The 55,990-nt window shown below is 68.6% G+C and carries 57 protein-coding genes, 1 tRNA gene and 3 pseudogenes (2 of these 61 only partly in view); 24 read left to right on the plus strand and 37 right to left on the minus strand.

Translation table 11 applies throughout. The features are described 5' to 3' along the window. Window positions 1-533: the 5' portion of a TlpA family protein disulfide reductase gene (locus BTZ20_RS23895; RefSeq protein ID WP_077043061.1), read on the minus strand. It extends 142 nt beyond the left edge of the window; 533 of the gene's 675 nt are visible here — the first part of the coding sequence; it begins with the start codon at window positions 531-533; its stop codon lies beyond the left edge, outside the window. A gap of 7 nt (window positions 534-540) precedes the next feature. Then, a complete protein-coding gene (nth, locus tag BTZ20_RS23900; protein WP_083742994.1) occupies window positions 541-1,221 on the minus strand; it encodes an endonuclease III in 681 nt (226 codons plus the stop codon). Window positions 1,222-1,406: 185 nt separating this feature from the next. Here nth and BTZ20_RS23905 point away from each other — a divergent pair, with 185 nt between their 5' ends. The 4 genes from BTZ20_RS23905 to BTZ20_RS23920 all read left to right on the plus strand — a co-directional run bounded on the left by BTZ20_RS23905 (window position 1,407) and on the right by BTZ20_RS23920 (window position 4,648). Next, window positions 1,407-1,673: a hypothetical protein gene (locus tag BTZ20_RS23905; protein ID WP_077043063.1), complete on the plus strand. Its 267-nt coding sequence runs from the start codon at window positions 1,407-1,409 to the stop codon at window positions 1,671-1,673. Window positions 1,674-1,851: 178 nt separating this feature from the next. Next, entirely contained in the window at window positions 1,852-2,526 is a 675-nt protein-coding gene (locus tag BTZ20_RS23910) for a Crp/Fnr family transcriptional regulator (protein WP_077043064.1), read from the plus strand. 187 nt (window positions 2,527-2,713) lie between these two features. Then, window positions 2,714-3,628 (plus strand): alpha/beta hydrolase, encoded by a 915-nt coding sequence (locus BTZ20_RS23915; protein WP_223263492.1) that lies wholly within the window; start codon window positions 2,714-2,716, stop codon window positions 3,626-3,628. A gap of 87 nt (window positions 3,629-3,715) precedes the next feature. Then, window positions 3,716-4,648 carry a LysR substrate-binding domain-containing protein gene (locus BTZ20_RS23920; protein ID WP_077043065.1) on the plus strand — a complete coding sequence of 311 codons (933 nt, stop codon included), beginning with the start codon at window positions 3,716-3,718 and terminating at the stop codon, window positions 4,646-4,648. Window positions 4,649-4,725: 77 nt separating this feature from the next. Here the strand turns inward: BTZ20_RS23920 and BTZ20_RS23925 are convergent. The 11 genes and pseudogenes from BTZ20_RS23925 to BTZ20_RS26985 form a co-directional block, all read right to left on the minus strand. After that, a pseudogene (locus BTZ20_RS23925) lies at window positions 4,726-6,005 on the minus strand (MFS transporter). A gap of 275 nt (window positions 6,006-6,280) precedes the next feature. After that, window positions 6,281-7,276, minus strand: coding sequence for an amidohydrolase family protein (locus BTZ20_RS23930; protein ID WP_077043066.1), 996 nt, complete (start codon window positions 7,274-7,276; stop codon window positions 6,281-6,283). A gap of 3 nt (window positions 7,277-7,279) precedes the next feature. Continuing rightward, window positions 7,280-7,801 (minus strand): 3-hydroxyanthranilate 3,4-dioxygenase, encoded by a 522-nt coding sequence (locus BTZ20_RS23935; protein WP_077043067.1) that lies wholly within the window; start codon window positions 7,799-7,801, stop codon window positions 7,280-7,282. Next, window positions 7,798-8,252: pseudogene (locus tag BTZ20_RS23940) on the minus strand (RidA family protein). Before BTZ20_RS23940 ends, BTZ20_RS23935 begins: the two are co-directional and overlap by 4 nt. Beyond that, window positions 8,249-9,007 (minus strand): 2-keto-4-pentenoate hydratase, encoded by a 759-nt coding sequence (locus BTZ20_RS23945; RefSeq protein WP_077043947.1) that lies wholly within the window; start codon window positions 9,005-9,007, stop codon window positions 8,249-8,251. Before BTZ20_RS23945 ends, BTZ20_RS23940 begins: the two are co-directional and overlap by 4 nt. Before the next feature lie 11 nt (window positions 9,008-9,018). Next, a complete protein-coding gene (locus BTZ20_RS23950) occupies window positions 9,019-9,840 on the minus strand; it encodes a 2-keto-4-pentenoate hydratase (RefSeq protein ID WP_223263493.1) in 822 nt (273 codons plus the stop codon). After that, a complete protein-coding gene (locus BTZ20_RS23955) occupies window positions 9,837-11,312 on the minus strand; it encodes a 2-hydroxymuconic semialdehyde dehydrogenase (RefSeq protein ID WP_077043069.1) in 1,476 nt (491 codons plus the stop codon). Before BTZ20_RS23955 ends, BTZ20_RS23950 begins: the two co-directional genes overlap by 4 nt. Window positions 11,313-11,388: 76 nt before the next feature. Further along, window positions 11,389-12,282 carry an LLM class flavin-dependent oxidoreductase gene (locus tag BTZ20_RS23960; RefSeq protein ID WP_077043070.1) on the minus strand — a complete coding sequence of 298 codons (894 nt, stop codon included), beginning with the start codon at window positions 12,280-12,282 and terminating at the stop codon, window positions 11,389-11,391. A gap of 68 nt (window positions 12,283-12,350) precedes the next feature. Next, on the minus strand, window positions 12,351-13,136 hold the full coding sequence (locus tag BTZ20_RS23965; protein WP_077043071.1) for an MBL fold metallo-hydrolase: 786 nt from the start codon (window positions 13,134-13,136) through the stop codon (window positions 12,351-12,353). A gap of 122 nt (window positions 13,137-13,258) precedes the next feature. Then, window positions 13,259-13,717 (minus strand): RidA family protein, encoded by a 459-nt coding sequence (locus tag BTZ20_RS23970; RefSeq protein WP_077043072.1) that lies wholly within the window; start codon window positions 13,715-13,717, stop codon window positions 13,259-13,261. A 6-nt stretch (window positions 13,718-13,723) separates the two neighbouring features. Continuing rightward, window positions 13,724-13,888, minus strand: coding sequence for a DUF4177 domain-containing protein (locus BTZ20_RS26985; RefSeq protein ID WP_072750449.1), 165 nt, complete (start codon window positions 13,886-13,888; stop codon window positions 13,724-13,726). A 53-nt stretch (window positions 13,889-13,941) separates the two neighbouring features. Between BTZ20_RS26985 and BTZ20_RS23980 the strand changes: the two genes are divergently transcribed. Beyond that, a complete protein-coding gene (locus BTZ20_RS23980; RefSeq protein WP_077043073.1) occupies window positions 13,942-14,958 on the plus strand; it encodes an ArsA-related P-loop ATPase in 1,017 nt (338 codons plus the stop codon). Then, on the plus strand, window positions 14,955-16,067 hold the full coding sequence (locus BTZ20_RS23985) for an ArsA family ATPase (RefSeq protein WP_077043074.1): 1,113 nt from the start codon (window positions 14,955-14,957) through the stop codon (window positions 16,065-16,067). The genes BTZ20_RS23980 and BTZ20_RS23985 overlap by 4 nt, the downstream gene beginning before the upstream one ends. Here the strand turns inward: BTZ20_RS23985 and BTZ20_RS23990 are convergent. Next, window positions 16,046-17,302: an MFS transporter gene (locus BTZ20_RS23990; protein ID WP_077043075.1), complete on the minus strand. Its 1,257-nt coding sequence runs from the start codon at window positions 17,300-17,302 to the stop codon at window positions 16,046-16,048. The genes BTZ20_RS23985 and BTZ20_RS23990 overlap by 22 nt on opposite strands. Next, window positions 17,299-17,781, minus strand: coding sequence for a MarR family winged helix-turn-helix transcriptional regulator (locus BTZ20_RS23995; RefSeq protein WP_179800621.1), 483 nt, complete (start codon window positions 17,779-17,781; stop codon window positions 17,299-17,301). Before BTZ20_RS23995 ends, BTZ20_RS23990 begins: the two co-directional genes overlap by 4 nt. A gap of 101 nt (window positions 17,782-17,882) precedes the next feature. Between BTZ20_RS23995 and BTZ20_RS24000 the strand changes: the two genes are divergently transcribed. Further along, window positions 17,883-18,332 (plus strand): cupin domain-containing protein, encoded by a 450-nt coding sequence (locus BTZ20_RS24000; RefSeq protein ID WP_077043949.1) that lies wholly within the window; start codon window positions 17,883-17,885, stop codon window positions 18,330-18,332. Window positions 18,333-18,690: 358 nt separating this feature from the next. After that, window positions 18,691-19,173: a hypothetical protein gene (locus tag BTZ20_RS24005; RefSeq protein WP_077043076.1), complete on the plus strand. Its 483-nt coding sequence runs from the start codon at window positions 18,691-18,693 to the stop codon at window positions 19,171-19,173. A gap of 80 nt (window positions 19,174-19,253) precedes the next feature. Here BTZ20_RS24005 and BTZ20_RS24010 read toward each other — a convergent pair whose 3' ends face one another. The 3 genes from BTZ20_RS24010 to BTZ20_RS24020 form a co-directional block, all read right to left on the minus strand. Beyond that, window positions 19,254-20,189, minus strand: a complete 936-nt coding sequence (locus BTZ20_RS24010; protein ID WP_077043077.1) for a hypothetical protein — start codon at window positions 20,187-20,189, stop codon at window positions 19,254-19,256. Then, window positions 20,182-20,805, minus strand: coding sequence for an RNA polymerase sigma factor (locus BTZ20_RS24015; protein ID WP_077043078.1), 624 nt, complete (start codon window positions 20,803-20,805; stop codon window positions 20,182-20,184). The genes BTZ20_RS24010 and BTZ20_RS24015 overlap by 8 nt, the downstream gene beginning before the upstream one ends. A gap of 235 nt (window positions 20,806-21,040) precedes the next feature. Continuing rightward, complete coding sequence (locus BTZ20_RS24020; protein ID WP_077043079.1) at window positions 21,041-21,364, minus strand: WhiB family transcriptional regulator; 324 nt, start codon at window positions 21,362-21,364, stop codon at window positions 21,041-21,043. Window positions 21,365-21,615: 251 nt separating this feature from the next. On the opposite strand from BTZ20_RS24020, the gene BTZ20_RS24025 reads away from it, so the two are divergent. After that, window positions 21,616-23,988 carry a penicillin-binding protein gene (locus tag BTZ20_RS24025; protein WP_317616059.1) on the plus strand — a complete coding sequence of 791 codons (2,373 nt, stop codon included), beginning with the start codon at window positions 21,616-21,618 and terminating at the stop codon, window positions 23,986-23,988. Window positions 23,989-24,057: 69 nt separating this feature from the next. Here BTZ20_RS24025 and BTZ20_RS24030 read toward each other — a convergent pair whose 3' ends face one another. Beyond that, the gene (locus tag BTZ20_RS24030) at window positions 24,058-24,534 is read right to left on the minus strand and encodes a GatB/YqeY domain-containing protein (protein ID WP_077043081.1); all 477 of its coding nucleotides are present in this window, start codon (window positions 24,532-24,534) and stop codon (window positions 24,058-24,060) included. Window positions 24,535-24,603: 69 nt separating this feature from the next. Between BTZ20_RS24030 and BTZ20_RS24035 the strand changes: the two genes are divergently transcribed. After that, on the plus strand, window positions 24,604-25,566 hold the full coding sequence (locus BTZ20_RS24035; RefSeq protein ID WP_354578616.1) for a metallophosphoesterase: 963 nt from the start codon (window positions 24,604-24,606) through the stop codon (window positions 25,564-25,566). Window positions 25,567-25,604: 38 nt separating this feature from the next. Further along, window positions 25,605-25,678, plus strand: a tRNA-Pro gene (locus tag BTZ20_RS24040). A gap of 121 nt (window positions 25,679-25,799) precedes the next feature. Here BTZ20_RS24040 and BTZ20_RS24045 read toward each other — a convergent pair. The 3 genes from BTZ20_RS24045 to BTZ20_RS24055 all read right to left on the minus strand — a co-directional run bounded on the left by BTZ20_RS24045 (window position 25,800) and on the right by BTZ20_RS24055 (window position 28,506). Next, window positions 25,800-26,735: an AraC family transcriptional regulator gene (locus BTZ20_RS24045; protein WP_077043083.1), complete on the minus strand. Its 936-nt coding sequence runs from the start codon at window positions 26,733-26,735 to the stop codon at window positions 25,800-25,802. 53 nt (window positions 26,736-26,788) lie between these two features. Next, a complete protein-coding gene (locus BTZ20_RS24050) occupies window positions 26,789-27,715 on the minus strand; it encodes an NADP-dependent oxidoreductase (RefSeq protein ID WP_077043084.1) in 927 nt (308 codons plus the stop codon). Between the two features lie 149 nt (window positions 27,716-27,864). Then, on the minus strand, window positions 27,865-28,506 hold the full coding sequence (locus BTZ20_RS24055; RefSeq protein ID WP_077043085.1) for a TetR/AcrR family transcriptional regulator: 642 nt from the start codon (window positions 28,504-28,506) through the stop codon (window positions 27,865-27,867). A gap of 337 nt (window positions 28,507-28,843) precedes the next feature. Between BTZ20_RS24055 and BTZ20_RS24060 the strand changes: the two genes are divergently transcribed. The 3 genes from BTZ20_RS24060 (at window position 28,844) to BTZ20_RS24065 (ending at window position 31,305) form a co-directional block, all read left to right on the plus strand. Then, window positions 28,844-29,254 carry a VOC family protein gene (locus BTZ20_RS24060; protein WP_077043086.1) on the plus strand — a complete coding sequence of 137 codons (411 nt, stop codon included), beginning with the start codon at window positions 28,844-28,846 and terminating at the stop codon, window positions 29,252-29,254. Window positions 29,255-29,481: 227 nt separating this feature from the next. Next, window positions 29,482-29,622, plus strand: a complete 141-nt coding sequence (locus BTZ20_RS27435) for a hypothetical protein (protein ID WP_189636539.1) — start codon at window positions 29,482-29,484, stop codon at window positions 29,620-29,622. A gap of 288 nt (window positions 29,623-29,910) precedes the next feature. Next, window positions 29,911-31,305: an FAD-binding oxidoreductase gene (locus tag BTZ20_RS24065; RefSeq protein WP_077043087.1), complete on the plus strand. Its 1,395-nt coding sequence runs from the start codon at window positions 29,911-29,913 to the stop codon at window positions 31,303-31,305. A 7-nt stretch (window positions 31,306-31,312) separates the two neighbouring features. Here BTZ20_RS24065 and BTZ20_RS24070 read toward each other — a convergent pair whose 3' ends face one another. Next, window positions 31,313-31,912: a TetR/AcrR family transcriptional regulator gene (locus BTZ20_RS24070; protein WP_077043088.1), complete on the minus strand. Its 600-nt coding sequence runs from the start codon at window positions 31,910-31,912 to the stop codon at window positions 31,313-31,315. Window positions 31,913-32,001: 89 nt separating this feature from the next. On the opposite strand from BTZ20_RS24070, the gene BTZ20_RS24075 reads away from it, so the two are divergent. Beyond that, window positions 32,002-32,661 carry an enoyl-CoA hydratase-related protein gene (locus BTZ20_RS24075; RefSeq protein ID WP_077043950.1) on the plus strand — a complete coding sequence of 220 codons (660 nt, stop codon included), beginning with the start codon at window positions 32,002-32,004 and terminating at the stop codon, window positions 32,659-32,661. Between the two features lie 5 nt (window positions 32,662-32,666). Here the strand turns inward: BTZ20_RS24075 and BTZ20_RS24080 are convergent, their stop codons facing one another. Continuing rightward, entirely contained in the window at window positions 32,667-33,281 is a 615-nt protein-coding gene (locus BTZ20_RS24080) for a dihydrofolate reductase family protein (RefSeq protein ID WP_077043089.1), read from the minus strand. A gap of 74 nt (window positions 33,282-33,355) precedes the next feature. After that, complete coding sequence (locus BTZ20_RS24085; protein WP_223263849.1) at window positions 33,356-34,258, minus strand: LysR family transcriptional regulator; 903 nt, start codon at window positions 34,256-34,258, stop codon at window positions 33,356-33,358. Window positions 34,259-34,428: 170 nt separating this feature from the next. Between BTZ20_RS24085 and BTZ20_RS24090 the strand changes: the two genes are divergently transcribed. The 7 genes from BTZ20_RS24090 to BTZ20_RS24120 all read left to right on the plus strand — a co-directional run bounded on the left by BTZ20_RS24090 (window position 34,429) and on the right by BTZ20_RS24120 (window position 44,213). After that, the gene (locus BTZ20_RS24090; RefSeq protein ID WP_077043090.1) at window positions 34,429-35,859 is read left to right on the plus strand and encodes an MFS transporter; all 1,431 of its coding nucleotides are present in this window, start codon (window positions 34,429-34,431) and stop codon (window positions 35,857-35,859) included. Next, window positions 35,856-36,608 carry a 3-hydroxybutyrate dehydrogenase gene (locus tag BTZ20_RS24095; RefSeq protein ID WP_077043091.1) on the plus strand — a complete coding sequence of 251 codons (753 nt, stop codon included), beginning with the start codon at window positions 35,856-35,858 and terminating at the stop codon, window positions 36,606-36,608. The genes BTZ20_RS24090 and BTZ20_RS24095 overlap by 4 nt, the downstream gene beginning before the upstream one ends. Continuing rightward, a complete protein-coding gene (locus tag BTZ20_RS24100) occupies window positions 36,608-37,375 on the plus strand; it encodes a CoA transferase subunit A (protein ID WP_223263851.1) in 768 nt (255 codons plus the stop codon). Before BTZ20_RS24095 ends, BTZ20_RS24100 begins: the two co-directional genes overlap by 1 nt. A 2-nt stretch (window positions 37,376-37,377) precedes the next feature. After that, window positions 37,378-38,058, plus strand: a complete 681-nt coding sequence (locus tag BTZ20_RS24105; protein ID WP_189636696.1) for a CoA transferase subunit B — start codon at window positions 37,378-37,380, stop codon at window positions 38,056-38,058. Between the two features lie 262 nt (window positions 38,059-38,320). Next, entirely contained in the window at window positions 38,321-41,209 is a 2,889-nt protein-coding gene (locus BTZ20_RS24110) for a beta strand repeat-containing protein (protein ID WP_077043092.1), read from the plus strand. A gap of 185 nt (window positions 41,210-41,394) precedes the next feature. Then, window positions 41,395-42,750, plus strand: coding sequence for an MFS transporter (locus BTZ20_RS24115; protein ID WP_077043954.1), 1,356 nt, complete (start codon window positions 41,395-41,397; stop codon window positions 42,748-42,750). After that, window positions 42,747-44,213: a pyridoxal phosphate-dependent decarboxylase family protein gene (locus BTZ20_RS24120; protein ID WP_077043093.1), complete on the plus strand. Its 1,467-nt coding sequence runs from the start codon at window positions 42,747-42,749 to the stop codon at window positions 44,211-44,213. Before BTZ20_RS24115 ends, BTZ20_RS24120 begins: the two co-directional genes overlap by 4 nt. A 71-nt stretch (window positions 44,214-44,284) precedes the next feature. Here the strand turns inward: BTZ20_RS24120 and BTZ20_RS24125 are convergent, their stop codons facing one another. The 8 genes and pseudogenes from BTZ20_RS24125 to mscL form a co-directional block, all read right to left on the minus strand. Further along, a complete protein-coding gene (locus BTZ20_RS24125) occupies window positions 44,285-44,761 on the minus strand; it encodes a Dps family protein (protein WP_077043094.1) in 477 nt (158 codons plus the stop codon). 175 nt (window positions 44,762-44,936) lie between these two features. After that, entirely contained in the window at window positions 44,937-46,403 is a 1,467-nt protein-coding gene (locus BTZ20_RS24130) for a catalase (protein ID WP_077043095.1), read from the minus strand. Window positions 46,404-46,419: 16 nt separating this feature from the next. Continuing rightward, window positions 46,420-46,878, minus strand: coding sequence for a Fur family transcriptional regulator (locus BTZ20_RS24135; RefSeq protein WP_077043096.1), 459 nt, complete (start codon window positions 46,876-46,878; stop codon window positions 46,420-46,422). 387 nt (window positions 46,879-47,265) lie between these two features. After that, window positions 47,266-48,741 (minus strand): catalase, encoded by a 1,476-nt coding sequence (locus BTZ20_RS24140; RefSeq protein WP_077043097.1) that lies wholly within the window; start codon window positions 48,739-48,741, stop codon window positions 47,266-47,268. Between the two features lie 221 nt (window positions 48,742-48,962). After that, window positions 48,963-50,464, minus strand: a pseudogene (locus BTZ20_RS24145) (flavin-containing monooxygenase). Then, the gene (locus BTZ20_RS24150; protein WP_077043098.1) at window positions 50,461-51,036 is read right to left on the minus strand and encodes a TetR/AcrR family transcriptional regulator; all 576 of its coding nucleotides are present in this window, start codon (window positions 51,034-51,036) and stop codon (window positions 50,461-50,463) included. The pseudogene BTZ20_RS24145 and the gene BTZ20_RS24150 overlap by 4 nt, the downstream one beginning before the upstream one ends. A gap of 44 nt (window positions 51,037-51,080) precedes the next feature. Then, a complete protein-coding gene (locus BTZ20_RS24155) occupies window positions 51,081-52,466 on the minus strand; it encodes a hypothetical protein (RefSeq protein WP_077043099.1) in 1,386 nt (461 codons plus the stop codon). Window positions 52,467-52,597: 131 nt separating this feature from the next. After that, the gene (gene mscL, locus BTZ20_RS24160; protein ID WP_077043100.1) at window positions 52,598-53,005 is read right to left on the minus strand and encodes a large-conductance mechanosensitive channel protein MscL; all 408 of its coding nucleotides are present in this window, start codon (window positions 53,003-53,005) and stop codon (window positions 52,598-52,600) included. Window positions 53,006-53,457: 452 nt separating this feature from the next. Between mscL and BTZ20_RS24165 the strand changes: the two genes are divergently transcribed. Next, window positions 53,458-53,697 carry a hypothetical protein gene (locus BTZ20_RS24165; protein WP_077043101.1) on the plus strand — a complete coding sequence of 80 codons (240 nt, stop codon included), beginning with the start codon at window positions 53,458-53,460 and terminating at the stop codon, window positions 53,695-53,697. A gap of 65 nt (window positions 53,698-53,762) precedes the next feature. On the opposite strand, the gene BTZ20_RS28690 is transcribed toward BTZ20_RS24165, so the two are convergent. Beyond that, entirely contained in the window at window positions 53,763-54,176 is a 414-nt protein-coding gene (locus tag BTZ20_RS28690; RefSeq protein ID WP_223263495.1) for a hypothetical protein, read from the minus strand. 39 nt (window positions 54,177-54,215) lie between these two features. Further along, window positions 54,216-54,497 carry a hypothetical protein gene (locus BTZ20_RS28695; RefSeq protein WP_223263496.1) on the minus strand — a complete coding sequence of 94 codons (282 nt, stop codon included), beginning with the start codon at window positions 54,495-54,497 and terminating at the stop codon, window positions 54,216-54,218. Between the two features lie 21 nt (window positions 54,498-54,518). Here BTZ20_RS28695 and BTZ20_RS28700 point away from each other — a divergent pair, with 21 nt between their 5' ends. Next, window positions 54,519-54,734 carry a hypothetical protein gene (locus tag BTZ20_RS28700; protein ID WP_223263497.1) on the plus strand — a complete coding sequence of 72 codons (216 nt, stop codon included), beginning with the start codon at window positions 54,519-54,521 and terminating at the stop codon, window positions 54,732-54,734. An 88-nt stretch (window positions 54,735-54,822) separates the two neighbouring features. Here the strand turns inward: BTZ20_RS28700 and BTZ20_RS24175 are convergent, their stop codons facing one another. Next, window positions 54,823-55,857 (minus strand): aspartate-semialdehyde dehydrogenase, encoded by a 1,035-nt coding sequence (locus tag BTZ20_RS24175; RefSeq protein WP_077043102.1) that lies wholly within the window; start codon window positions 55,855-55,857, stop codon window positions 54,823-54,825. 2 nt (window positions 55,858-55,859) lie between these two features. Continuing rightward, window positions 55,860-55,990: the 3' portion of an aspartate kinase gene (locus tag BTZ20_RS24180; RefSeq protein ID WP_077043103.1), read on the minus strand. The gene runs 1,138 nt beyond the window's last position; the window shows 131 of its 1,269 coding nt (coding positions 1,139-1,269); its start codon lies off the right edge, out of view; it ends in the stop codon at window positions 55,860-55,862.

Raw genomic sequence — 55,990 nt, forward strand, 5'->3', positions numbered from 1 at the left:
GCGGCGATCTTGCCCGCGCCGTCCTGTACGCCCGGCAGGTGCACGCCGTATTCGGTGAGCGCGGACAACGCGTTCCCTTCCTTGGGGTCCTGGTGGACGGTCAGCACGGTGACGGCGTCCCCGGCGCGGTCCGCGTATTCCTGCAGGGCTGGCAGTTCCCTGGCGCAGGGCCCACACCAGTAGGCCCAGAGGTTGACCAGCGCGGGCTTGCCCGCCAGCGCGGCACCGACGTCGATCCTGCCACCGTCGGAGAGGCATTCGAGCCCGATCCCGGCCAGCGGTCCGGCCGGGATCGCGCCGGGTGTTGGGGTGGGGCAGGCGCTCAGCGCGGCGTCGGCACGCACCCCTGCCAGCGCCTCGGGTGTGTCGCCTGGCGCCCGTTCCTGCGGCGCGGCGGTGGAGTTGCCGATGGAGTCCGCATAGCCGCGCGATCCGGACTCGTCCGAGTCGCCCCGCGGCCAGATCGCGACGATCAGGGCCGCCACGACGACGAGTGCGGCCAGGCTCCAACGGCCGGTGTTCGACAATCGCACGGTCAGCTCACCGACCCGCCAACTCGAGCAGATGTTCGGTCTCGGGGCCCTTCACCAGGGCGGCAGCGGCCACCGGGTCGGTTGGCCCGATGCCGTAGGAGGGGCAGTCCTTGGCCAGCAGGCACACCCCGCAGGCCGGCTTCTTCGCGTGACAGACCCGGCGGCCGTGGAAGATCACCCGGTGCGAGAGGTCGGTCCACTCCTTGCGCGGGATGAGCTCGCCGACCGCGTGCTCGACCTTCACCGGGTCCTCCTCCTGCGTCCAGCCCCACCGCCGGACGAGCCTGCCGAAGTGGGTGTCGACGGTGATCCCGGGCACACCGAACGCGTTCCCGAGGACCACATTGGCCGTCTTCCTGCCGAAGCCAGGCAGCGTCACCAGATTCTTCAGGTCGCCCGGGACCTCGCCGTCGAACCGCTCGAGCAGCGCCTGCCCGAGCCCGATGATCGAGTTCGTCTTGTTGCGGTAGAAGCCGGTGCTCCGGATGTACTCCTCCAGCTCCGTTCGATCCGCCTCTGCGTAGTCGCGGGCGGTCCGGTACCGGGCGAACAGCGCGGGCGTCACCTGGTTAACCCGCACGTCAGTGCACTGCGCGGACAGGATCGTCGCCACCGACAGCTCGAGCGGGGTGGTGAAGTCGAGCTCGCAGTAGACGTGCGGGAACGCCACGGTGAGGGTGCGGTACATCCGCCGCGCCCGGCGCACGAGGCCGAGCCGGGTCTCCTCCTTTGCCGGTCGCGAGGTCGGCGCCGCCCCACGCGGGGCCGGGGTCTGCGATGCGGTGGTGGACACCGGACCAACTCTACGGACGGTGCCAAACGGAACTGGACATCGTTTCGCTTCTGAGACAAACGCCGTGTTTACTACCCGGTATGCAAGGACTGGCTGTGGTGCTCTTCCCAGTGCTGCTCATTCTTTTTGCACTGGCAATGGAGCGGGTGGAGTTCCGGCTGCGCCGGCTGACCGTGCGCGAGCAGGAGGTCCAGGAGTTCCTGGACAAGGCGAGTCATGCCGACGTCGCCACCCTGGCCAACGAGGGGCTGCCGCGGGCGCTCGCCCGGTTCCACCTCCGCCGCAAGCGCGGCGCCGAGGATGAGGACGACGACGAATCGCAGGCGCCGGAGCAGCGCGCGAGCTGACCTTTCCGGAGTGTCGGACGCCGTTCGGCATGCGCCGCGTGGCGTCGGTCACTAGTCTTCGACGTCGGGACGATAGACTTCCAGCGAGTACTCAACGATAGGTCGACGCGATCGTGCGTCGATCACGTCGGGGGAGACCACACGATGGCGTCCCCAACGACCCGAAGAAGGAGCACACGTGGACGAGATCCTGGCCAGAGCCGGAATCTTCCAGGGCGTCGAACCGTCGGCGGTGGCCGCGCTGGTCAAGCAGCTGCAGCCGGTCGACTTCCCGCGTGGGCATGTGATCTTCAACGAAGGCGAGCCCGGCGACCGGCTGTACATCATCGTGTCCGGCAAGATCAAGCTCGGACGCCGCTCCCCCGACGGTCGCGAGAACCTGCTCACGATCATGGGCCCGTCCGACATGTTCGGTGAGCTCTCGATCTTCGACCCGGGTCCGCGTACTTCCACCGCCACCACGGTCACCGAGGTCCGCGCTGTGCAGATGGACCGCGACGCCCTCAAGTCGTGGATCGATCAACGCCCCGAGATCGCGGAGCAGCTGCTGCGCGTGCTGGCCCGTCGCCTGCGCCGCACCAACAACAACCTCGCGGACCTGATCTTCACCGACGTCCCCGGCCGTGTCGCCAAGGCGCTGCTGCAGCTCGCCCAGCGCTTCGGCACTCAGGAGGCCGGGTCGCTGCGCGTGACGCACGACCTCACCCAGGAAGAGATCGCCCAGCTGGTCGGCGCCTCCCGCGAGACCGTGAACAAGGCGCTCGCCGACTTCGCGCACCGCGGCTGGCTGCGGCTCGAGGGCAAGAGCGTGCTGATCTCCGACTCCGAGCGGCTGGCCCGACGGGCCCGGTAACTCCCCCACACGCACGAATCGGCCACCCCGGATCTTCCGGGGTGGCCGATTTTGCGTCGACCTCCAATTCCTATAGCCAAACGGGCATGGCGGCGAGCGAACTTTGCATTCGACAGGCATGGGGCCGGGACAGCAGTATTGACCTTGCCTGAATCGACGGGGAGGTCACAGCGATGGGAAGCAGATCGTGGGTGGAGATCCGCCGCCGCGCGGGTGTCCAGATCGAGCATCCGATGTCCGATCCGCAGACCGACGTCGAATACAACGTCCGAAACACAGTTTCGCCAGCGCTGTTCGACGAGATCATCGGCGAATACCTCGCCCGATCCGCGACCGCGGTACAGGGCCTGCGCGGATTCACCGACATCTACTACGACCCGCACAGCCAACAGAAATTGGACGTCTGGGGAATCTCCGACGACCCCGGCCAGTTTTCATCGCCATCCACGGGGGCTACTGGCGCGCCCTGTCCCGTCACCACACCGCCTTCATGGCGCGCGCCCTCGACGCGGAGGGGATCGCCACCGTCACCGTCGACTACGGTCTCGCGCCGGAAACCACACTCGAGGAAATCGTCCGCCAGGTCCGAGCGGCGGTCGCATGGGTCTACCACCACGGCGCCGGTCACGGGCTCGACCCCGATCGCATCGTCGTCGGTGGAAGCTCCGCCGGAGGGCACCTCACCGGCGCCGTCATGGTCCCGGGCTGGCAGCGTGCGCTCGGCCTGCCCGAGACCGTCGTGCGCGGCGCCATGCCGATCAGCGGACTGTTCGACCTCCGCCCGCTCGTCGACTCGTTCGCGAACGAGTGGCTCGAACTCGACATCGAGCGGGCGCACGCGTTGAGCCCACTGCTTCTTGTGGACGGACCCGGACCGGCGGCCGTGATCGCAGTTGCGGACCGAGACGGTGCCGGATTCCTCACGCAGACCCACCGGTTCCACGACGCCTGGGCGGAGCACTCACCCTGCACCTTGCTCGTCGTTCCCGATCGCAACCACTACGACATCTTTCTCGATCTGGCCGACTCCACGACGGCGCTCAATCGCGCCCTCGTCGGCATGATCAACGGACTCGAGGACCAGCGCTCACCTGCGGGATAGGCAGGTATAGCAAAACGGGTATAGAAAAGACGATGAACTGTATGTTTAGGCTATTACCTGGGGTCAGAGCCCGATAGGCTCGGCGGCATGGACACGCCCCGACTCCTCGACGGCCGGCTCAAGCTCCGGCACCTGGTGCTGGTCGACGCGCTGACCCGGCAGGGCAGTGTGGTCGGCGCGGCCGCGGCTCTCCACGTGACCCAGCCCGTGGCCACCCGCAGCCTGCACGACCTCGAGTCGATTCTCGGCGTTGAGCTGTACGAGCGCGGACCGCGCGGCATCACGCCGACGATCTTCGGCGAGGCCTTCACCTCGCACGCGAGGGCCGTCATCGCACAGTTGACGCAGGCAGGCAGGCATGTGGTCGAGCTGGCCGACGCCGATCGCGGGACCGTGGTGGTCGGCACCCATCTCGCCGGATCGAACGTCCTGCTCCCGGGGGCCATCGCGCGCCTGAAGGCGGAGCGACCGTTGCTCACGGTGATCGTGCGCGAGGGCACCCCCGAGACGCTGCTCGTCGAGCTCGAGGCCGGCCGTGTCGACCTGATCGTGGGCCGGCTCACCTCCCCCACCGACCAGGCCGCCATCCGCGACACCCTCTACGAGGAATCGGTGGAACTGGTCACCCGCGCCCGCCATCCACTGGCCGAGCTCGACAGCCTGACCCTCGCGGACCTGGCCGACTACCCCTGGATCCTGCCGGGCGTCGAGACCTCGCTGCGCCGCGAGCTGGAGGAGTTCTTCGCCAGGAACGGCATGCCGCTGCCCGAGAACCGGGTCGAGGCAACCTCGTTCCTCACCGTCCGCCAATTGCTCATCGAGACCGACATGATCGCCGTGCTCCCGAGCCTGATCCCGCGCGACGACGCTCGGCTGACCACCCTCCCCGTGGCGCTGGATCCGATCGGGCACCGCGTCGGGATCACGCTCTCTCCCGGACGCACCCTCAGCCCTTCGGCCGAGGCGCTCGTCGGCAACCTGCGCCGCATCGCGGCGGAGATCGCACCGACAGATCGGTGAGCCCCACGACACCAAAAGCGGCGAGCCGCCCACCCGTCGGGTGAGCGGCTCGCCGAATGCGCCTGGGCCGATGCGGCCTACACGCGTGCGCGCTCCGCAGCGGCCGGGAGCTCCTGCCCCCGTGAGCTCGACGGGACGAGCCGGAACAGCGCGATCGCACCGGCCAGACTGATCGAGCAGATGACCACCAGGTACCAGGTGACTCCGACCGAGGAACCGGTCGCGTTCAGCAGCGCCGTCGAGATCATCGGCGCGAGTCCACCACCGAGGATGGCCGCGGTCTGCAGGATGAGCGACGATCCGGAGTAGCGCACCCTGGCCGGGAAGGTGTCCGCGATGATGCTGCCCTGCACGCAGTGCGTGACGGGAATGATCAGGCCCATCCCGAGGAAGGCGATCACCGCGAGCACCGAGTTCTCGGTGTTGAGCAACGGGAAGAACGCGATGCACCACAGCAGGATGGCCGCCGACCCCGCGATGAACATCGTCCGCCTGCCGTAGCGGTCCGCGACCGTCGTCCACACCGGGATCGTCGCGAACCACAACACGGCGGCGGCGGTCACGCTGAGCACAAGGAACTGCTTGTCATAACCCAGGTGCTGGGTGCCATAGGACAGCGTGAACACCATGAAGGCGTACGCGACCGCGGAGTTGGCCACCACCGCGAGCAGGGTTAGCGACAGCCGGGGGAACCCGACCTTGAGCGACTCCTTCAGCGGGAAGCGGACCACGTCCCCCTTCTCGAGAATGCCTGCAAACGAAGGAGATTCGGTCACCCGCAGCCTGATCACCAGGCCGATCGCGACGAGCACGAAGCTCAGCAGGAACGGGATACGCCAGCCCCACGACTCGAAGGCCGCGTCCGAGAGCACCGCGTTCGTCGTCAGGAAGATGGCGTTGGCGAGCACGAGTCCGGCGGGAGTACCCATCTGCGGGAACCCGGCATAGAGGTTCTTCTTGCCCTCGGGCGCATGCTCCATCGACATCAGGGTGGCGCCCGCGCCCTCGCCGCCGAGGCCGATGCCCTGGACGATCCGCATCGCGACCAGCAGGACCGGGGCCCAGAAGCCGATCGAGTCGTAGTTGGGGATGAGACCGATGAGCGTGGATCCGACGCCCATCATCACCAGCGATACGACCAGTGTCGCCTTGCGACCGATGCGGTCACCGAAGTGCCCGAACACCAGGCCGCCAAGGGGCGGGCGATGAAGCCGACCGCGAAGGTGCTGAATGCGGCGAGGGTGCCCACCGACGGGCTCAGGCTGGGGAAGAACTGCTTGTTGAAGATGAGCGCTGCGGCGGTGCCGTAGAGGAAGAAGTCGTACCACTCGAGCGTCGTGCCCGCGAGGGTGGCCATGGCCACCCGGCTGCGGGCCGCCGCGGCAGGGCCGGGACGGTGTTCCGGTTTCTCGTTCATCGTGGGACCTATCATGTTGGGAGACAACGAATGTGTTTGCGATAGCCGCGAGGGTCGAAGTTCCGCTCACCACGGAGCCGTGCGCGGGAAGGGGTGACGATCACAGTCTCACTCTGTGAGCCATGACACACAAATGCCGATTCGCTGATCTGCCATACCTATTTCGACATAGCAGGATCGGTATCGCACAGCCGGCCGGCCCGCCCACCGGCCGGTCAGCTCAGCCCCAGGAACCGCTCGGCATTGCCACGGGAAATAAGTTGCCGTGCAGCATCATCGAGAAACTCACTCTTGCGCACCACCTCTCCGACCGGACGTTCCCCGAGCGGATAGGGGTAGTCACTGCCCACCATCACCCGCTCGACACCGACTGTGTCGACCAGCAGCCGCAGCGCCCGTTCGTCGAAGACCACAGAGTCGACGTAGAAGCGCCCGAGGTAGTGCGACGGGGGGAATTCGGACGTCCCGATCACGTCGTTGCGCCCGTGCCAGGCATTCTCCATCCTCCCCAGCCAGAACGCGAAAGATCCACCGCCATGAGCGAATCCGATCTTCAGGCTCTCGTCGATCCGGTCGAACACGCCGCCGAGTATCAACGCGAGTATCGAGAGGTGGGTCTCGGCCGGCATCGCGGTCAGCCACTGCGCCATCCACCGATCCAACCGAGGAGAGTTCGCCATGTCCCACGGGTGCACGAACACCGGCACCCCCAGCGAGGCGCAGTGCTGCAGAAAGGTGACCACGCCCTCGCTGTCGAGGTCCAGGTCGCCGACGTGGTTGCCGATCTCGACGCCCCGATGACCGTTGGTGACGCACCGCTCGAGCTCACGGCACGCGGCATCGGTGTCCTGCAATGGAACCTGACAGAACGGAATCAGCCGATCCGCGGCAGGCGCGACGATCTCCAGCGCCAGGTCGTTGAAGATCCGTGCGATCCGCTCGCCCTGCTCGCCGGTCCGACCGTAATTGAAGAACGCCGGGGTTGGCGAGACCACCTGGGTGCGGACACCGTCCGCGTCCATGTCCCGCAACCGGATCTCGGCATCCCAGCAGTCCGCCTGGATCCGGCGGAACTCCTTCGTGCCCATCATGATCATCGCCTCGGACTCGGACTCGATCCGCAGCCATGGCGCGTCCTGACCCGCCACCGCCGTGAGGTCGGGCCAGCCGTTCGGCACGTAGTGGGTGTGGACGTCGATCATTCCGCTCACGTCTCACCCCTTGCCAGGATGGAGGGTTCCGCAGTTCCCGCAGGTGCGGGCTTCCACACTCTCGTAGAACTGGGTGAACACCGGAGGCAGGTCGGCGACGATGTCGCGGACCTGGAGTTCGACCTCGTGGATCAGCGCGTCACAGTCGATGCAGTACCACTGGAACTTCTCGAGCGTGCCCTCCTCGCGCACGCGCTCGATGACCAGGCCGATCGAGCCCGCGGTCGGGCGCTGCGGCGAATGAGGCAGGTTGCCGGGCAGCAGCCAGGTCTCGCCCTCGCGAATGTGCACGGTCTCGGGGCCGTTCTCCGTCATGACATTGACGTGGATATCGCCCTTGAGCTGGTAGAACCACTCTTCGTACGGATCCAGGTGGTAATCCGTGCGCTGGTTCGGCCCACCGACCACCTGGACGATGAAGTCGCTGCCGAGGGCCATGGTCTGGTTGTTCACCGGGGGCTTGAGCAGATGCTCGTTGTCGGCGATCCACTTCTGGAAGTTGATGGTCGGCGGGACTCGGGTCATGACGTGGCCTCCGATGCGGCGGTTCGGTTCTGCGAGCGGGCGACGGGTCGGTACGCGACGCCCTGCATCTCGATCAACAGGTGGGGTGCGGGAGCTGGTGTACCGCGACGGTGGTGCGGGTGGGACCCGTCTCGTCGAACAATTCGGCGTACACCTCGTTGTAGCCGCCGAAGTCGTTCATCGACACCAGGTACGAGGTGACCTGGACGAGATCGGAGAGCTCGGCGCCGACCTCGGCGAGGATGGCGCGCATGTTCTCGATGACCGCGCGCGTCTGGGCGCGGATGTCGAGCGAGGTGGTGCCCATCTCGTCGACCGCGACGCCGACGAACGTGTTGTCCAGCCGTCGCGAACTGGTTCCCGAGACGTACACGAAATCCCCGGCGACCTTGGCGTGCGGGAACCGGCCCCGCGGCGTGGCCAGTCGGCCGATCACCTTGGCGCTGCTCATTTCACTCCCTTCACACTGACGCGGCCGAGGCCGGCGATGTGGCACTGCGCGACCTCGGCGGTCAACGTGACCGCCGCGGTGGCCGCACCTGCGAGGACCACCTGCCCCGCCCGCAGTGGGATCGCCCGACGACGCGCCATGTCCACCAGCGCGTGCAGCGCGCGCACCGGATTCCCCAGGATCGCCGAGGTGGATCCGACCGCTTGCTGGCTGCCCACCTCCAGCCGAACAGCCCGGTTGTCGACATCCTGCATCCGCTGCCATTGCCCGACCACATAGCCGGCTGCCGAGGTGTTGTCGGCCACCACGTCGGTGTACGTGAATCGGAAGTCCCGGTAGCGGGAGTCGATGATCTCCATGGCAGGCGCCACCGCGTCCACGCAGGAGACGATGTCCACGGCCGGATCGCCTGGGTCCACGTCGCGGGCGAGCCGGTACGCGATCTCCGGCTCGATCTTCGGGTGGATGAACCGGGCCAGGTCGACGTCGCCGCCGTCCTCGATCCGCATGGCGTCGGTGAGCTGCCCGACGATCACGTCGGACACACCCATCTGGGCCATCTTCGCCTTGCTCGTGAACCCGAGCTTCACTCCGACGACGGACTCCCCTCGGCCCATCCGGCGGCCGATCAGGGCGTTCTGGATCCGGTAGGCATCGTCGATGTCGACCTCATGGCTGTCTGCGAGGCTGGGCGTGTCGGAAACGGTCCGTTGGGCGAGGTCCAGGCGATCTACGAGCCCGTCGATGTCGATCATGTTGAGCTCCTTCACTTCTCACGTCCTACGAATGTCGACTCGATCACTGCGTCCACCTCGCCCAGCCCGTCGAGCCGAAGCCGGAAGGTGCCGGCCTCGGTGATCGGAACCATGGGACCCAGTGCACCGGACATGACGATGTCGCCTGCCCGCAACGGCTGCTCGCGTGTTACGAGCTCCCTGGCCAACCAGGCGACAGCCACGACCGGAGAGCCGAGGCAGGCGTGACCCGCGCCGAAGGACACCGGCTCGCCGTCCCGTTCCAGTGTCATCCCGACCCGGGACAGATCCAGTCCGGTCAGCGAGAACGGGGTGGTCCCCAGGACGACGGCTCCGCTCGACGCGTTGTCCGCGACCGTGTCGGTGATCGCCAGATCCCAGTCGGCGATCCGCGAGTCGACGATCTCGATGGCGGGCAGGACGAAGTCGGTCGCGCGCAGGACGTCGGCGACGCTCGCTCCCGGCCGGTCGATATCCCGTCCGAGCACGAACGCGATCTCACCCTCGGCCCGCGGCTGCAGGAACCGGGCGGCTGGCACGGGCTCGGAATGGCCGTACATCATGTCGTCGAGAAGCACGCCGAAGTCCGGGCGGAAGACACCGAACTGCTGCTGCACCACCGGCGCCGTGAGTCCGATCTTCGCGCCGACCACGCGCGCCCCGCGCGCCACCTCGGCGGCGATGACCCGACGCTGGACCTCGTAAGCGGCGTCGAGGTCGCTCTCCCCCAGGAACTCCCGCACCGGCGCGGCCGGCACCAGCGAGGCCCTGGCGGCGATGAGTCGGTCGGCAGCCGCATCGAGAGCCGTGGTCGATCCCGGTGTCACAGTCACAGTTGCACACACACATTCGTGGGTTCGGTGTAGAAGTGGAGTGATGATTCGCCGCCCTCGCGGCCGATCCCGGAGAGCCCCGCGCCACCGAACGGCGAGCGGAGCTCGCGCGTGAACCAGGTGTTCACCCAGGAGATTCCGACCCTCATCCGCTGCGCGACGCGGTGCCCGCGGCGCAGGTCGTTCGTCCAGACCGCCGCGGCGAGTCCGTACTCGGTGTCGTTGGCGAGCGAGATCGCCTCCTGCTCGGTGTCGAACGGGATCAGCGCCGCGACCGGGCCGAAGATCTCCTCTCGCACTGCACGATCGGCGTTCGTCAGGCCGGTCCAGAGGGTCGGCTCGATCCAGGAGCCGCCGGCGAGGTCGGCACCCAGGTCGGGGATCCCGCCGCCGGTGAGCACCTTGGCCCCGGCCTGTTCGGCGATCTCGAAGTAGCTTCGGACCTTCTCGCGGTGGGCCTGGGAGATCAGTGGCCCGGTGGTGGTCGTGGCGTCGGCGGGCGCGCCGAGCCGAAGTCCCTCGGCCCGTTCGACGAGCCCTGCCGCGATGTCGTCGAAGATGCTGCGCTGCACGTACACCCGTTCGGTGCACAGGCACACCTGCCCGGTGTTCGCAAAGACCGACCGGGTCAGCCCGGTGAGGGCCTCGTCGATGTCGACATCGTCGAACACCACCGCGGCGTTCTTGCCGCCGAGCTCGAAGGAGACGGGTCGGACTCGCGGCGCGACCGTCTTCATCACATGGGATCCAGTCGCCGAGGAGCCGGTGAAGGTGACCCCGTCGATGTCGGGGTGATCGGTGAGGAATTCCCCCGCGGAGTTCCCACCGAACCCGTGCACCACGTTGTACACGCCCGCAGGCAGTCCCACCTCCTCCAAGACCTCCGCGAGCAGCGTCGCGGTGGAGGGCGTTTCCTCGCTCGGCTTGACGACAACGGCGTTCCCGCAGGCCAGTGCGGGCGCCACCTTCCAGGTCAGCAGCAGCAGCGGCAGGTTCCACGGCACGATCACCGCTACCACCCCCAAGGGCTTGCGCACCGCGTAGTTCAACGCCTGCCGTCCGCCGCCGAGGTCGGTGAGGAACGACTCCTGCCCCGCCGCGGCGACCACGTCCGCAAAGGTGCGGAAGTTGGTCAACGCGCGGGCCACGTCGAGCTCGCGGGCCTGCGTGATCGGCTTTCCTGTATCGGCCATCTCCGCGACGACGAACTCCTCGAACCGCTCCTCGATCCGATCTGCCGCCCGCCGCAGCAGAGCCGCCCGCTCCCGCACGGGGGTATCGGCCCACCCGTTGTCGAGCGCGCGCCGCGCCGATCGCACGGCGCGGTCGACGAGAGCGATGTCCGCCTCGTGCACTCGGGCCACCAGCTGCCCGGTGGCGGGGTCGAGGTTCTCGAAGCTGCGCTCCGGGTCCGGGTCGACGAAGCCGCCGTCCACGTAGTTGCGAATCCAGGCTTCGCGGGGTGTGGTCATGCATTCATGATTGGCGGGGAATCCATGCCGAACAAATGCGAAATTCCTCGCAAGCTATGCACGAATGGACATAGCTTCACCTCCGCCGGCCGGCGACCGCCTCGCGAACCGCAGGGACCACCTCCACCGCCCACTTCTGGTGCTGGTGCGGGTCGTCACCCTCGGCGCCGAACACGAAGGTGTCCATGCCCGACTCGAGCACCAGCTCCGTCAGCTCGTCGACCCACTGCTCGACCGGCCCGTTGAGGAACCCGCTGCTCGGCCCGTCGGTGATGGCGCCGAACACGTTGTAGATCCGCTGGATCGCCGCGGGGTCGCGGCCGGCCGCCGTCGCGGACTCGTCGATGCGCGCGTGCATGCCGGGCAGCACCGGCGGCGGGAAGTAGCTGACCGACGGGACCCAGCCGTCTGCCTCGCGGCCGAGCACGCCGAGCATCCGCGGGCCCCCGACCCCCAGCCACAGCGCGATGTCGTGCGCGGGCCGCGGCCCCGGGTGTGCACCGGAGAGCCGGTAGTGCTCGCCCGCGTACCGCACCGATTTCTCGTCCGACCACATGAGCCGGATGACGTCGACGGCCTCGGACAACGCGCCTGCGGCCTCGCCGGGCGTGCGTTCCGGTCCGCCCATCCCCCCGATCGCCGGCCAGAACGCACCTGCCCCCAGCGCCAGCTCGAACCGCCCGCCCGAGATCACGTCCAGGCTCGCGGCCGCCTTCGCCATCACTGCGGGCGGTCGCAGCGGCAGGCAGGCCACGTCGGGGAAGACGCGGACCCGGGTGGTGCGCGCGAGCACTAAGGCCATCAGGGACCAGGTGTCCAGGAATCGCTTCTGGTACGGGTGGTCCTGGATGCCGACGAGATCGAGCCCCTCGTCATCCGCCATCGCGACGAGGTCGAGGATCTCGTCGACCCGGTCGGCATCCGGGGTGGGGAACATGCCGAACTGCAGTGGGCGTCCGTAGTCGGTCATCGCCGCGCTCCTCGGTCTCGACTGCGCCTGATGTCCACAGTCACCGACATGGCCCGAATGCGCAACGGTCAGCGGCGCAGGTACTCCAACTGCACCCGCACGGACTGCTCCGCGACCGGCCACAGGCTCTGGTCTACGTCGGAGTAGACGTGCTCGACCACCGCGCGGGGGCCTGCGTCGGCGCCGAGGACCTCGAGCGCCGCGCGCACCTGATCGAGTCGCTCCTCGCGATGGCTGAGGTACTGCTTCGCCACCGCCTGCAGGTCCGGCAGGTCGGGTCCGTGCCCGGGCAACACCGCGCGGCCCGTGCCCAGGTCGATGAGCGCGCGCAGCGAGGCCAGATAATCGCCGAGGTCGCCGTCGGAGGCGTCCAGGACGGTGGTACCCCGCCCCAGGATGGTGTCGCCGGTCAGCACCGACCCCTCCCCCTCGATCACGAACGAGGTCGAGTCCTTGGTGTGCCCGGGGGTGCGCAGCACCCGGATCGCGAGACCGACCTCTTCGATGAGCTCACCGTCCGGCAGGCCCGCGTCGGTGTGCGTGCGGAACCGCGGGTCAACGGACCGGACCGGGCTGCCGGTGAGCGCGGCGAACCGCTCGGCGCCCCCGGTGTGGTCCCCGTGCCGGTGCGTGATCAGGGTCAGTGCCACCGGGCCGACCGCCGCCACCCGCAGCAGGTGCTCCTCGTCGGCGTCACCCGGATCGATCACCACACATTCCTCGCGGCCGGGCGCGCGCAGGATCCAGGTGTTGGTGCCGTCGAGCGTCATCATGCCCGGGTTGTTCTCCAGCATCACCGCCGCGATCGGGGTGACCTGGCGCAGCTGGGCGTACGCGGGATGTGCCGTGGTCATGGGCTCACTGTACGACCCCGGCGGTGCCGCGGGCGTTGGGCCGCATGCGGATTGAAACCTCGAGTCGACGCCCGCGCGCGGGCCCACCGGTCGGAGGGCGATCGCGCGCGGGCGCGCCGCTGCTAGCGGACTTCCGCGATGACCTCGACCTCGACGGGGGCGTTCAGCGGCAGCTCGGACACGCCGACCGCGGACCGGGCGTGCACGCCCGCGTCGCCGAACACCTCGCCGAACAGCTCGGAGGCGCCGTTGATGACGCCTGGCTGCCCGGTGAATCCCTCCGCGGAGGCCACGAAGCCGACCACCTTGACGATGCGCACCACCGAGTCGAGTCCGACCAGCGCGTCGATCGCGGCCAGCGCGTTGAGCGCGCAGGTCCGGGCGGCGATCTTGGCGAAGTCCGCGCCGACCGCGCCGCCGACCTTGCCGGTCAGCTGCAGCTCACCGTCGATGAAGGGCAGCTGGCCGGACGTGTACACCAGGTTCCCGGTCCGCACGGCCGGAACGTAGGCCGCAACCGGCGCCGCCACCGCGGGCAGCTCGATCCGCAGGTCCGCGAGCCTGGCCTTCCAGTCGGTCATGGCCGATCAGCCCTTCGGACGCTTGAGGTAGGCCACGTGCTGCTCGCCGGTCGGGCCGGGCAGCACCGACACCAGTTCCCAGCCGTCGCCACCCCACTGATCGAGGATCTGCTTGGTCGCATGGGTCAACAGCGGAACGGTGGCATATTCCCAGGTAGTCAATTCGCTCATGCCGCTGAGCCTAGTCGGCCGACGCCGCGCTTCCGCGACTTATAGGCTCGGGGGTGGCAGCACCCGCGACAGCACCCGTATACGAGTGGCCCGCCAAGGCGGACAAGGCTCGCCTGCATTTCGTCTCAGGCAAGGGCGGCACCGGAAAGTCCACGGTCGCGGCCGCTTTGGCGCTCGCGCTGGCCGCGGGCGGGCGACGGGTCCTGCTCGTCGAGGTCGAGGGCAGGCAGTCCATCGCACAGCTCTTCGACGTGCCCCCGCTGCCGCCCGAGGAAACGAAGATCGCCACGGCCGACGACGGCGGCGAGGTCTACGCGCTCGCCCTCGACATCGAGCACGCGTTCCTCGAGTACCTGGACATGTTCTACAACCTCGGCTTCGCCGGTCGGGCCATGCGCAAGCTCGGCGCCATCGAGTTCGCCACCACCATCGCGCCCGGCCTGCGGGATGTGCTGGTCACAGGCAAGATCAAGGAGTGCGTGGTGCGCACGGACAAGTCAGGCGCCCGGATCTACGACGAGGTCGTCGTCGACTCCCCACCCACCGGCCGGATCGGCAGCTTCCTCGACGTGACGAAGGCGATGGCCGACCTCGCCAAGGGCGGACCGGTGCATTCGCAGTCCGAGGGGGTGGTCCGGCTGCTGCACTCCGACGAGACGATGGTGCACCTGGTGACCCTGCTCGAGGCGCTGCCCGTGCAGGAGACCACCGACGCGGTCGTGGAGCTGGAGGCGGCCGACCTTCGGCTGGGCACGGTGATCGTCAACCGCAGCGGCACCGCCTACCTGCCGACCAAGGCGATGGCGCAGGCCGCCGACGGCACCATCGACGCGGACGCGGTCCGGGCCGGGCTGGAGGCCGCCGGGATCTCACTGTCCGAGGCCGACTTCGCGGGCCTGCTCACCGAGACCATCGAGTACGCCTCGACGCTGCGCGCACAGGACGACAGCGCCGCCACCCTCGACGAGTTGGACGTCGCGCGCCTGCACCTGACGGCGCTGACCGACGGCATCGACCTCGGTGGCCTGTACGAGCTTGCCGAGCAGCTGGCCGAGCAGGGCGTCCGATGACCACGACTCTCGACATCGACGCGATCCTCACCGACCCCGCGTCACGGATCGTGGTGTGTTGCGGGGCGGGCGGGGTCGGCAAGACGACCACCGCCGCGTCGATGGCGCTGCGCGCGGCCGAGGAGGGGCGCCGGGTCGTGGTGCTCACCATCGATCCCGCCCGCAGGCTCGCCCAGGCGCTCGGGGTGCGCGAACTCGACAACTCCCCGCAGCCCGTGCAACTGGCCCCTGGCGCCACCGGTGAGCTGCACGCGATGATGCTGAACATGCGTCGCACGTTCGACGACATGGTGCTCGAGCACTCCGCCCCGGACACCGCGCAGCAGATCCTCGCCAACCCCTTCTATCAAACGGTGGCCACGTCCTTCTCCGGCACGCAGGAGTACATGGCCATGGAGAAGCTGGGTCAGCTCGCCGCCAGCGACGAGTGGGATCTGGTCGTCGTGGACACCCCGCCCTCGCGCAACGCGCTCGACTTCCTCGATGCCCCGCAACGCCTCGGCGCGTTCCTCGACGGCCGGATGATCCGGATGCTCTCCGCTCCGGGCCGCGGGATCGGGCGCCTGGTCACCGGCGCGATGGGCCTGGCGCTCAAGGCGGTGAACACCATCGTCGGCAGCCAGATGCTGTCCGACGCATCGGCGTTCGTGCAGTCATTCGAGTCGATGTTCGGCGGGTTCCGGGAGCGTGCCAACCACACCTATTCACTTCTCCGCGCGGAGGGCACCCATTTCCTGGTGATCGCGGCCGCCGAGCCGGACGCGCTCCGGGAGGCGTCGTTCTTCGTCGATCGGCTGTCCACCGAGGGGATGCCACTGGCGGGGCTGGTGCTCAACCGGACCCATCCGACCCTGAGCTCCCTGTCGGCGGATCGGGCGACGGCCGCGGCCGATCAGCTGAAGGAACGGGGCGAGCACCCGTTGGCGGCGGCGGTCCTGAAGATCCACGCCGAACGGGCCCGCACCGCTCAGCGAGAGCTGCGGCTGCTCGGCCGGTTCACGGGCGCGCATCCCCGGGTGCCCGTCGTCGGCGTGCCGTCGTTGCCGTTCGAGGTCTCCGACCTCGAGGCGCTGCGGGCGGTCGCCGATCAGCTGACCGGCCGGGGCTGACCGACCTCGTCGACGACCGCCGGCCGGGGTTGCCGCACCACGAGCGCGGCGGCGCCGGCGGCCACCAGGCAGGCGGCCGCGCCCATCGCGAGCGCGACCCGGCCGCCGAACTGCTCGGCGACCGCACCCGCGATCGGCCCGCCGATCGGCGTCGATCCGAGGAAGGCCACCGACCACAGGGCCATCACCCGGCCGCGCATGCCGGGTTCGGCCTCGAGCTGCAGGGTGCTGTTCCCGATGGAGAGGAATCCGACGCTCGCGGCGCCGACCAGCACCAGGATCACCAGCTCGAGCCAGAAGGTGGGAGCGACGGCGGCCGCGGCGATCAGCACCCCGAACGACGTCGCCGCCCGGACCAACGCGGGAATCCCGGTCTTGCCGCGGGCGGCGACGAACAGCCCGCCGACCACCGCACCGAATCCCATCGCGGCGGTCATGAATCCGTAGACGCTGGCGTCGCCCCCGAAGGTGTCGCGCGCGAGCACCGGCAGCACCACCTGGAACTCGTAGGCCAGGCAGCCGACCAGCGCCATCATCAGCAGCGGGACCAGCAGTGCCGGGGTGCGCCGCACGTACCGCAGGCCCTCCCGCAGCTGCCCCGGCCTGCGCAGCGCGGGCGGCGAGGGACGCAGGGCGCCGAGGTCGAGGGTGACCAGCGACACGACCACCGCGACGAAACTGACCGCATTCAGGAGGAAACAGAGTCCGAGCCCACCGGCCGCGATGATGATGCCTGCGATCGCGGGCCCGACCGCGCGGGCCACGTTGACCAGGACCGAGTTCAGGCTGACCGCGTTGCGAAGGTCCTCGGGGCCGACCATCTCCAGAACGAAAGCCTGTCGTGCGGGGTTCTCGAAGCTGTTGTTCACCCCGAGCAGGAACGCGAGCACGTACACCTGCCACAGCGTCACGGTGTGGGTCACCGTGAGAATTCCGAGCACCAGCGCGAGCACGCCCATCATCGACTGCAGCCCGATCATCAGCCTGCGCTTGTCCAGGCGGTCGGCGACGACGCCGCCGTACGGGCCGAACAGCAGCACCGGCAGGGTCTGCAGCGCGATCACCAGGCCGAGCGCGGTGCCCGACCCGGTCAGCTGCAGCACCAACCAGGCCTGCGCGACGGCCTGCATCCAGGTGCCGACCATCGACACCGCCTGCCCGCCGTAGTACCGGCGGAAGTTCGGGGTGGCGAGGGACGCGAAGGTCCGGTGCGCGGTCGCCGCGAGCGTGGTCACGGCCGGCCGCGCGCGGCGGTGCCCGAACCGGATCCGGCGGGCTGCGGCGCGATCTCCCTGGCCAGCGACTCGAGCGCGGGCAGGGCGGATCGAAGGGCCTGCTCCTGCTCCTCCGGCAGCCGGGAGAGCGCGTCGGTGAACAGTCGGGTCCGTTCGCCGCGCAGCCGGCGATGCATCCGCTCGCCTGCCTCGGTGACCTGCACCTGCGCGACCCGGCGGTCCCCCGGGTCGGTCGAACGCTCGAGCAGGCCGTCGGACTCGAGCTTGCCGACCACCCGCGAGAGCATGGTCGGGTTCAGTCCCTCTGTCTCGGCCAGCGCGCCCAACCGCAGCGGGCCCAGTCGCCCGACGGTGCCGAGCACGGAGAGCTGCGTGCGGGTCATGCCGTCGCCCGAGACCTGCCGGTCCACCAACCGAGCGATCCGGCCGAGGGCGATCTTGAGGCGGGTGACCTCGTCCTCCGAGTGCACCGTCGCCATCGCTACCCCTCCCATTTAGTTGCCTATCGGCAAGCATATAACTCAAGGGGAAACGTGTCGACCGCCTGACGGGGACGACGGGCGCTGCAATGATCGGTGCCATGACGGAACTGCCCGACTGGGCGCGCGAGCTGAACCTCGCGCCACACCCCGAGGGCGGCTGGTATCGGGAGACCTGGCGCAGTGGCATCACCGTCCCGGCGACCTCCCTGCCCGGCGACTACCCCGGAGCCAGGGCAGCCGGGACCGCCATCCTGTTCCTGCTGATGCCGGGCCAACAGTCCGCGTGGCACACCGTGCGCAGCGAGGAGATCTGGCTCCACCACCGCGGCGGCCCGCTCCGACTGGACCTCGGCGGGGACGGCGACCGGCCCGGCCGGGTCACCGAGCATCTCCTCGGCCCCGACATCCTCGCCGGCCAGGCTCCGCAGCTGGTGGTCCCGGCGCGGCACTGGCAGCGGGCCCGGCCTGCCGGCGACGAACCGACCCTGGTCAGCTGCGTGGTCGTACCGGGATTCGACTTCGCCGACTTCCGGCTGGTCGACGACTAGTACTCGGATGGATCATCCGACATAGGCCAGCGGCATCGCGTCGACCATCTTCGTATTGTTTAACGCAATTATATTCTGCCGCAATTGTTTTGAAGCGCCAATGGAGCCGCGCAGGCACGCCTATGCTCCCTGCGCACGGGGGCGGAGATCGTCCCATCGAGAACCTGGAGGTTGGGATGATTCGTTCGGTTGTGGGTCGGGTGGCCGCGGTCGCGGCTACGGCCCTCATGGTCGGCGGAGGTGCAGCGGTCGGATCCGGTGCCGCGTCGGCCAATATGGTCGACGTCATGGTGGTCAAGCACTTCGGGGCATTTCAGTCGCCAGGATCGCGGACCAAACCGGCCATGGGCCCGCGTACGTGCGGCCGGGCGAGACCATCACGATCACGAACGAGTTCCAGGTCAACGAGGGACCCGATCGACTGCTCACCCGCATCACCGATCACGGTCCGGACGGTCTCGAGTACGTCCCTGGCAGCGCGAAGGTGCGGATTCAGCACGGCTTCACGAATCCCGTGGAAGATGTGCCGGTCACACCCGAGCTCGGCCCCGGCACGGTCACAGTGTCGGCCGCCCCGGGGACGGGATGGACGATGCCGGCCGATGACACACGGGTTCTCTTCTCGGCCACCTATCGCGTCCCCGACCTCGCCCAGGACGGATCGAGGCCCGCCAGCGGCGTCACCTTCGACGTCGCGGGCAGGAGCAGAGCACGGAGTGGAACCCGAGCGGCCTGCCCATCGTGGTCGGAGAGCGACCCGACCCCTCCGCCGGGTCGGGCTCTGCGGACCGCATCAATTCCGGTTCCGCCGCGCCGATCGGGTGATGACGGGGTGACCTGACGCACGCTCAGGCCAGATCGTCCTCGTCACCGCGGGCTGCGATGCGCCGCAGCCCGCGGTAGGCCTCATCCGATGAACTCTCAGGCGTGTGTCACCGGCATCGTCTCGAGCATCTCGGCAGAGAGGTAGACCTGACCGCCGGCCGGCTTTCCCTCGCGGTCCGCCGTTTCGGTGCTGAGCAACGCCCCGGTCGCACTGTCGATCACCAGTCGGTCGATGTAGCCCTCTTCGAAGGTGAACTCGAGGACATCGCCTGGCCGTCCGGTCTGATCTGCGCCGACGCCCAGGTCACGTGCCCGGATCGCCTCGAGGTTCAGCCCGGCCAGTACCCGGTAGATCCCCGCCTTGATCTCGGGCGTGACGGCCGGGTCAGGAATGAGTTGGGTCGCCAACCGGTACAGCGCCCGATCGGGCGCCTCGTCGGGATACCCCAGCCCCAGCTCGCTGGACAGGCTCAACATTCGTGTCCGCAGCTGGTAGGGGTCGACGGGAAGGCCGGCCAACTGCGCGCTCGTCAGGTACCCGGAGGTTTCCTGGAGGTCGCCCCCGGCCTTGCCGACGAGGGCGGTTCCGTCCGGACGCACGTAGGTGTCGTATGTCGGCTGATCCACGTCGCTGAGATTGACGAACCGCAGGTGCCGGATCGGTCCGGTCCCGGCGAGATCTGTCTTCACCGCAACCAGGGTCGCCGCCTGCTCCAGCGCGTGCTGCGGCCCGGATGCGACGACCTGCGCCTGCTCGGGCCCGACCGGTCCGTCGTTCCCGACCAGGAAGATCGACGCGGCGACAGCAACGCACGCTGCTGCACCCACGCCCGCGACAACACGCCGTACCCACCGACGGCGCTCGTCGAGGCGAGCGACGCAGGCACCGGAATCAGTGGCCTCGACGGGTGGCTGCGTGGACTTTTCGTTCTCGATGGTGCGCATCAGGTTCTCTCTCGCTCGGAGGACGACCTCGTCGCGGGGAGGCTGCGGCTCGGGTCGCCGACCGCGGATCTCCGTGAAATCACGCATGTCCTTCTCCTTGCCTCGACTCGGTCTGTTGTCGTCCTGTTCTTGCGGGTTCGGCGGGTTCCGGTTCACGGAGCTTGCGGCGGAGTCGGTTCAATCGAGACCGCACGGTTCCGATCGGGATCTGTAGTGCCTCGGCGATCTCGGCATAGCTGAGGTCCTCCCATGCATGGAGAAGCAGCGTGTCGAGATCGGCCTGCGGCAATCGCCGGAGTCGGCGTTCGAGTGCCCGGAACTCACGCCGGGCATCGAGGGAGGTGTCGACCTGCTCCTCGAAGGCCACCGGGTCCTCGGGCCTCGCGTGACGGGCGAGCAGGGCGACCTCTTTTCTGAGGCGGCGACGGTTCTCGTGCAGGAGATTGCCTGCGATGCCGTACAGCCACGGGAGTGCCTGCTCGTACTCCAGGTCGAAACCGGCCCGTCGACCGAACGCGATCGTGAACACGTCCGAGGCGAGATCGTCGGCCGTGTCCGCCCCGGCCCGACGAGCGAGGTAGCGGTGAATCGTGCCGAAATGACGATCGAAGATGCCTGCGAAGGCGTCCGGATCCGTCAGCGACCGGGCGATCAGCTCATTGTCTCGCGGGGCTGGGACCTCGCGGAGTGCATCAGTGTCCACATGCCTACTTGTCACCGACGCCGCTCCCGGTTCACGGCCGGCTCAGTCCGAGGACGAGGCGGGACCCCCGTAGATAACAACACGGTCACGTGGCCATTCGGTCCACGGGGAAAACCGGCAGGAGTTTCTACGGGTGAAATGAATCGAGCGGGTTCTCACAGCCGATATCGCGGGGTGTCGTTACCTCCGCGGACCGGCCCGGCCGGGGCGTTTCGCCCCAGCCGGCGCGCCGGTGTCAGACGGCGTTGGACTGCGACCGCTGGGTGTCGAAGAAGTCGGCCCAGGACTCGACCTCGGGGTGCTGCTTGAGCAGGGCACGGCGCTGACGCTCGGTCATGCCTCCCCACACACCGAACTCGACCCTGTTGTCGAGGGCGTCGGCGCCGCACTGCATGAGAACAGGGCAATGCCGACAAATCGTGGCGGCCTTGCGCTGCGCGGCACCACGAACGAACAACTGGTCAGGATCAACTGCCCGGCATCTGGCCTGTGCGACCCAAGCGATACGGGCCTCGGCTTCCTCGACGTCCAACCGGTGGGCCGTGGTGATAACGGTCATTCTGGTGCCCCTCTGCAGTCCAAGCGTCGCCCTCGCAGACGCTCTGGAATTACGTATGACCCGCCGTATCACAGCGAGTCACACCACATTCCTCAACGAGTGTTATCTCTATCACACTCAGAAGACAACTTAGGCATTGAAGATCGCCTAGCGCAAGGTGCTGAGGCATTTTTTGGTACGGACGTCCATCAAGTGCTGCATGCGGCCCACATCTGCAGGTCGCGGACGCTCGTCCACGTAGGCTGTCCCCCGTGCCGATCGCAAAAACTGTCGCGAAGCTCGCCGGATGCTCCGCTCTTGCCGGGGCTCTGCTCGCGGGCGTCATGTTTCCCCTGGCCGGCGGGTTCGGAATCCTCTCGAACCGGGCCGCCGATACCGTCGACAACGTCTCGGCCGAGCTGGTGCAGGGCGATGCCCCCACCGTCTCGACGATGGTCGATGCCGCGGGCAACCCCATCGCCTGGCTCTATGAGCAGCGCCGATTCGAGGTGCCAAGCGACAAGATCTCCAACAACATGAAGCTGGCGATCGTCTCCGTCGAGGACAAGCGGTTCGCCGATCACCAGGGCGTGGACTGGCAGGGCACGCTGCGCGCCTTCCTGACGAACACCACAAGCGGTCAGGTCCAGCAGGGCGCCTCCACGATCGACCAGCAGTACGTGAAGAACTACCAGCTGCTGGTCGTCGCCAAGACCGACGCGGAGCGCCGGGCCGCAATCGAGACGACCCCGGCCCGCAAGGTGCGCGAGATCCGGATGGCGTTGACCCTGGACAAGAAGCTGACGAAGGACGAGATCCTCACCAGGTACCTGAACCTGGTTCCGTTCGGCAACGCCTCGTTCGGCATCCAGGACGCGGCCCGCACCTACTTCGGGATCGACGCGAAGGATCTCGGGCTCACCCAGTCCGCGATGCTCGCGGGCATGGTGCAGTCCAGCTCCGCGCTGAACCCGTACACCAACCCCGAGGGCGTGCTCGAGCGCCGAAACATCGTGCTCGACACCATGATCGCGAACATCCCCGACCGCGCCGCCGAGATCCGCGCGGCCAAGGAGGAGCCGCTCGGCGTCCTGCCCGAGCCGAACACCCTGCCCCGCGGCTGCATCGCCGCGGGCGACCGCGGCTTCTTCTGCGACTACGCGCTGCAGTACCTGGCCAACTCCGGGATCAGCCGCGAACAGGTCAACAAGGGCGGCTACCTGATCAAGACCACCCTCGACCCCGTCCTGCAGAACTCGGTGCACAGCGCCCTCACCACCACCGCCAACCCCACGGTCGACGGGGTCGCCGAGGTGATGAACGTCGTGCAGCCCGGCCAGGATCAGCACCGGGTGCTGGCGATGAGCAGCAGCAGGACCTATGGCCTCAACGGCGAGATCAACGAGACCGTGCAGCCGCAGCCGTACTCATTGGTCGGCAGCGGCGCGGGTTCGGTGTTCAAGCTCTTCACCACCGCCGCGGCGATGGAGAAGGGCCTCGGCACCAACGCGACCCTCCAGGTCCCCGGCCGCGCCGAGGTCAAGGGCATGGGCTTCGGCGGCGCAAAGGGCTGCCCGGCCAACATGTACTGCGTCGAGAATGCCGGTAAGTACCCCGCCTCGATGTCGGTCACCGACGCCCTCGCCCAGTCTCCGAACACCGCGTTCGTCAAGCTGATCGAGCAGGTGGGCGTCGCCCCGACCGTCGACATGGCGGTGCGCCTCGGCATGCGCTCCTACGCACAGCCGGGCACCTCCGGTCACGACAACCAGTCGATGGCGGACTTCCAGAAGGAGCAGAACCTCGGGTCGTTCACCCTCGGACCCACCTGGATCAACCCGCTCGAGCTCTCGAACGTCGCCGCGACCCTCGCCTCGCACGGAAAGTGGTGCCCGCCAACGCCGATCGACTCGATCTACGATCGCAACGGCAAGCCGGTGTCCATCACCCAGCAGGCCTGTGAGCAGGTCGTCGAGCCGGGCCTGGCCGATACCCTCGCCAACGCGATGAGCAAGGACGACAAGCCGGGTGGCACCTCGGCGGGCGCCGCCGGATCCGTCGGTTGGACGCTGCCGATGGCAGGCAAGACCGGTACCACCGAGTCGCACATGTCCTCGGCATTCGTCGGCTTCACGAACAACCTGGCGGCCAGCGTCTACGTGTACGCGGATTCGCCGACCCCCCGCGAGATCTGCACCTCGCCGCTGCGACAGTGCGGCGACGGCAACGTGTTCGGCGGTAACGAACCCGCCAGGGCTTGGTATCTCGCGATGAAGCCGGTGGTCGACAAGTACGGTCCGACCTCGCTGCCGCCGATCGACCCGAAGTACCAGAAGGGATCGAAGAACGGCCAGGTGCCGGAGGTCGCCGGGATGACCCAGTCGCAGGCAACCGGGGCACTGCAGGCGGCCGGGTTCACCGTCAACGCCGTCACCACGTCCGGACCGTCACCGCGCGGCAACGTGCTGAGCACCTCGCCCGCCGGCTCGGCGGTGCCGGGTTCGGCGATCACCCTCTACGTCAGCGACGGCTCGGCGAAGGCCGCCGCGCCGCCCGCACCGGCGCCAGGAGCCGCGGCGGCACCCCCGCCGCCGATCCAGATCCCCGGCCTGCCGCCGATCCAGCTCCCCCCGCTGCCACGCTGATGCGGCTGCGCCGCCCGTGAGTGCTTGTGGACCCCATAGGGGCCGAAAGCACTCACGGGCGCGCAGCGCCTACAACCGGTCCTTGACCGCCTTCGAGACTCGGGTGCCGTCGGCCTTGCCTGCCGCGAGCGCGGTGGCGGCCTTCATGACCTGACCCATCTGCCGCATCCCGGGCCGCTCACCGATCTCCTCCGCGACCTGCGCGATCGCGGTGTCCGCGACGTCGGCCAGCTCGGCGTCGGTCAGCGGGGTCGGGAGGTACTCGTCGATGATCTGCGCCTCGGCACGCTCGGTCGCGGCCAACTCTCCGCGCCCCGCCTCGGTGTAGATCTCCGCGGACTCGCCGCGCTTCTTGGACTCCTTCGCCAGGACCTTGAGGACCTCTTCGTCGGTGAGTTCGCGGGCCTCCTTGCCGGAGACCTCCTCGGTCTGCACAGCGGCGAGCAGCATCCGCAGGGTCTGCAGACGGAGGGCGTCCTTGGCCTTCATGGCGGCCGTCATGTCGGCCCGGAGCGTGGATTTGAGGGAGGAAGTCGAATCGGACATGGTGCCGAACGCTACGCGCTCCGTGCACTGACGCGCATGTCGATTGCGCGCGCTGCGTATCCTGAAATGGTGTTAGACGACTCACGCAACGTGCTCCGGGGAACAGCGGCCGGACTGGCGGGCGCCGCGGCGCTCGGAATCGGGTATGCCTCGCTGATCGAGCGGAACGCATTCACCCTGCGTGAGGTCACCATGCCGGTCCTCGAACCGGGGTCATCGTCGCTGCGGGTGCTGCACATCAGCGACCTCCACATGATGCCGAACCAGAAGCTCAAGCAGAACTGGCTGCGCGAGCTCGACCGGCTCGACCCCGACCTGGTGGTGAACACCGGCGACAACCTGTCGCACCAGCGTGCGGTGCCTGCGGTGGTGCAGTCGCTGAGCAACCTGCTCGGCCGCCCGGGGCTGTTCGTCTTCGGCAGCAACGACTACTTCGCCCCGAAGCCGAAGAACCCGTTCAAGTACTTCAAGAAGGAGCACAAGCGCACCCACGGCGAGCCGTTGCCGTGGCAGGACCTGCGCGCGGCCTTCACCGAGCGCGGCTGGCTGGACGTCACGCACACCCGGCGCGAGCTGGAGGTCGCCGGTATCCGGATCGCCACAGCGGGCGTCGACGATCCGCACCTCAAGCGCGATCGCTACGACACCATCGCCGGGCCGCCGAACCCGATGGCGAACCTCAAGCTCGGCATCACCCACTCGCCGGAGCCCCGCGTGCTGGATCGGTTCGCGGAGGACGGTTACGACCTGGTGCTCGCCGGGCACACCCACGGCGGCCAGTTGTGCCTGCCGTTCTACGGTGCGCTGGTCACCAACTGCCAGATCGACCGCTCGCGGGTCAAGGGCCCGTCGAAGTGGGGAGCCCACACCCAGCTGCATGTCTCCGCAGGCATCGGCACGTCCCCGTACGCGCCTGCGCGGTTCTGCTGCCGCCCGGAGGCGACGCTGCTGACCCTGGTCGCGGCGCCGAACAAGGGCCCCAGTAAGGGCGTGCGACCAGGCGTTTCGTCTTCCGCGGCAGTCGTGCGCTAGACTTTCGCTCGCTGCCCGATGAGGGCAGATGCAGGGCACGGGGTGTGGCGCAGCTTGGTAGCGCGCTTCGTTCGGGACGAAGAGGTCGTGGGTTCAAATCCCGCCACCCCGACAGTGCCAGAAGGACCCGATCCGCGACGCGGATCGGGTCCTTCTGCGTATCCGGGGGATCAGCCGACGGCGAGGAGGTCGATCACCCCCGTGGTGTCCCCGCGCCCCGCGGCGCGCGGGAATCAGGCCGCCCGCACCTGACGTCGATAGATCCCCGGCGCCAGCCCGTACTCGCGCTTGAAGGCCTTCGCGAAGGCGAACTCCGAGCCGTAGCCGGCCCGGCCGGCGACGGCGCTGAGCGGTGCGTCGGATTCGCGCAACACCCTGGCAGCGGTCGTCATGCGCCACCGGGTCAGGTACGCCATCGGGGGTTCCCCGACCAGGGCCGTGAACCGCCGGGCGAAGGCCGCGCGGGACAGCCCGGCCCGGCCGGCGAGCGACTCGACCGACCACGGGGCCGACGGATCCCCGTGGATGGCGGCCAGTGCGGGAGCGACCGCCCCGTCGGCCAGCGCGGCGGCCCAACCCTCCGCGTCCGCACCGGGCTGGGCCTCGAGCCAGGCCCGCAGGATGTACAAGAGCAACGAGTCGATCAACGCCGGCACGATCCCGTCCGACCCGACGCGGGGGTTCTCCAACTCGGCGCCGAGGAGCTGGACCGCCGCGCTGAGCTCGGGGTGACGGCCGTGTCCGGTCGGCAGGTGCACCACCTCGGGCAGCTGCCGGACCAGTGGGTGCGGCCGCCGTTGGTCGAGGTGGTAGTTCCCGCACAGCAGGCTGGTCCTGGGGCCGTCGCCGCCGACCGACACCGTGCCGATCGGCGACCCCGGTTGAAACTGCTCGGCCGTCTCCACCACGGCCGGGGTGGACGGGTGGTCGGCGAGAATGTGGCCGCGGCCGTCGCGCAGGAAGATCACGTCACCGGGGCTGAGCGCGACCGGCTTCAGGTGCGGCGCGTCCTCGAGGGGCACGAGCCAGCAGGTGCCGTGCAGCACCACGTGGAAGCCCGCCCCCGCGACCGGCGGTAACCGCAGCCCCCACGGCGCACGGCCGTCGGTGCGAACGGACGACGGATGTCCTGTCCGCATCGACGCCAGCGCCTCGGTCAGGATGTCCAACGCCCTGCGCCTCCTTCGGTTACTTCGGATCGCAACGATACGGCCGCCCCGGCTCAGACCACCCTCAGCACGACCTTGCCCCGCACCTGCCCCGACTCGAGCAGCTCGTGCGCCTTACCCGCGTCGGCGAGCGGGAACGTCTCCTCGATGTGGGGGCGGATCCGCCCGGCGTCGACGAGCTCGGCGATCGCCTCGAGTGCGGCGTAATCCGGTTCGACCGACACCCCGGCGAAGCGCCGTCCCGCCGCCTCGACCTCGGCGGCGAGTTCCCGGTTCCAGTGCTCGAGGATGCTGACGAGGGTGCCGCCAGGGCGCAGCACGCTCAGCGACCGAGCGCCCTGGGCAGTCGAGTCGAACACGACGTCGACGTCGCGGAGCACCTCGGTGAAGTCGGTGACCTGGTAATCGATCACCTCGTCGGCGCCGAGCCCGCGAACGAAGTCGTGCTTTGCGGCACTGGCCAACGCGATCACGTGCGCCCCGCGGGATTTCGCGATCTGCACCGCCAGGTGGCCGACACCGCCCGCGGCCCGGTGGATGAGCACGCGGTCACCGGCGCCTACCCGTGCCGCGTCGACCAGCCCCTGCCACGCGGTGAGCGCGGCGAGCGGGAGGGCGGCCGCCTGCACGTGATCGAGTGAAGCCGGCTTTCGGGCCACCTGTCGGGACGGCGCGGCGACGTACTCCGCATAGCCGGTGGCGGCGCGGGGGAAGAACGGCATCCCGAAGACCTCGTCGCCGACCGCGAACCGGGCCCCCGGACCGGCCTCCTCGACCACCCCGGAGATGTCCCAGCCGACGCCGAAACTCGGCTCCCCCAGCAGCTTGAGGGCGCCCGCTCGGACGGCCACGTCCACAGGGTTCACCGCGCTCGCGTGGACCCGGATGAGCACCTCACCGCTGAGCGGCGCGGGTCGTTCGGTCTCGGCGATCTCGAGCACCTCGGGACCACCGAAGGACTTCTGGATGACAGCCAACATGGGAACTCTCCTTTGTCGTTTTCGTTGTTGCCATCGACATTAGGGAGATCCAACGAGCCGGAGAATATCCTGATTGCTCGGAAACATGTCCGATCGTCTCGCCTGCGAGCACCCTCGACATCCGGTCCCCCTCGGCCCCGCCGCTCCGGTCACTCGCCCGCGCGCACCGCGTAGTCCGCAAGCGCCGGCTCGATGAGGTCGAAGGCCCGCCGCCCCGATTCACCGACACGCTCGGCGATCTCGTCATTGCCGAGACCGTCGAGCGTGAACCGCACGACGTCCCCGAAGAGCACCCGGTGGACGCCGCCGAGCACGGCCGCGACCGCGCGAGCGGTGATGTCACCCGGCTCCGCGCGGGTCTCGACCGCCAGGACCGCCGCGAGCGATTCCTCGCGCTGCTCGTTCAGCTCACGCAGCCGCGCGGTCAGGGTGGGGCTGTCGGCGATCATCCGGGCGAACGGCATCCCCGAGAAGCCGATGACGGGGTCCTGGCGCCGCACGTCGGCCGCGAAGACCCGGCGCAGCGCCGCCAGCGCGGACTCCCCCGGCTCCCGCTCCGCCACCGTCCTCGCGAGCCCGGACGTGAACACCTCGTGGTGATCGAGGGCCAGGTCCTCCTTGCGTGCGAAGTAGTTGGTGACGGTCTTCTTGGCCACCCGTGCCGCGGACGCGATGTCCGCGATGGTCGTCTCCTCGAATCCGCGCTCGAGGAACAGCTCGGTCGCCCGGTCCGAGATCTCCTGCCGGGTCTCCTGCTTCTTCAGTTCCCGCAACCCCACGCCATCTGCCATGAGTGCAGCCTCCCATAGGTCCGACATCTTTTATATCCGACGTAAGAATTTCCTTGACCTTAGATGCGCCGAATGTATAATTACGTCCGTCGTAAGTTTTCAGCCGACAGAACAGGGGCTCCCGTGACCGCCAACCCGCACTCCCTGCCCAGCACCCTCGCCGCCGTATCAAGCACCCCGGGCGCACCGAAGCTCCCCGCGCCAGCCGCCCGCACCAGCCACTCCCCGGCCGCGTCAATCCGGTACGCCGCCCATTCGGCGCACCGCGGCGTCACTGCTACTGACCTCGGGCCCCGCCGCGCCACAACCTCGCCCATCTCGCCCGAAGGAGACACCCATGCAGGTCACCGCTTCCACCATCTCGCTCACCGTCGACGACGTCGCCGCCTCGAGCACGTTCTTCGTCACCCACCTCGGCTACCGCGAGCAGGCCGCGGCGGACGGCTTCGCCTCACTGAACCGGCCCGACGCAGCGGTCGACATCGTCCTGCTCCAGCGTGGGATCGAGGTGCTCCCCGAGGGGTTCCGCGACCGCCACGCGGACGGCCTCATCCTCGCGTTCACCGTCGACGATCTCGCCGCACAAGAGGCGCGGATCAAGTCGGAGGGCGTCGAGATCACGATGGCGCTGCGGGAAGAGCCATGGGGCGAGAAGTTGTTCCAGGTGACCGACCCCAACGGCATCGTCGTCCAGTTCGTCGAATGGGCCGACCGGGACGCGCCCGAGGACGCCGCGGCGCTCGCCTGAGGCCCCCGGCTCGCTCGAGGCCCTCCGGTGCCGTCCCGACGTCGGGGCGCACCGGAGGGCTCCGGCGAACAGGCGCTATGACCACCCGAGGAGTCCCGCAATATTCGCCGCGCCGGCCCGAACGCGATGTGCTGTAATAGCGAGGTTTGGGGGGGGATTCCGGAGGGGGAATGATGTCCGATCCATTGCAGGTTGACCCTGCCGCTCTCGATGCGTTCCCATCGACAGTGCGTGATCTCACCGACAAGAACGAGTCCGCCCGCGACTTTCGGGGCGAATGGCTGAGCCTGTCCAGCACGAGTGGCCGCCTCTTCTTCGCGGTCACCCAGGCATTTCAGAAGAAGCGGTGCAGGCTCGGCGCCAACTGAGCGGGATCCGAGTCATCCGGTGGTCGCCAAATAGAAAGTGACCCTGGACATCTGGACCGAGCTCCCGGTCCACGGTCCGGGCCGGTGCCGCAGGCGCTGGGGATTCCTCTTCGTTCGGCGACCTTGCCGCGCCCAAACGCCACCGAATACGATTGACGCACGTCACAGGTGCCTTGTTCGGGGCGCCGTCGCGGTCCGGTCGGCACCGAGGTCCGGCGTTCTCGGACAGTGGGGAGCAACGCGCGACCGCACGCCATGCGGAGCCGGCCCCGACGGACGGAGAGCGTGATGACTGAGGTGAGCGACGACCTCGGCGTGCTGAGGTCGGCGATCGGCGGGCCGGTGTTCGGCCCCGATGACACCGGATACGACGAGGCCAGATCGATCTGGAACGGCGACATCGATCACCGTCCGCTCTGCGTCGCGCAATGCGTGTCCGCTGGTGACGTCGGTTCCGCGCTTGGATTCGCCCGGGATCGGGAACTCGAGGTCTCGATCCGGGGCGGCGGGCACGCCTACAGCGGCACCTCCGTCAGCGAGGGCGGCCTGATGATCGACCTCAGCGCGATGAACGGCACCTCGGTGGAACCCGAGACCGGGATGGCGCGGATCGGGGGCGGCGCCACCATGGCAGACCTGGACGCCGCGACCCAGGCACACGGGCTGGCCGTGACCGGCGGGGTGATCAGCCACACCGGGGTCGGAGGGCTCACCCTCGGCGGCGGCATGGGTTGGCTGACCCAGCTCGCGGGGCTGTCCATCGACAACCTGGCATCGGCCGAGGTGGTGCTGGCGGACGGCAGTGTCGTCCGGGCCTCCGACGACGAGCATCCGGATCTGTTCTGGGCGCTGCGGGGCGGCGGCGGGAACTTCGGTGTGGTCACCGAGTTCGAGTACAGACTCCACCCGGTCGGTCCCACGGTGAACCTCGGGCTGTTCTTCTGGTCGCTCGACGACGGCGCCGCCGCGCTGCGCCTGTGCCAGGAGTTCATCCCGACACTGCCGGCGAGGGCCGGCTGCCTGATCGCGGCCGGGATGTGCGCACCACCGGAACCCTTTGTGCCCGAGCAGTTCCGGGGGATGCCCGGCCACGCGCTCATCATCGCCGGGTATTCGTCGGCGGCGGAACACGCGTCCACGGTTGCCCCGATCAGGGACGCCCTGGCACCGCTGTTCGAGTTCGTCACCCCGATCCCCTACACCGGACTGCAGCAGATGTTCGACGACGCAGCGCCCTGGGGCATCCTCGGCTACGAGAAGGCGCTCGACCTCGACGCCCTCTCGGACGAGGTGATCGCCGTGATCGTCGAGCAGGCGCCGCGTAAGAGTTCTCCGCTCTCGTTCATGCCGATCTTCCGCCTTGACGGGGCCTTCACGGCCGTCGGTGAGGACGACACGGCATTCGGCGGTGCCCGCACCCCGCACTACGTCTGCAACATCGCCGGGATGTCCGACACCCCAGAGGTATTCGCCGCGGACCGGGCGTGGACCCGCTCGATCTGGGAGGCGCTCCGACCGCTCTCGTCGAACCAGGGCAGCTATGTCAACTTCATGGCGGAACCGGACGAGGACCGGGTCCGTGCCGCGTACGGGCCGCGCAAGTACGACCGGCTGGCCGCGGTCAAGGCACAGTACGACCCCGGCAACACCTTCCACCTCAATGCCAACATCAGGCCGGCCTGAGGTGGGGCTAGTCCTGCGGACGGGCCGCGATGATCGCCCGAACGGCGTCGGGTAGCCGGTCCCGGCGACTCTTCGGCGGCCGGGCGCCCACCTGGAGGTAGCGTCCGGCGAAGCTGTACGGCAGGTCGACCAGGGCCAGCACCACCAGGTCCGTCTCCCGCCTGCCCGCCCGCCCGAACACCGCGCGCGCCAGCTCCGCGATCAGGCTGCCTGCCTGCGCGTCGGACCGTCCGACCTCGGCGATCAGCTCGTCGCCCAGGTTCAGGTGCAGCACGTCCTCGCGGCGGAGCCGGTCCAGCAACAGCATGTCGCCCGGCTCGGCGACGCAGTGGTCGTAGAGCGCGAGGGCCAGCTCCACCACCACCTCGACAGGGTCCCCGGCCGGGTCGAACCCGGCGGGCCGGACCTGCTGGGTGCGGCGCACGGCACGCAGCCAGGTCCGCGCGAGCAGCTCGTCGACCGAGGCGAAGCGGTGGTAGATCGACCCGGTCGGCGCGCCCGCCCGTGCGGCGATCAAGGCGACCGTCGCGGACCGCGGACCGCGCTCGAGGATCACCTCGCGCGCGGCGTCGAGCAATGCGTCGATGGAGAACGTGGTGCGGGCCATTCGCCGAGTATCGCAGAATCCGCGGCTGGACAGCCATCCGTTCTAGAAGATAGTTTCTAGAAATGACATTCTCGAATACCCCCGACGACCTGCCCACCCTGAGCCGAGACGGCGACGTCTACGTGCTGAACCTGGGCTCCGGCGAGAACCGCTTCAACCCCGACTGGCTCGACGCGGTCGACGCGCACCTCGACACCGTCGAGGCCGCCGAGGGCCCAAGGGCCCTCGTCACCACCGCCGCGGGGAAGATCTGGAGCAACGGCCTCGACCTGCCGTGGCTGATGGCCAATGCCGACCAGATCCCGGCGTTCGGCGCGCGGGTCGAGGTCCTGTTCGCCCGCGTCCTCGCCCTGGGGTTGCCGACAGTCGCAGCGCTGCAGGGACATGCCTTCGGCGCGGGCGCCATGCTGGCACTCGCCCACGATCAGCGGGTCATGCGCGCCGACCGCGGGTTCTTCTGCTTCCCCGAGGTCGACATCCAGATCCCCATCTCGGTGGGCATGTCCGACCTGATCGCCGCCAAGCTTCCCGTGCGGACCGCGCACGACGCCATGACCACCGGCAGGCGCTACGGCGGGGCCGAGTCCATCGCCGAGGGCATCGTCGACGAGGCGGTCGACGAGCAGGCCGTTCTGCCCGCCGCGATGGACCGCGCCCGGGCCCTAGCGCCCAAGGCGGGTGCGACCCTGGGCACCATCAAGGAGCACCGGTTCCGCGCGGCGCTCGCGGAGCTGCGGAACCCCGCGTAGGCCCGCTACTCTTCGGCGAAGTCGCCGTACTCGGGATGGCCCGAACGCTCATACGAGCTGATGACCACGCCCGAACTCGTGACGCGCGTCTGCGCCAACGCGAAGGCGGTCGGCAGCGCGTCGGTCGGGAACAGCCGCTTTCCTGTACCGAGCAGGACCGGGAAGGACAGCAGGTGAAGCGTGTCGACCAGGCCCTCCCGCAGCAGCCACCGCACGAGTACCCCGCTGCCGTGGACCTGGAGCTCACGCCCGTCCTGCGCCTTGAGGTCTGCGACCGCCTGGCGCGTGCCGCCGGTGATCAGGCGACTGTTCTGCCAGTCGGCCGCGGTGAGGGTGGTAGTGGCGACGTGCTTCGGCAGCCTGTTGAGCCGGCCGGCGATCGGGTCGGCCGGGTCGTCGTGATTCGGCCAGTACGACGCGAAGATCTCGTACGTCTTGCGACCGAGCAGAAACGTATCCGCCTGGTCGAACACCTCGATCATGAACCGCCCGAAGTCCTCGTCACCGTACGGCGCCGACCACCCGCCGTGGACGAACCCGTCGCTGGGGTCCTCCTGGGGGCCGCCCGGTGCCTGGTAGACGCCGTCGAGGGTGACGAACGTGGTGACAGTCAGTTTCATCGTCGTGCTCCTGTGTGCTCGGTGCCGCGGGTGTCATAGGTTCTGACTCCCGGTCAGACCGAAACTCATCGGCGCTACCGAAACGTCCCGAGCAACCGATCGCGCTCCCGCTCGACGGTGTCCCTGATCTCCTCGACCACTGCCGCCACCTCCCGCCTGCGCAGCGCCTCCGACCGGGCCACCAGCCAATAGGTCAGTTTCGTCGAGACCAACTCCGGCAGCAGCCGTACCAGGTCCGGGTGCCGGTCGGCCATGAAGCAGGGCAGCAGCCCGATCCCCGCCGCTGCCCTGGTGGCCTCCACGTGCACGAAGACGTTCGTGGAGCTCACCGACTCGCGCATCTCGGGAGCGATGCTCCTCGCGACATCCAGGTCGTCGACCTGCAGCATCGAATCGACGAAGTACACCAGCGAGTGTTCGGCCAGTTCCGCGATGGCGTGCGGGGTACCGCGCTCGCGCAGATAGTCCCTGGAGGCGTACAGCCCCAGCACGTAGTCCGCCAGTGGCAGGGCCTCGGCCCGGTGCACCTGCGGCCGCCCGACGACGATCTCCACGTCCATGCCGGACCGCTGCCTGGACGCCCGGCGGGTGGTCGCCACGATCTCCACCGCGAGGTCCGGATGGCGCCTGCGCACCCGCGCGGCGGCGGGCGCGGCGATGTACGCGCTGAACCCGTCCGTCGCGGACACCCGCACGACCCCCTTGAGCCTGCCCTGCCCGGAGGAATCGGAGGAGAGCGCGTCGACGACCGCCTCGACGCTCTCCGCGGCGGCCAGCGCCTGCCTGCCGAGGTCCGTCAGCTCCCAGCCACCCGCCGCCCGTACCAGCAGCCGTCCACCCAGGCTCTTCTCCAACGCGGCGATGCGGCGGGAGATGGTCGTGTGGTTGACGCCGAGATCCTCGGCGGCCGAGGTGAAGCGCCCGGTCCTGCCGACGGCGAGCAGCACCAGGAGATCATCGGCGCTCGGACGACTCAGAGAATGCCGGTCCACGGAATCCACCACATCTGCATTCTTGCAGATACAAGGTGCGATTTTCCCCATTGTGAGGCGCATCGCGTGCACCAATACTCATCGCATAACGCCGGATGTGCACTGCATCACAGGGCGAACGCGATTGTCGGGCCGAGCACATGAGGAGTTCAGCGATGAGTACCGAGCAACTGTCACGGGCGGGCGGGGGTGACCCGTCCCCGGCCCCGGACACCGCGCCGTCCGGGCTGAAGAAGGTCGTCGGCGCGTCGATGGCGGGCACCGTTGTCGAGTGGTACGAGTTCTTCCTCTACGGCACCGCCGCGACGCTGGTCTTCTCCAAGGTCTTCTTTCCCGCGGGCGGTAACGAGCTCGACGCGATCATCGCCGCGTTCGTCACCTACGCTGTCGGCTTCGCGGCCCGACCCATCGGCGGCATCGTCTTCGGGCACTTCGGCGACAAGTTCGGACGCAAGAAGCTGCTGCAGTTCAGCCTGCTGCTCGTCGGCGCGGCCACGTTCCTGATGGGCTGCATCCCCACCTTCGGGCAGATCGGCTACTGGGCGCCCGCGATCCTGGTGGCGCTGCGCTTCATTCAGGGCTTCGCCGTCGGTGGCGAATGGGGCGGCGCAGTGCTGCTCGTCGCCGAGCACAGCCCCAACCGCAGTCGCGGGTTCTGGGCCAGCTGGCCGCAGGCGGGCGTCCCGGCGGGCAACCTGCTCGCCACCATCGTGCTCCTGATCCTGACGAGCACGCTCTCCGACGCGGCCTTCCTCAGCTGGGGCTGGCGCGTGGCGTTCTGGCTGTCCGCCCTGATCGTGTTGGTGGGCTACTACATTCGCACCAAGGTGAGCGACGCACCGATCTTCCTCGAGGCCCAGAAGCTGGTCGAGAAGAACAAGGCCGCCTCGTACGGCGTGTTCGAAGTGCTGCGCCGCTACCCGCGCGGCGTGCTCACCGCGATGGGACTGCGGTTCGCGGAGAACATCATGTACTACCTGGTGGTGACCTTCTCGATCACCTATCTCAAGGTGGTCGTGCACGCCGACACCAGCAAGATCTTGTGGATGATGCTCATCGCCCACGGCGTGCATTTCGTCGCGGTTCCGCTGTGCGGCCGGCTGTCCGACACCCTCGGCCGGCGCCCCACCTACCTGATCGGGGCCGTCCTGGCGGGCACTTGGGGCTTCTTCGCCTTCCCGATGATGGACAGCGCGCACAACACGATCGTCTTGGCGGCCATCGTGATCGGGCTGATCATCCACGCCTTCATGTATGCCGGCCAGCCCGCGATCATGGCGGAGATGTTCCCGACCCGGATGCGCTACTCGGGCGTCTCGCTCGGCTACCAGGTCACCTCCATCGTGGCGGGCTCGCTCGCGCCGATCATCGCGGCCAGCCTGCTCAGCCGCTTCGACTCGTCCGTGCCGATCGCCTTCTACCTGCTCGGCGCCTCGGTCGTGACCATCGTTGCGGTCGCCTTCGCCCGTGAGACCAAGGGCATCTCGCTCGAATCCGTCGACGCCGCGGACGCGAGGACCCTCGCCGAGGAGAAGGCGGCGGACGCACCGCTCGTCGCCGGACAGAGCGCGGCGGTGGCCCGATGACCGTGCAGACCCTCGCCGGACGTTCGGCCCTGATCACCGGCGGCGCGAGCGGGATCGGCGCGGCCACCGCAAGGGCACTCGCGGCCAGGGGCGCCCAGGTCGTGATTGCCGACGTCGACGACATCGCCGCCAAGACGCTCGCGGACGAACTCGACGGCCGGGCCTGGACCGTCGACCTGCTCGACACCGAGGCGCTCGCCGGGCTCATGCTCGAGACCGACATCCTGGTGAACAACGCGGGCGTGCAGAGCATCAGCCCCATCGAGGACTTCCCGCCCGCGGAGTTCCGCAAGCTGTTGACGCTGATGGTGGAGGCGCCGTTCCTGCTGATCCGGGCGGCCCTTCCGCACATGTACGCCAACGGATTCGGCCGGATCATCAACGTCTCCTCGGTGCACGGGCTGCGCGCCTCCGAGTTCAAATCCGCGTATGTCACCGCGAAACACGGCCTCGAAGGACTGTCCAAGGTGACCGCACTCGAGGGCGGCCGACACGGGGTGACCAGCAACTGCGTCAACCCGGGGTACGTGCGAACCCCCCTGGTCGAGAAGCAGATCGCCGACCAGGCCGCCGTACACGGCATCCCCGAGGACGAGGTGCTCGCGCGGGTGATGCTCACCGAGAGCGCGATCAAGCGACTGGTCGAACCGGCCGAGGTGGCCTCGCTGGTGGCGTGGCTGGCGGGAGACGAGGCCGGCATGGTGACCGGCGCCTCGTACACGATGGACGGCGGGTGGAGCGCGCGATGATGGACAAGACCGTGCGTACGGCCGCCGAGGCCGTCGCGGACGTCACCGACGGCTCCAGCCTGGCGGTGGGCGGGTTCGGGCTCTGCGGCATCCCCTCGGCCCTCATCCAGGCGGTACTCGACGGCGGCGCAGCGGATCTCGAGGTCGTCAGCAACAACTGCGGCGTCGACGACTGGGGCCTGGGATTGCTCCTCGGTGCGGGCCGGATCCGGAAGATGGTCTCCTCCTATGTCGGGGAGAACAAGGAGTTCGAGCGTCAGTTCCTCTCCGGCGAACTGGAACTGGAGCTGACCCCGCAGGGCACGCTGGCGGAGAAGCTCCGGGCCGGCGGTTCGGGCATCGCCGCGTTCTACACCCAGAGCGGGGTCGGCACCCAGGTCGCCGAGGGCGGGCTGCCGCGTCGGTACGACGGCGCCGGCGGTGTCGCGGTGGCCTCGCCCGCCAAGCCGGTGCAGGCCTTCGGCGGTCGCGACTACGTGCTCGAGGAGGCGATCAGCACCGACTTCGCCCTCGTCCACGCCGCGCGGGGCGACCGCCACGGCAATCTGGTGTTCGATCTGTCTGCCCGCAACTTCTCGCCGCTTGCGGCCATGGCGGGCCGGATCACCGTCGCGCAGGTCGAGGAACTGGTGGAGCCGGGCGAGCTCGATCCCGACGCCGTGCACCTGCCGGGGGTGTACGTGCACCGCGTCCTCGAGGTCGGCCACGGCATCACCAAGAGGATCGAGAAGCGCACCGTCAGAACGACTACCGAGAGCGAGCGATGAGCATGGCCGGCGGCAACACCACGGCGGGTGCCCGCACCCGCGAGGAGATGGCGGCGCGGGCCGCGCAGGAACTGCGCGACGGCTGGTACGTGAACCTGGGGATCGGGCTGCCCACCCTGGTGCCGAACTTCGTACCCCCGGACTGCTCGGTGGTGCTGCAGTCCGAGAACGGAATCCTCGGCGTCGGCCCGTATCCGACTGAGCCCGAGATGGATCCGGATCTGATCAACGCGGGTAAGGAGACGGTGACGGTGCTGCCGGGTGCGTCGTTCTTCGACTCCGCGCTCAGCTTCGGGATGATCCGGGGCGGCAAGATCGATGCGGCGATCCTCGGCGGCATGCAGGTCTCGGCGACCGGCGACCTGGCGAACTGGATGATCCCCGGCAAGATGGTGAAGGGGCCGGGCGGGGCGATGGACCTCGTGCACGGCGCCGGGCGGGTGATCGTGCTGATGGAGCACTGCGCCAGGGACGGCGCACCGAAGATCGTCCAGCGGTGTTCGCTGCCGCTCACCGGTCGGGCGGTGGTCCACCGCATCATCACCGATCTGGCCGTCATCGACGTCACCCCCGCCGGCCTGGTCCTGCGTGAGGTCGCGCCGGGCGTCGAGGTGGCGCAGGTGCTGGCGTGCACCGAACCGGAGCTGATCGTCGACCTGCCACTCGCGGCGGCGCGGGCCTGAGCGCGCTCGGGCTCCGATGAACGTGTTGCATTTTTGGCGCCGGATCGCAAGTCGAAAACCCGGCCCGAGAGTCCTCGGAGACCAGTTCGAGGCACCTTTCCAGGCATTATGCGCAAATTCTGGCACAACTTGTTACCCGACCGTAACTTGTGTCGCGTGTAGTCAAAACTGCAACGAGTTCCCGATTGCGGTGGCACAGTGTGGACACTTTCATCCAACCGATGCTCGACATCTCTCCCGCGAGTCGGGCGCAAGGAGTGTTATGTCCAAGTCCACAGTGCGGCAATGCGCCGTACCGGTCACGTCCGTGGCGCTGGCCGCCGGCCTGCTCTTGATCGGCAGCCCCGCGTCCGCGGCACCCACGACCACCTCGTTCAAGAACGCCTGCCAGGCCAGCGCGGTACTCACCGTGCACAAGGTCGCCGACACGTCGATGACCGTCGACGCACCGGCCTCCGTGACGGCGGGTGAGACGTTCACCTACCGCATCCAGCCGGGCGGCTCGTCCTTCCCCAACAGCGAGTCGGGCGCGACCACCACCAACATCACGCGGCTCAAGGTCGACTACGCGATCCCCGCGAACGCGACCTTCGTCAGCGCCGCCGTCGTGGCGGGCAGCGGCGTGAACCTCGACGGCGTCGCGCCGACCGTGGATCGCGTCAACGACGCGGGCAATCCCGACGGCGCCGGCAACATCCTGCGCCTGTCGGGCGGCAACCAGGTGATCGCCAATGGCGGATCCTCGAGCACCAACAGCGAGGGCGGCATCCGCGCACCCAAGCTGAAGAAGAACCTCGATGGCAGCACCAACGGCAACGGCGACAGCTGGTACCGACTGCCCGCCATCGATGTCACCGTCACCGCTGGAGCGGCAGGCGTCATCACGCCGAAGGTGCGCACCGCAGGCAGCGCCGCAAATTACAACGCGAACGAGAGCTACTACACCTTCCTGCCCCGGGCGACCTTCCTCGGCGGAACCCAGTGGGCGCCTACGCGTTGCACGCCTCGTGACGCACAGGGCTCAGCGCTGAACGCGGGCGCGGGGCCGCTGGCCACGATCAACGTGGGCGCCGCCGCGGCGGACACCACCACCACGCTGAACGTCCCGGCCACCGCCAAGACCGGCACCGCCGTCGACCTCACCGCCACCGTCGCCCCCGCAGGCGCCACCGGCACCGTCCAGTTCAAGGACGGCGCCGACAACATCGGCAACGCCGTCCCGGTCAACAACGGCACCGCCACCCTGAACCACACCTTCAGCGCCGACGGGGCGCACGCCATCACCGCCGTCTACAGCGGTGACGCGGGCAACAAGCCGTCCACCTCTGCTGCGGCGACCGTGACCGTCAGCACGGACCCGGTCATCGTCGACACCACCACCACCCTGAACGTCCCGGCCACCGCCAAGACCGGCACCGCCGTCGACCTCACCGCCACCGTCGCCCCCGCAGGCGCCACCGGCACCGTCCAGTTCAAGGACGGCGCCGACAACATCGGCAACGCCGTCCCGGTCAACAACGGCACCGCCACCCTGAACCACACCTTCACCACCACCGGAGCCCATTCGGTCACCGCCGTTTACAGCGGTGACGCCGGTAACAAGCCGTCCACCTCGGCGGCATCGAACGTCGACGTCTCGGTCAACGCCGTCGACACCACCACCACCCTGAACGTCCCGGCCACCGCCAAGACCGGCACCGCCGTCGACCTCACCGCCACCATCGCCCCCGCACCCAGCGGCGGCACCGTCCAGTTCAAGGACGGCGACACCAACATCGGCGGACCGGTCACCCTCAACGGCGCCACCGCCACCCTGAACCACACCTTCACCACCATCGGTGCACACGCGGTCACCGCCGTCTACAGCGGCGCCGACGGCTTCAACACCAGCACCAGTGCCGCATCGAACGTCGACGTCTCGGTCAACGCCGTCGACACCACCACCACCCTGAACGTCCCGGCCACCGCCAAGACCGGCACCGCCGTCGACCTCAGCGCCACCATCGCCCCCGCACCCAGCGGCGGCACCGTCCAGTTCAAGGACGGGAGCACCAACATCGGCGGACCGGTCACCCTCAACGGCGCCACCGCCACCCTGAACCACACCTTCACCACCATCGGTGCGCACGCGGTCACCGCCGTCTACAGCGGCGCCGACGGCTTCAACACCAGCACCAGTGCCGCATCGAACGTCGACGTCTCGGTCAACGCCGTCGACACCACCACCACGCTGACCGTCCCGGCCACCGCCAAGACCGGCACCGCCGTCGACCTCAGCGCCACCATCGCCCCCGCACCCAGCGGCGGCACCGTCCAGTTCAAGGACGGGAGCACCAACATCGGCGGACCGGTCACCCTCAACGGCGCCACCGCCACCCTGAACCACACCTTCACCACCGACGGAGCGCACCCGGTGACCGCTGTCTACAGCGGCGCCGACGGCTTCAACACCAGCACCAGCACGGCCTCCACCGTCGACGTCTCCACCGACCCCGTCATCGTCGACACCGTCACCACGCTCAACGTCCCGGGCGAGGCGAAAACCGGTGACTCGGTGGACCTCTGGGCCCTGGTGAAGGACAACGAGGGCAACAATGCGGCCGGCGGCACCGTGCAGTTCAAGGACGGGAGCACCAACATCGGCAGCCCGATCGGGCTCGTCGACGGTGGCGCGAAGCTGAGCCACACGTTCACCACGACCGGAGCACACTCGATCTCCGCCGTCTACAGCGGCGCGGAGAACTTCAATGGCTCCACCGGACAGGCACAGACCGTCAATGTCACCGACCCGGCGCCCGTCGAGGTCGCGACGGTGACGACGCTGACCGCTCCCGGCACCGCAACCAAGGGCTCGCCGGTGGACCTGTCGGCGGCCGTGAAGACCGAGTCCGGCGACCCGGTGACCTCGGGCACCGTGACCTTCATGGACGGCAATACCGCGATCGGCGAGGCGGTCGACGTGGTCAACGGACAGGCCACGCTGTCCTACAAGTTCACCCAGACCGGTGACCGTCAGATCAAGGCCGTCTACAGCGGCGCAACCGGATTCAAGGAGTCGACGTCCAGCGCGTCGACCGTGAAGGTCTCCGGCGGCGGCAACCCGGGCGGCACCGGATCGCTCGGATCGCTCGGCAGCATCTTCGGTTCCTAGCAGCACCCTGACGAACGCCCCCACCCGCCAGGTGGGGGCGTTCGTCGTCCCCGCGCCCGGACCCCGGCCGTCCGGGAGGAGGTTTCACGTGAATCACCGTGTCCGGCCGGGCGACCACCGGAGCCGACGAATTCTCCCTGAGCGCAACCCTCTCGCGGGCCCGCGCAATGACCTATGTTGACCGGATGACCATGGCTCCCCCACGGCTGAGCAGATCGACCGTCACCGGCTACTCGCTCGGCTCGGTCGGCACCGGAGGCTTCGCCACACTGCCCGGGCTGGTACTCGCCTACTACCTCACCGACACGCTCGGGGTCGCCGCCGCGGCGGCCTCGATGGTGGTGTTCGTACCCAAGGCACTCGACGTGCTGATCAACCCGTACATCGGGTCTCGCAGCGATGCCGACGCGGCCCGCACCGGGACCCGTCGCCGCTTCCTGCTCCTCGGCGCACTGACTCTGCCGGTGTTCTTCGCGCTCACCTTCGCGGTGCCCGCAGGCGCATCCACCCTCGTCGGCTGCCTCTGGGTGACCACGGCCTTCATCCTCGCCGCGATCGCCTTCGGACTGTTCCAGGTTCCGTACATCGCGCTCCCCGCCGAGCTGACCGAGGACTATCACGAGCGGTCCCGGTTGATGTCCTGGCGCGTCGCGGTGCTCGCCGTCGCGATCCTGCTGTTCGGTGCGGGCGGCCCGGAACTGCGCGAACTCGGCGGCGGGGGCAGGACGGGATACCTGCTGATGGCTGTGATCGCCGGGTTGACCCTCGGACTCGGCATGCTCGGCGCCTGGCGGATCGCGCCGCGCAGCGTCGGCGTCGTTCACACACCGGTCGAGGCGTCGTCGGGCCACGGGCTCGCCGACAGCCTGGCCGCGGTGCGCTCGAGCGGCCCGTTCCGATTCCTGCTCGGCACCTTCGCACTCCAGGCCCTCGCCATCGGCAGCATGCTCGGCGCCGCCCAGTACGCGGCCACCTACGTGCTCGATTCCGAGCGCGCGGTGTCGATCCTGTTCGCCGCCCTGGTCGCACCGGCACTGGCGGTGATGCCGATGTGGATCCGGCTGGTGCGGGCGTGGGGCAAGCAACGCGCGTATTTCCTGGCATCGGGCCTGTTCCTGGCATCCTCCGTCGCGATGCTCGGTCTGATCGCCGTCCCCGGGCCGTGGGTGTATGCGGTGGTGGCGGTGGCGGGGATCGGTTACGCCGGCATGCAGATGCTGCCGATGTCGATGTTGCCGGACGTGATCAGCGACCACGAGAACACCACCGCCGGATCCGTGCGCGCCGGCGCCTTCAGCGGGGTGTGGACCGCCGCGGAGACCCTCGGTCTGGCGCTCGGCCCCGCCGTCGTGCTCGCCATTCTCGCCGTGACGGGATTCGTCTCCTCCACCTCCGACCACCCCGTCGCGCAGTCCGACGGGGCGATCACCGGCATCGTGATCGCCCTCGCCGCCGTGCCGGCGGTGCTCGTGGCCGCGAGCATGATGACCCTGCGCGGGTACCGACTGGCAGCCGAAGAACTGAACAGGAGCAGCAAGTGATCTTCGAACGCAGCACCGCCGAGGTGCTCGCCCAGCTCGATGAGCTGAGGAAGGCGGACGCCCCGACCGAGGGCGGGCACCTGCTGTCCTACGTGTACGACCCCGGGGTCGCGGAACTTCACGAGGTGGCGGCGGAGGCGGCCCGAAAGGCACAGCCGCTCAACGGACTCGACCCCACCACCTTCCCCTCCGTCGCTGCGCTCGAGCGCGACCTCATCGCGACGGCCCGCGACGTGCTGGCCGCCGGCGTACCCGACGTCGTCGGCAGCGTCACCAGCGGCGGCACCGAGAGCTGCATCCTCGCGGTCAAGTCGGCCCGGGACACCTGGCGCGCGAGCACCGGAAGCGAGGCGCGGCCGACCCTGGTGGTCGGGTCCACCGCGCACGCCGCGTTCATCAAGGCCGCGCACTACCTGGACCTGCGACTGCGGGTGTTGCCGGTGGATCCCGACACCTGCAGGCTGCGCGCCGAGGACGTGGCGGCCGCGCTGGACGAGACCGTCGCTCTGGTGGTCGCGTCGACGCCGTCCTATCCGCACGGCGCCCTGGATCCCGTCGCGGAGATCGCGGAAGTCTGTGCGGCCCAAGGGGTCGCCGTGCACGTCGACGGTTGCATCGGGGCCTGGGTGCTGCCGTGGTGGCCTGGAGCCGAGGACCGCCCCGCCTGGGACCTGCGGGTGCCTGGCGTCGCGAGCATCTCGGTGGACCTGCACAAGTACGGCTACGCCCCGAAGGGGGTGTCGGTGTTGCTCTACCGGGACCGCGACCGTCATCGGCGTCAGTGGTTCGCGACCAGTGCCTGGCCCGGCTACGCCGTCGTCAATCCCACCATCCTCGGCTCCAGGACAGTGATGCCGATCGCCGCGGGCTGGGCGGTGTCGCAGACGCTCGGGCGCACGGGGTTCGCCGAGCTGACCGGGCAGATCGCCCGAGCGGCCGAACAGGTGCACAAGGCGATCGACGGCATCGAGGGGCTCCGGGTCGTGGGCGATCCGATCGGCCCGCTGCTCGCCGTGGCCGCCGACCCCGATGTCGGCGCCGGGCGCAGCGTGGATCCGCACCGCTGGGCGGACGCCGCGAAGGACCTGGGCTGGACGCTGCAGCCGCAGCCGGGGCGGACCCAGTCGGACGGCACCACGCTGCCGCGCACCACCCACCTGACCCTCACACCGGTCACCGAGCGGGTCAGCGTGGAGCTGTGCGACGCGCTGGTCGAGGCGGCGGATGCGGTGCGCGGCGTGCCGGGCGCGCAGGCACCGGCCGACGTGGTCGCGGCCGCCGGGCAGATCCGGCAGGAGGACCTCACCAGCGACAATTGCGCCGCCGTCCTCGCCCTCGTGGGGCTGGAGCCCGGCGGCGGACTGGACGGTCCGCTGGCCGAGGTGCTGGCGCTGATCGAGGCGCTGCCCGAGCCGGTGGCCGAGCGACTGCTGATCGAGTTCCTCGCGCGGTTCATGGAGTAGGCGCCTGCGGCGCCTGTGCGTGATCGACACCCCAGTCGGGGTACAAATCACTCACAGGCGGCGCAGCGGCATCAGGCTCCCTGCGCCTGCCACATCCAGTGCAGCTGCTCGAGCCGCGCGGTGATGGCGATGAGCAGGTCCTGGGTGACCGGGTCGGCCTTCTCGGTGAGCTCGATGCGGGCGCGGAGGCGTTCGATGACCGCGGCCAGGTTCGCCACGATCGCCTCGATCACGTCGGTGTCCTTCGTCCAGCCCGCGCCGAAGCCCTTTGTCCCCGCGTCCGCGGCGACCGTGGCGGACCGGCCGTCGGGGCTGACCCCGACCGCGGTCGCACGCTCGGCCGCCTGATCGGTGAAATCACGTGCGGCGGCGACCAGTTCGTCCAGTGAGGGATGAACCGACAGGAAGCTCCGACCGATGACGTTCCAGTGCGCCTGCTTGGCGATGAGTCCGAGGTCGATCAAGTCCACGACGGTGCCCTGTAGGGCCTCCCCCGCGATCTGCTGCTGTCCGGCGTCGAGGGTGCTGACGATGGGGCTGGTGGTCATTGACTCACTCCTGCGGTTTCGTATGCGTTCGGTTCCGTAGTGAGCGCGGATGACGTCATCGGCACTCACTACGGTCAACGTCCGGCCCTGGCATCCGTTCCCGGATGTGGCGAAGCGCACATCGCGGAAACGAAACGGCTACCCTTGCGCCGCACCGAGGACTCCTCACCATCGGCTACTTCTGACCTGCGCGCACGCCCTCCTCCACCTTCTTGCCGAGGTCCGCGTCCACGTTCCTCCAGTACTCGAAGACCTTGGACAGCACCGGTTCCCGCACCCCGTTCAGCACGTGGCCGACGATGTTGCCGACCAGGCGCTCGCGCGCGGCGTCGTCGAGCACCTCGCGAACGAGCGTTCCGGGCTGCCCGAAATCGTCATCCTCTGGGTGCTTGATGTAGTCGAATCGCCCGAAGTCTCCCGACGCCTCCCACGCGGCAGGCGGACCGGCCAGGGACTCGTCGGCCGCGGGTCCGCCATAGCCGTTCGGCGCGTAGACCGGGGTCTCCGGCGAGTTCCAGCTGTACCGCATGGCGCCGTCCTTGGAGTACGAGTTCACCTGCGCCTTGGGCCGGTTCACCGGAAGGTCCATGTAGTTGGTTCCGATCCGGTACCGGTGCGTGTCCGCGTAGGAGAACACCCGGCCGAGCAGCATCTTGTCCGGCGAGAACCCCACGCCTGGAATGACATTCGACGGCTCGAAGGAGGCCTGCTCGATCTGGGCGAAGAAGTTCTCCGGATTGCGGTTGAGCGTCATCCGGCCGACCTCGTGCAGCGGGTAGTCCTTCTGCGACCACACCTTGGTCAGGTCGAACGGGTTGAACCGGTACTTCTCGGCGTCCTCGTACGGCATCAGCTGCACCTTGAGCGTCCAGCTCGGGAAGTTCCCGCCCGCGATGGCTTCGAACAGGTCCTTGCGATGGTGGTCGGGGTCGCTGCCTGCGAGGCTGTCCGCCTCGGCCTGGGTGAGGAACTCGATGCCCTGGTCGGTCTTGAAGTGGAACTTGACCCAGACACGCTTGCCATCGGCGTTGACCCACATGTAGGTGTGCGAGCCGTAGCCGTTCATGTTCCGCCAGGTCCTCGGGATGCCCCGGTCACCCATCAACCAGGTCACCTGGTGCGCGGATTCCGGCGAATTCGTCCAGAAGTCCCACTGCATGTTGTTGTCGCGCAGGCCGGAGTCGGGCATCCGCTTCTGCGACCGGATGAAGTCCTGGAACTTGATCGCGTCACGCACGAAGAACACCGGGGTGTTGTTGCCGACCAGGTCGTAGTTGCCCACCTCGGTATAGAACTTCAATGCGAACCCACGCGGATCACGCCAGGTGTCCGGGCTGCCCTGCTCGCCCGCCACGGTGGAGAACCGGGCCAGCATCTCGGTCTTCTTGCCCGGCTGGAAGCAGTCGGTCATGGTGTGGGCGCTGACGTCCGCCGTGACCTCGAACTCGCCGAACGCGCCGCCGCCCTTCGCGTGTACGACCCGCTCCGGGACGCGTTCGCGGTTGAACTGGGCCATCTTCTCGATCAGGTAGTGGTCGTGTAGCAGCACCCCGCCCTGCGGACCCTGGGTCAGCGATCGTTCGTCGCTCGCGACGGGGATACCTGCGTTGGTGGTCGTTGCTCGCTGACGTGCAGCGTTCATGACGAACCTTCCTTGGCTAGTGAATCTGAGCTGCCTGCTCGCTCGCCGCGGCCTGGCACCGCGGGCAGCTTCCCCAGAACACGACCTCGGCTTCGTCGATCACGAATCCATGGGTATCCGAGGGCTGCAGGCAGGGGGCGCGGCCGACGACGCAGTCGGAGTCGAACACCGCGCCGCAGCCGCGGCAGACCAGGTGGTGGTGGTTGTCCCCGGTTCGTACCTCGAACCGGGCGGGCGAACCCGCCGGTTCGAATCGGCGGAGTATCCCGGCGGCCACGCAAGCCTTCAGCACGTCGTACACGGCCTGGGTGGACACGGAGCCGAGCTCCCGGCGCGCCTCGGTGGCGAGCCGATCGACATCCGAATGTGGCTGCGCGGCAACGGCATTCAATACAGCAACTCGTGGAGCGGTCACCCGGAGTCCCGCCGCGCGCAATTGCGCCCGGGGATCGAGGTAACCGCCGCCGTGCCCCATGCCCCCAGTATGCGCCGGTCCTGGAACACATCAAAGAAACGGACCAGCCGATCGACGACCGGGCATCATCGGCCTCGGAGCGAAGGTGGCGGCACGCTGACCTCGGTCGACGCGCCGCAGACACGATGAAGGGCCGCCCGAGAAGTTCGGGCGGCCCTTCGGGTCGACGTCCCACAGGCGCCTCTCGGCGAGTGGTCGCACGAAGCGACTAAAGGGGTGAGGCCCGGGCATGTCCGGACGTCGACGAGGGGTTCAACGGGCGCGGGCCCGAGTTTGTTCCCCGGTTCGGCGCCGGCCGGCGCCGAGCCGGTGACCACCGCATATGACCCGGATACACGTCCGCCCGGACCGGGAGATCCCGGTCCGGGCGGATGGTCGTGCTCGGTGTCAGCTCAGCGCTTTGATGGCCTTCGCGACGCCCTCGCCGTAGGCCGGGTCACAGGCGGTGCAGTTGTCGATGTGCCGCTGCACGACCTGGTCCGAGGCGCCGTTGATGGCTCGCGCGGTGTTGTCGAACAGCACCTGCTTCTGCTCGTCGCTCATGTTGTTGAACAACACCCGTGGCTGCGAGAAGTAGTTGTCATCGTCCTCGCGGTAGTCGAAATGATCCGCGATCGCGCCGACCGCCTGCGCCGGGTTCCGGTACTGCGGCTGCTCCTGCCACTTGCCGTAGCTGTTCGGCTCGTAGTGCAGCGAGCCACCCTGGTTGCCATCGACCCGCATGGCGCCGTCCCGGTGGAAGTTGGACACCGGGCTCCTTGGCGCGTTGACCGGGATCTGGAAGTTGTTCACTCCCAGCCGGTAACGCTGCGCGTCACCGTAGGAGAACAGCCGGCCCTGCAGCATCCGGTCCGGGGAGAAGCTGATCCCGGGCACCACGTGCGCGGGGTTGAACGCGGCCTGCTCGACCTCGGCGAAGTAGTTGTCTGGGTTGCGGTTGAGCTCCCACTCGCCGACCTCGATCAGCGGGTAGTCGCCCTTCGGCCAGACCTTGGTGAGGTCGAACGGGTGGTACGGCACCTTCGCCGCGTCCGCCTCCGGCATGATCTGCACACACAGCTTCCACTTCGGGAAGTCGCCTGCCTCGATGGCGTCGAACAGATCGCGCTGATGACTCTCGCGGTCGTTGCCCACCAGCTCGGCGGCCTCCGCGTCGGTGAGGTTCTTGATGCCCTGCTGGACGCGGTGGTGGAACTTCACCCAGAAGCGCTCGCCCTCGGCGTTGATGAAGCTGAACGTGTGCGAGCCGAAGCCGTGCATGTGCCGGTACGAGGCCGGGATGCCGCGGTCGCTCATCACGATCGTCACCTGGTGCAGCGACTCCGGCAGGTTCGTCCAGAAGTCCCAGTTGTTGTTGGCGCTGCGCAGGTTCGTGCGGGGATCGCGCTTGACCGCGTGATTGAGGTCAGGGAACTTCAGCGGATCGCGGAAGAAGAAGACCGGGGTGTTGTTGCCGACGAGGTCCCAGTTGCCCTCCTCGGTGTAGAACTTGACGGCGAAACCGCGGATGTCGCGCTCGGCATCGGCCGCACCGCGCTCACCCGCCACCGTCGAGAAGCGCGCGAACAGCTCCGTCTTCTTGCCGACCTCGGAGAAGATCTTCGCGCTCGTGTACTGGGTGATGTCGTTGGTCACGGTGAACGTGCCGTATGCGCCGGAGCCCTTGGCGTGCATGCGCCGCTCCGGGATGACCTCGCGGTCGAAGTGGGCGAGCTTCTCGAGAAACCAGACGTCCTGCAACAGCTGCGGCCCCCGCGGGCCTGCAGTGGCGACATTCTGATTGTCGGGCACCGGTGCGCCGACCGCCGTGGTCAGCTTCTCGTCGGCGCCCTTGGTGTGCTGAGGATCAATGCCATTGCTCATCTAGTGGATCCCTTCCTTACTCTCCGCGCCTCGCGGTATCAGCACGCACTCGGCTGTGGACCTCGGTCAGAATTTCCAATCCGGGCAGGGGCGACCCACCGCGACGTTGGGCTGCGCGGCGTTGGGGCTGTGACTCGGTCACCCCTTCCCACTTATACATCTTTCCCCGAACAAGGCGAGAAAGGGCGAAAGGGGCGAATTCGGGAGCCGTCCTTGTTCGTTCACCCGACACTCTCCCGCACTGCGCGTCGAGTCTGATAGTTCTCGGCGTCGAATCTCTTTGTCCGGGACCGATACCGGAAGGTGAAGGTGGGCCACATCACCGAGTTGCGCCCCTCCTTGTCGAGGTACCAGCTCGAGCATCCACCGGTGTTCCATACCGTGCTTCGGAGCTGGCCTGCTATCTCCTCGTTGTAGCGCGCCTGTGCAGCGGGAAGGACCTCGACGACCCCGCCGCCGTCGAGGTGCGCCAGCGCCCCGTTGATGTACGCGGCCTGCGACTCCAGCATGTACACGATCGAGCTGTGCCCCAGGTTCGTGTTCGGCCCGTACATGAGGAACAGGTTGGGGAATCCGACGACGGTGGTACCCAGGTACGCCCGGGGCTGCCCGACCAGTGCTGCGCCAGCGTCCGTCCGTCGCGACCGCGGAGCTGCCGGGCCACGGGCGGTTCGGTGGGCGAGAAGCCGGTGGCGAAGATGATCGCGTCGACCGGCGTCTCCGTGCCGGCGCCGTCGACGACGCCTCCCGCGGTGACCCCGGCGAGCCCCGAGTCGATCAGGTCGACGTCGGCTCGGGCCAGGGTCCGCAACCAGTCGTTGGACAGCAGGATCCGCTTGCAGGCGATCGTGAACTCCGGCGTCAGCTTTCGTCGCAGCGCCCGGTCGGGCACCTGCCGCCGCAGGTGCGCCGCGGCGAACAGCCGGAAGGCGGGCAACAGTCGCGGCGCCTTGGCCATCGCGACCACGTATCCCTCACGAGCGGTGTAGATGGCCGCCCGAACAATCTTCTGCGTGAGCGGAATACGGCGATAGAGCCGCTTCTCCATGCGGGAGAGCGTACGGTCGCCGCGCGGCAGGACCCAGGCGGGCGTGCGCTGGAACACGGTCAACCGTTCCACTCGGTCGGCGATCTCCGGCACGAATTGCACGGCAGAGGCGCCCGTCCCGACCACTGCCACCCGCTTCCCCGTCAGGTCGTAGTCGTGATCCCAGGTCGCCGAGTGGAACAGCCGTCCCCGGAACGTCTCGATGCCCGGCACGTCCGGCAGCCTGGGCGTCGACAGCGCACCCGTCGCGGCGACCAGGGTCTGCGCGGTGAGCTCGCCCAGCGAGGTGCGCACCCTCCAGGTGCCCACGGCGTCATCCCACGACGCATCGAGCAGCTCGCATCCGGTCAGGATTCGATCACGGATCCCGGTGACGGCGACCATCTTCCGCAGGTATGACTGGATCTCCGGCTGCCGGGCGAAGGTATGACTCCAGTCCGGGCTCGGCGCGAACGAGAACGAGTACAGGGCCGTGGGGACGTCGCACGCGCACCCGGGGTAGGTGTTGTCGCGCCAGGTTCCGCCGATGTCGGCGGCCCGCTCGATGACCAGGATGTCGGCCGCCGGATCATCGCGCAGCACCCGCTCGGTGACCGCGAGGCCCGCGAACCCGGCGCCAACCACCAGGACGCGGGCGTGGCCCGGCAACGCGAGCGGTTTCGGTGTGGCGCTCACTTCATCACCAGGCCCTTCCACACCGGGAGCAGCCGCTCCCGGAGTTCACTGTCGGATTCGGGGGTGCGGAACAGCGCCGAGACGGCGAGGCCTCGGGCCAGCTCGATGCTCAGGTCGATCGCGTCCACGCCCATCCGCTCGCCCATCACCTCGGCGCTGCCGAGCCGCAGGGCGTCGCCGACCTTGCGCTCGAGCGGAATCATCGCCTCGTGCAGACCCGGATCGGTGCGCGCTGCCACCCACAGCTCGAGTGCGGCGTAGAACAGCGGGCCGGTGAATGCGTCGACGAGGGTCTCGATCCCGTGGTCGGGATCGGGCCGGGCGTCGAGGATCTCGGCCAGCCGCTTCTCCACCAGGTGCTCGACTGCGGCGACCACCAGCGATTCCTTGGTCGGGAAGTGATGCAGCTGTGCCCCTCGGGAGACCCCGGCCCGGCGCGCGATCTCCTGGGTGCTGGTCCGGGCGTAGCCGACCTCGACGAGCAGCGCGATCGCCGCGTCGAGCAGCTTCGTACGGGTTGCAGCCGTTCGTTGCGCTTGGGTGCGCGGGCCCTGTTCGGTGTCCTGGGTCACACCGACGACCGTAGCGGGAGAATTAAAAACAGTCCAGACTGTTGCTAAGTCTGATTCTCGACGTCGGGCGACGACCCCTCGACCTCGGCCGACGGTGCCCCCGCCGCCGCGGCCACTCCCGGCCGGGCCAGCACCTCGACGGCGATCAGCGCGAGCAGGGCCAGCAACGCGATCGTGAACACCACAACCCCGGACGGATAGGTCCAGAAGACCAGCACCGCGACGGCGATCGCGACGATCGCCACCCGCAGCGGGACCCGCAGTCGCGCGGTCCACACCTCGAGCTGGGTCGGCGCCCTGCCCTCACCCGTTTTCCTGATCTTGTCGACACCCCGGGTGAACCCGCGACGCACCGCGAGCGCGGAGTTCGAACCACCGGTCAGGAAGCCGATCAGCGCGACCACGATCCCGGCCACGAACCACGCCCGCACCATCGTCTTGAGCGGGGCCGCCACCGCGTCCACCACCGCAGCGGCCGCCGCCGGGGACAGCACGTCCGACGGGATCTCGTCGATGTACACCGCGCGGGCGATGTGGAGCGACACGCTCAGCAGTGCCATCGCGATCGCGGCCCCCAGCCCCACCAGCGACAGGGCCCGCAGTCGCCTGCCGTGCGGCGCAGCGAACACCGCCCCGATCGCCGCGAGCACCGCCAGCCACGGCAGCCAGGTGGCGGCCTTGTCCAGGGCGTTGACGGCCCGCTGCGCCTTCACGAGGTCAGCGGACTGGAAGATCACGAAACTCGCATTGACATCGGGAATCTTGTCGGCGAAGGCGAACCCGCGCTCGGTCAGATTCTCCTTGACGGTCTTGAGTATCGCGTCGAGCGGCACGCTCACCGTGCCCTTCTCGTCGATCTCGACGACACCGGTCTCGCCGGTCGCGACCGCCACGAGGTTCTCGTGCGCGATCCGGTTCGCATCGATCCACGCGCTCTCGAACTGATCGCTGGCCACCAGCGAGTGCACGGTGTCCCGGATGAACCCCTCGGCCTGGCCTGCGATCACCGGGGCAAGGCCTACCACCTGCGGCGGCACCCGCGGCGCGTTCTCCGTCAGCGCCGACAGCGCCTCCTGCGTGATCTTCTCGACGTCGAGCCGGGTGAATATCTGGCGCGTCACCTGGTCGGTGATCTCGTCCTGCACTGCCGGATCGGAGCCGAGCGGCGCCACGGTCGCCACGTACCGATCGGTGTCGAGGATCTCGCTCCTCGTGAAGCGGGCCAGCACCGAGGTCAGCAGCAGCACCGCGACCAGGACGATCAGGAGCGCGGACGCGGTCCAGCGCAGCGCGCCGCCGATCCCCCGCCGCTCGGCGACCTCGGTCCCTGCGACCCGGGCTTGTTCGGTCGCGGCGACCTGAGCGCGCAGGCGGATCAGCTCCGCCCGCTCGTCGGCATCGAGCGGCTTCGCATCGTCGGTCGGCGTCATAGAAAAAGCATGCGGCCTCGGGCGGCGATTCGACAGCGCCGATCCGCAATCTCACCCGCACCGGATGAGGGAAAACAACGCGGCGTCCCGGCCCCCTCGGGTCCGAGACGCCGCGAGGCGACGACGAACTGCTAGGACTCGACCCGGGTCGAGTTGGCGTCAGCGTTGGCGTCGGCGAGCAGGTTCCGGATCTCGGTCAGGAGCTCGATGTCCGTCGCCTCCTTCTCCTCCTCGGTCATGAAGCGTTCCTTGACCGAGTTGAACGGGACGATGAGCACGAAGTACACGACCGCCGCGATGAGGACGAAATTGATCACCGCGCTCAGCACGGCACCGAGGTTCACGAAGGTCTCGGGGCTGTCGGTGATCTGGAAACCGAAGCCCATCTCGTTGGATCCACCCAACGACGCGACCAGCGGATTCACGATGTTCTCGGTGAAGGAGGTCACGATCGCGGTGAAGGCAGCTCCGACCACGACGGCAACGGCGAGGTCCAGCACGTTGCCCCGCAGGAGAAATTCCTTGAATCCCTTGAGCACTTGTTGGTCCTTTCGTTGTGAACAATTCAACCAATTATCACGGAATGATATAGGCCAGCGAAGCACCGTACATGATTCCGCGCCCCATTTCACCCACAGAGGATGACGCGATCGGCGAATCCCGCGCCCTAACGTTTGCGTCATGTCCTATGACCCCAACCGACAAGCGACGGCCGTCAAGACGATCGCGATCGTCTCGCTCGTCGCGATCGTCCTGACCGCAGCACCGATCCTCGTCGCGCTCATCTTCTGATCCGCCACCCGACCGACACCCCACCGAAGGAACCCATGGACGACAAGAGCCCCGGAGGCTGGGGCGTTTTCGCCGGCCTCATGCTGATCATGACCGGCACCTTCAACGCGGTCGAGGGCATCGCGTCCCTCACCGCGCCCACCCGGCTGTTCGTCGGGGAAGAGAAGATGCTGATCCTCGACTACGACCGCTGGGGTGGGTGCTCATCGCCTGGGGCGTCCTCCTCGTCGTCGGTGGTGGCGCGCTGCTGGCCGGGGCCACCTGGGCCCGGGTCTTCGGTGTCACCCTCGCGCTGCTGAACGCGGTCGGGCACCTGACATTGATCGGCACCCAGCCCTGGCTGTCGATCCTGGTGATCGCCATCAACATCGGTGTCATCTGGGGCCTGACCGCCGGCTGGCCGGCGAACCGGGCGCCTGCGCAGAGCGCCCCCGCCTGACGCAGTCCCACCTGTGCCCGCCGCCCGTCCCACCACAGGACGGGCGGCGGGCACACGTTTTTCACCTACCCCGGATGAGGAGTCCGGCTCGACGGTCGCGTTGACTTGACCACCGTGAAGTCCTCGAAACTCTCGGTGAGCCTCGCCAAGGAAGCACTGGAGGTCCGGAAACAGACCGCCAGGGGCTGGCTGAAGCGAACCTCGGCCGGGCGCACGGTGGCACGGATCATCAAGGGAATCGTGGACATCGAGCTCGCCGACCGCGCAATGACCCTGGCCGCGCAGGAATTCACCTCGGTGCTGCCGGTCATCATCGCGGTCGGCACCATCGGGGACCTCCACGCCGTCGGCGGCACCATCTCCGAGCAGCTCGGGTTCGATCCCACCGGACTTGACCTGTACGCCATCGCCCCCGGCGCGCTCGAAGAGAGCACGCCGACGTTCGCCACCTTCGGCGTCATCGGCATGGTGATGGTCATTCTCAGCGGGACGTCCTTCGCCCGAGCGTTGGGCCGGCTCTACGGGAAGATCTGGAACATCCCGACCCTGTCCATCCGCGGCAGCTGGCGGTGGGTTGCCGTGCTGTTCGCGGTCGCCTCGTCGGTGGCGCTGCTCAGCGTGGCCCGGCAACTGGCCGGGATGGACTGGGTAGGGCCGCCACTGGCGTTCGGCACCGAGCTGGCCATCTGGTTCGGGCTCTGGGCCGTGGTGCCGTACCTGCTCACCGAGGGCAGGCTGGCCGGCCGGGTGCTGTGGGCCACCGCCGCGCTGACCGCGCTCGGGCTGGCCCTGCTCCGCATCGGGGACGGATCTACCTGCCGATGGCGGGCGCGTCCGCGCAGGAGAAGTTCGGCTCACTCGGGCTGGTGTTCACCACCATCACCTGGATGTTCGTCCTGTCGGGCGTCGTCGTCGCCGCGGCGACGATCGTCAAGGCCGTGGCCCTGGACGAGGGCTGGATCGGGCGACTGCTCCGCGGTCCCGCCCCGGTCCTCGAACCGGCGAACGGCGCAGGCATCGCCGAGGCAGCCGTCTGAACTGTCACCGGCGCCGCCACCCGCGAATGTGCACCTCCCGACGCCCGCACTCGGGCGATGCGACGGCAGGTGCACACTCGGCGGACGGTCAGCCGACGAGCAGCTCCGCGATCTGAATGGTGTTGAGCGCGGCACCCTTACGCAGGTTGTCGCCGGAGACGAACAGCGCCAGGCCACGACCGCCCGGCACGCCCGGATCCTGACGGATGCGGCCGACCAGCGACGGATCGCCGCCCGCCGCCTGCAGCGGGGTTGGCACGTCGACCAGCTGCACACCGGGCGCGGTCGCCAGCAACTCCTTGGCGCGCTCGACGGACAGCGGGTTGCCGAACTCGGCGTTGATCGAGAGCGAGTGGCCGGTGAACACGGGCACCCGGACACAGGTGCCGCTGACCAGCAGGTCGGGCAGTCCGAGGATCTTGCGGCTCTCGTTGCGCAGCTTCTGGTCCTCGTCGGTCTCGCCGCTGCCGTCCTCGACCAGCGAGCCGGCCAGGGGGATGACATCGAACGCGATCGGGGCGACGTACTTGTTCGGCTCCGGGAACGTCACTGCGCTGCCGTCGTGCACCAGCTTCTCGACGTCGTCGATCACCGCGCGGGCCTGGGTCGCCAGCTCCTCGACGCCTGCCAGGCCGCTGCCGGACACCGCCTGGTAGCTGCTGATGATCAGCCGCTGCAGTCCGGCCTCGTCGTGCAGCACCTTCAGCACCGGCATCGCGGCCATCGTGGTGCAGTTCGGGTTGGCGATGATGCCCTTCGGCGGGTTCTTCGCCTCCTCCGGGTTGACCTCGCTGACCACCAGCGGGACCTCGGGGTCCTTGCGCCAGGCGGAGGAGTTGTCGATCACGGTCGCGCCAGCCGCGGCGAACCGCGGGGCCTGGACGCGAGAGAGGGTCGCACCCGCCGAGAACAGCGCGATGTCGATGCCCTTGAGGTCCTCGTCCGAGGTCGCGGCGGTGTCCTCGACCACGATCTCCTCGCCGCGGAACGGCAACTTGGTCCCCGCCGAGCGAGCGGACGCGAAGAACCGCACCTTGTCCGCGGGGAAGTTGCGTTCCGCGAGGAGCGCGCGCATGACCGCGCCGACCTGTCCGGTCGCGCCGACTACAGCAACAGTTGTCATCTCTAGCGTCCCGTTCCCGCGTGGACGACGGCCTCTTCGTCGCCGCCCAGATCGAATGCCTTGTGGATCGCGCGCACCGCGTCGTCCAGATCGTCGTCGGCGACCAGCACCGAGATGCGGATCTCCGAGGTCG

The organism is Rhodococcus sp. MTM3W5.2 (genome assembly GCF_001984015.1).
GTDB classification, from domain to species: domain Bacteria; phylum Actinomycetota; class Actinomycetes; order Mycobacteriales; family Mycobacteriaceae; genus Rhodococcus_G; species Rhodococcus_G oryzae.

Bases quoted from the DNA above. Each gene is read 5' to 3' on its own strand.
- BTZ20_RS24135 (WP_077043096.1), bottom strand. From the start codon at position 46,878: ATGGGGCACGGCGGCGGTTACCTCGATCCCCGGGCGCAATTGCGCGCG.
- BTZ20_RS24020 (WP_077043079.1), bottom strand. From the start codon at position 21,364: ATGACCGTTATCACCACGGCCCACCGGTTGGACGTCGAGGAAGCCGAG.
- BTZ20_RS24050 (WP_077043084.1), bottom strand. From the start codon at position 27,715: ATGTTGGCTGTCATCCAGAAGTCCTTCGGTGGTCCCGAGGTGCTCGAG.
- BTZ20_RS23935 (WP_077043067.1), bottom strand. From the start codon at position 7,801: ATGACCCGAGTCCCGCCGACCATCAACTTCCAGAAGTGGATCGCCGAC.
- BTZ20_RS28690 (WP_223263495.1), bottom strand. From the start codon at position 54,176: ATGACCATCACCATGCCGATGACGCCGAAGGTGGCGAACGTCGGCGTG.
- BTZ20_RS24055 (WP_077043085.1), bottom strand. From the start codon at position 28,506: ATGGCAGATGGCGTGGGGTTGCGGGAACTGAAGAAGCAGGAGACCCGG.
- BTZ20_RS24065 (WP_077043087.1), top strand. From the start codon at position 29,911: ATGACTGAGGTGAGCGACGACCTCGGCGTGCTGAGGTCGGCGATCGGC.
- BTZ20_RS24130 (WP_077043095.1), bottom strand. From the start codon at position 46,403: ATGAACGCTGCACGTCAGCGAGCAACGACCACCAACGCAGGTATCCCC.
- BTZ20_RS24140 (WP_077043097.1), bottom strand. From the start codon at position 48,741: ATGAGCAATGGCATTGATCCTCAGCACACCAAGGGCGCCGACGAGAAG.
- BTZ20_RS24125 (WP_077043094.1), bottom strand. From the start codon at position 44,761: ATGACCACCAGCCCCATCGTCAGCACCCTCGACGCCGGACAGCAGCAG.
- BTZ20_RS23965 (WP_077043071.1), bottom strand. From the start codon at position 13,136: ATGACCACGGCACATCCCGCGTACGCCCAGCTGCGCCAGGTCACCCCG.
- BTZ20_RS28695 (WP_223263496.1), bottom strand. From the start codon at position 54,497: ATGCGGAGCAGGGCCAGCCCGAGCGCGGTCAGCGCGGCGGTGGCCCAC.
- BTZ20_RS23905 (WP_077043063.1), top strand. From the start codon at position 1,407: ATGCAAGGACTGGCTGTGGTGCTCTTCCCAGTGCTGCTCATTCTTTTT.
- BTZ20_RS23970 (WP_077043072.1), bottom strand. From the start codon at position 13,717: ATGACCGACTGGAAGGCCAGGCTCGCGGACCTGCGGATCGAGCTGCCC.
- BTZ20_RS24105 (WP_189636696.1), top strand. From the start codon at position 37,378: ATGGCCGGCGGCAACACCACGGCGGGTGCCCGCACCCGCGAGGAGATG.
- BTZ20_RS24095 (WP_077043091.1), top strand. From the start codon at position 35,856: ATGACCGTGCAGACCCTCGCCGGACGTTCGGCCCTGATCACCGGCGGC.
- BTZ20_RS23955 (WP_077043069.1), bottom strand. From the start codon at position 11,312: ATGACCACACCCCGCGAAGCCTGGATTCGCAACTACGTGGACGGCGGC.
- BTZ20_RS23945 (WP_077043947.1), bottom strand. From the start codon at position 9,007: ATGATCGACATCGACGGGCTCGTAGATCGCCTGGACCTCGCCCAACGG.
- BTZ20_RS24000 (WP_077043949.1), top strand. From the start codon at position 17,883: ATGACGGAACTGCCCGACTGGGCGCGCGAGCTGAACCTCGCGCCACAC.
- BTZ20_RS23920 (WP_077043065.1), top strand. From the start codon at position 3,716: ATGGACACGCCCCGACTCCTCGACGGCCGGCTCAAGCTCCGGCACCTG.
- BTZ20_RS24010 (WP_077043077.1), bottom strand. From the start codon at position 20,189: ATGCGTGATTTCACGGAGATCCGCGGTCGGCGACCCGAGCCGCAGCCT.
- BTZ20_RS24100 (WP_223263851.1), top strand. From the start codon at position 36,608: ATGGACAAGACCGTGCGTACGGCCGCCGAGGCCGTCGCGGACGTCACC.
- BTZ20_RS24110 (WP_077043092.1), top strand. From the start codon at position 38,321: ATGTCCAAGTCCACAGTGCGGCAATGCGCCGTACCGGTCACGTCCGTG.
- BTZ20_RS24030 (WP_077043081.1), bottom strand. From the start codon at position 24,534: ATGTCCGATTCGACTTCCTCCCTCAAATCCACGCTCCGGGCCGACATG.
- BTZ20_RS24060 (WP_077043086.1), top strand. From the start codon at position 28,844: ATGCAGGTCACCGCTTCCACCATCTCGCTCACCGTCGACGACGTCGCC.
- BTZ20_RS24070 (WP_077043088.1), bottom strand. From the start codon at position 31,912: ATGGCCCGCACCACGTTCTCCATCGACGCATTGCTCGACGCCGCGCGC.
- BTZ20_RS24080 (WP_077043089.1), bottom strand. From the start codon at position 33,281: ATGAAACTGACTGTCACCACGTTCGTCACCCTCGACGGCGTCTACCAG.
- BTZ20_RS28700 (WP_223263497.1), top strand. From the start codon at position 54,519: ATGGCGGGCGCGTCCGCGCAGGAGAAGTTCGGCTCACTCGGGCTGGTG.
- BTZ20_RS23985 (WP_077043074.1), top strand. From the start codon at position 14,955: ATGACCACGACTCTCGACATCGACGCGATCCTCACCGACCCCGCGTCA.
- BTZ20_RS24155 (WP_077043099.1), bottom strand. From the start codon at position 52,466: ATGACGCCGACCGACGATGCGAAGCCGCTCGATGCCGACGAGCGGGCG.
- BTZ20_RS23960 (WP_077043070.1), bottom strand. From the start codon at position 12,282: ATGACCGACTACGGACGCCCACTGCAGTTCGGCATGTTCCCCACCCCG.
- BTZ20_RS24090 (WP_077043090.1), top strand. From the start codon at position 34,429: ATGAGTACCGAGCAACTGTCACGGGCGGGCGGGGGTGACCCGTCCCCG.
- BTZ20_RS24175 (WP_077043102.1), bottom strand. From the start codon at position 55,857: ATGACAACTGTTGCTGTAGTCGGCGCGACCGGACAGGTCGGCGCGGTC.
- BTZ20_RS23995 (WP_179800621.1), bottom strand. From the start codon at position 17,781: ATGGCGACGGTGCACTCGGAGGACGAGGTCACCCGCCTCAAGATCGCC.
- nth (WP_083742994.1), bottom strand. From the start codon at position 1,221: ATGTACCGCACCCTCACCGTGGCGTTCCCGCACGTCTACTGCGAGCTC.
- BTZ20_RS26985 (WP_072750449.1), bottom strand. From the start codon at position 13,888: ATGAGCGAATTGACTACCTGGGAATATGCCACCGTTCCGCTGTTGACC.
- BTZ20_RS24115 (WP_077043954.1), top strand. From the start codon at position 41,395: ATGACCATGGCTCCCCCACGGCTGAGCAGATCGACCGTCACCGGCTAC.